General features: G+C 66.4%; 56 protein-coding genes (1 of these 56 only partly in view). 26 read left to right on the top strand and 30 right to left on the bottom strand.

All coding sequences use genetic code 11. The features are described from left to right. From ggt to E8F12_RS04575, 6 genes are all read right to left on the bottom strand, one after another. A protein-coding gene (ggt, locus tag E8F12_RS04600) for a gamma-glutamyltransferase (protein ID WP_280324174.1) crosses the window boundary here: on the bottom strand, nt 1–525 show its 5' portion. The gene continues 1,134 nt to the left of window position 1, outside the view; the window shows 525 of its 1,659 coding nt (coding positions 1–525); the start codon lies at nt 523–525; its stop codon lies beyond the left edge, outside the window. Nucleotides 526–579: 54 nt separating this feature from the next. Beyond that, nucleotides 580–831, bottom strand: a complete 252-nt coding sequence (locus E8F12_RS04595) for a YfhL family 4Fe-4S dicluster ferredoxin (protein ID WP_280324109.1) — start codon at nt 829–831, stop codon at nt 580–582. Between the two features lie 108 nt (nt 832–939). Then, entirely contained in the window at nt 940–1,419 is a 480-nt protein-coding gene (gene coaD / locus E8F12_RS04590; protein WP_280289481.1) for a pantetheine-phosphate adenylyltransferase, read from the bottom strand. 130 nt (nt 1,420–1,549) lie between these two features. Beyond that, on the bottom strand, nt 1,550–3,145 hold the full coding sequence (locus tag E8F12_RS04585; protein ID WP_280324108.1) for a GMC family oxidoreductase: 1,596 nt from the start codon (nt 3,143–3,145) through the stop codon (nt 1,550–1,552). 49 nt (nt 3,146–3,194) lie between these two features. Continuing rightward, on the bottom strand, nt 3,195–3,740 hold the full coding sequence (locus E8F12_RS04580) for a twin-arginine translocation pathway signal protein (RefSeq protein WP_280324107.1): 546 nt from the start codon (nt 3,738–3,740) through the stop codon (nt 3,195–3,197). Nucleotides 3,741–3,768: 28 nt separating this feature from the next. Then, nucleotides 3,769–5,199, bottom strand: coding sequence for a coniferyl aldehyde dehydrogenase (locus tag E8F12_RS04575; protein WP_280324106.1), 1,431 nt, complete (start codon nt 5,197–5,199; stop codon nt 3,769–3,771). A 260-nt stretch (nt 5,200–5,459) separates the two neighbouring features. Here E8F12_RS04575 and E8F12_RS04570 point away from each other — a divergent pair, with 260 nt between their 5' ends. The 5 genes from E8F12_RS04570 to E8F12_RS04550 all read left to right on the top strand — a co-directional run bounded on the left by E8F12_RS04570 (nt 5,460) and on the right by E8F12_RS04550 (nt 12,133). After that, nucleotides 5,460–6,149: a TetR/AcrR family transcriptional regulator gene (locus E8F12_RS04570; protein ID WP_280324105.1), complete on the top strand. Its 690-nt coding sequence runs from the start codon at nt 5,460–5,462 to the stop codon at nt 6,147–6,149. Between the two features lie 116 nt (nt 6,150–6,265). Further along, entirely contained in the window at nt 6,266–7,660 is a 1,395-nt protein-coding gene (locus E8F12_RS04565; RefSeq protein WP_280324104.1) for a diguanylate cyclase, read from the top strand. A gap of 9 nt (nt 7,661–7,669) precedes the next feature. Further along, on the top strand, nt 7,670–8,998 hold the full coding sequence (locus tag E8F12_RS04560) for a glycosyltransferase (protein WP_280324103.1): 1,329 nt from the start codon (nt 7,670–7,672) through the stop codon (nt 8,996–8,998). 4 nt (nt 8,999–9,002) lie between these two features. Beyond that, complete coding sequence (locus E8F12_RS04555) at nt 9,003–11,087, top strand: TolC family protein (RefSeq protein ID WP_280324102.1); 2,085 nt, start codon at nt 9,003–9,005, stop codon at nt 11,085–11,087. Between the two features lie 8 nt (nt 11,088–11,095). Further along, nucleotides 11,096–12,133 (top strand): HlyD family efflux transporter periplasmic adaptor subunit, encoded by a 1,038-nt coding sequence (locus E8F12_RS04550; protein ID WP_280324101.1) that lies wholly within the window; start codon nt 11,096–11,098, stop codon nt 12,131–12,133. Nucleotides 12,134–12,153: 20 nt separating this feature from the next. Here E8F12_RS04550 and E8F12_RS04545 read toward each other — a convergent pair whose 3' ends face one another. Genes E8F12_RS04545 through E8F12_RS04530 form a run of 4 tightly spaced genes read right to left on the bottom strand, consistent with a single transcriptional unit; the run spans nt 12,154 to nt 16,626 of the window. Continuing rightward, a complete protein-coding gene (locus tag E8F12_RS04545; protein ID WP_280324100.1) occupies nt 12,154–13,164 on the bottom strand; it encodes a hydrolase in 1,011 nt (336 codons plus the stop codon). 15 nt (nt 13,165–13,179) lie between these two features. Continuing rightward, nucleotides 13,180–13,797 carry a 16S rRNA (guanine(966)-N(2))-methyltransferase RsmD gene (gene rsmD, locus E8F12_RS04540; protein WP_280324099.1) on the bottom strand — a complete coding sequence of 206 codons (618 nt, stop codon included), beginning with the start codon at nt 13,795–13,797 and terminating at the stop codon, nt 13,180–13,182. Further along, complete coding sequence (locus E8F12_RS04535) at nt 13,797–15,278, bottom strand: pitrilysin family protein (protein WP_280324098.1); 1,482 nt, start codon at nt 15,276–15,278, stop codon at nt 13,797–13,799. The genes rsmD and E8F12_RS04535 overlap by 1 nt, the downstream gene beginning before the upstream one ends. Further along, complete coding sequence (locus tag E8F12_RS04530; protein ID WP_280324097.1) at nt 15,271–16,626, bottom strand: pitrilysin family protein; 1,356 nt, start codon at nt 16,624–16,626, stop codon at nt 15,271–15,273. Before E8F12_RS04530 ends, E8F12_RS04535 begins: the two co-directional genes overlap by 8 nt. Before the next feature lie 144 nt (nt 16,627–16,770). Between E8F12_RS04530 and ftsY the strand changes: the two genes are divergently transcribed. The 5 genes from ftsY to E8F12_RS04505 all read left to right on the top strand — a co-directional run bounded on the left by ftsY (nt 16,771) and on the right by E8F12_RS04505 (nt 21,499). Further along, complete coding sequence (gene ftsY, locus E8F12_RS04525; protein ID WP_280324096.1) at nt 16,771–18,183, top strand: signal recognition particle-docking protein FtsY; 1,413 nt, start codon at nt 16,771–16,773, stop codon at nt 18,181–18,183. After that, entirely contained in the window at nt 18,180–18,848 is a 669-nt protein-coding gene (ftsE, locus tag E8F12_RS04520; RefSeq protein ID WP_280289492.1) for a cell division ATP-binding protein FtsE, read from the top strand. The genes ftsY and ftsE overlap by 4 nt, the downstream gene beginning before the upstream one ends. Then, nucleotides 18,848–19,867, top strand: coding sequence for a permease-like cell division protein FtsX (gene ftsX / locus E8F12_RS04515; RefSeq protein ID WP_280324095.1), 1,020 nt, complete (start codon nt 18,848–18,850; stop codon nt 19,865–19,867). Before ftsE ends, ftsX begins: the two co-directional genes overlap by 1 nt. 113 nt (nt 19,868–19,980) lie before the next feature. Continuing rightward, nucleotides 19,981–20,835 (top strand): RNA polymerase sigma factor RpoH, encoded by an 855-nt coding sequence (rpoH, locus tag E8F12_RS04510; protein WP_280324094.1) that lies wholly within the window; start codon nt 19,981–19,983, stop codon nt 20,833–20,835. Between the two features lie 61 nt (nt 20,836–20,896). After that, nucleotides 20,897–21,499 carry a hypothetical protein gene (locus E8F12_RS04505; protein WP_280324093.1) on the top strand — a complete coding sequence of 201 codons (603 nt, stop codon included), beginning with the start codon at nt 20,897–20,899 and terminating at the stop codon, nt 21,497–21,499. A gap of 45 nt (nt 21,500–21,544) precedes the next feature. Here the strand turns inward: E8F12_RS04505 and mtgA are convergent, their stop codons facing one another. Beyond that, entirely contained in the window at nt 21,545–22,237 is a 693-nt protein-coding gene (gene mtgA / locus E8F12_RS04500; protein ID WP_280324092.1) for a monofunctional biosynthetic peptidoglycan transglycosylase, read from the bottom strand. Between the two features lie 66 nt (nt 22,238–22,303). On the opposite strand from mtgA, the gene E8F12_RS04495 reads away from it, so the two are divergent. From E8F12_RS04495 to E8F12_RS04475, 5 genes are all read left to right on the top strand, one after another. Continuing rightward, nucleotides 22,304–22,681 carry a DUF423 domain-containing protein gene (locus tag E8F12_RS04495; protein WP_280324091.1) on the top strand — a complete coding sequence of 126 codons (378 nt, stop codon included), beginning with the start codon at nt 22,304–22,306 and terminating at the stop codon, nt 22,679–22,681. A 106-nt stretch (nt 22,682–22,787) separates the two neighbouring features. Further along, on the top strand, nt 22,788–22,988 hold the full coding sequence (gene thiS / locus E8F12_RS04490) for a sulfur carrier protein ThiS (RefSeq protein ID WP_280324090.1): 201 nt from the start codon (nt 22,788–22,790) through the stop codon (nt 22,986–22,988). A gap of 90 nt (nt 22,989–23,078) precedes the next feature. Further along, the gene (locus E8F12_RS04485; RefSeq protein ID WP_280289500.1) at nt 23,079–23,873 is read left to right on the top strand and encodes a thiazole synthase; all 795 of its coding nucleotides are present in this window, start codon (nt 23,079–23,081) and stop codon (nt 23,871–23,873) included. Between the two features lie 24 nt (nt 23,874–23,897). Further along, nucleotides 23,898–24,617 (top strand): tRNA (guanosine(46)-N7)-methyltransferase TrmB, encoded by a 720-nt coding sequence (gene trmB, locus E8F12_RS04480; protein ID WP_280324089.1) that lies wholly within the window; start codon nt 23,898–23,900, stop codon nt 24,615–24,617. A 154-nt stretch (nt 24,618–24,771) separates the two neighbouring features. Further along, a complete protein-coding gene (locus E8F12_RS04475) occupies nt 24,772–26,115 on the top strand; it encodes a DUF1329 domain-containing protein (RefSeq protein WP_280324088.1) in 1,344 nt (447 codons plus the stop codon). Between the two features lie 203 nt (nt 26,116–26,318). On the opposite strand, the gene E8F12_RS04470 is transcribed toward E8F12_RS04475, so the two are convergent. The 12 genes from E8F12_RS04470 to E8F12_RS04415 all read right to left on the bottom strand — a co-directional run bounded on the left by E8F12_RS04470 (nt 26,319) and on the right by E8F12_RS04415 (nt 35,745). Beyond that, nucleotides 26,319–26,573, bottom strand: coding sequence for a hypothetical protein (locus E8F12_RS04470; RefSeq protein ID WP_280289503.1), 255 nt, complete (start codon nt 26,571–26,573; stop codon nt 26,319–26,321). 52 nt (nt 26,574–26,625) lie between these two features. Continuing rightward, complete coding sequence (locus E8F12_RS04465) at nt 26,626–26,949, bottom strand: DUF3392 domain-containing protein (RefSeq protein ID WP_280324087.1); 324 nt, start codon at nt 26,947–26,949, stop codon at nt 26,626–26,628. A gap of 58 nt (nt 26,950–27,007) precedes the next feature. After that, entirely contained in the window at nt 27,008–28,225 is a 1,218-nt protein-coding gene (gene hemW / locus E8F12_RS04460) for a radical SAM family heme chaperone HemW (protein ID WP_280324086.1), read from the bottom strand. Further along, nucleotides 28,222–28,815 carry an RdgB/HAM1 family non-canonical purine NTP pyrophosphatase gene (gene rdgB / locus E8F12_RS04455; RefSeq protein ID WP_280324085.1) on the bottom strand — a complete coding sequence of 198 codons (594 nt, stop codon included), beginning with the start codon at nt 28,813–28,815 and terminating at the stop codon, nt 28,222–28,224. The genes hemW and rdgB overlap by 4 nt, the downstream gene beginning before the upstream one ends. Then, nucleotides 28,812–29,231: a DUF4426 domain-containing protein gene (locus E8F12_RS04450; protein ID WP_280324084.1), complete on the bottom strand. Its 420-nt coding sequence runs from the start codon at nt 29,229–29,231 to the stop codon at nt 28,812–28,814. The genes rdgB and E8F12_RS04450 overlap by 4 nt, the downstream gene beginning before the upstream one ends. Before the next feature lie 16 nt (nt 29,232–29,247). Further along, the gene (gene metW, locus E8F12_RS04445) at nt 29,248–29,868 is read right to left on the bottom strand and encodes a methionine biosynthesis protein MetW (RefSeq protein WP_280289507.1); all 621 of its coding nucleotides are present in this window, start codon (nt 29,866–29,868) and stop codon (nt 29,248–29,250) included. A 3-nt stretch (nt 29,869–29,871) separates the two neighbouring features. Further along, nucleotides 29,872–31,011: a homoserine O-acetyltransferase gene (locus tag E8F12_RS04440; RefSeq protein ID WP_280324083.1), complete on the bottom strand. Its 1,140-nt coding sequence runs from the start codon at nt 31,009–31,011 to the stop codon at nt 29,872–29,874. Between the two features lie 110 nt (nt 31,012–31,121). Next, nucleotides 31,122–33,110, bottom strand: a complete 1,989-nt coding sequence (locus tag E8F12_RS04435) for a dynamin-like GTPase family protein (RefSeq protein ID WP_280324082.1) — start codon at nt 33,108–33,110, stop codon at nt 31,122–31,124. Nucleotides 33,111–33,319: 209 nt separating this feature from the next. After that, complete coding sequence (locus E8F12_RS04430; protein WP_280324081.1) at nt 33,320–33,616, bottom strand: DUF167 domain-containing protein; 297 nt, start codon at nt 33,614–33,616, stop codon at nt 33,320–33,322. Further along, nucleotides 33,616–34,209 carry a YggT family protein gene (locus E8F12_RS04425; protein WP_077524149.1) on the bottom strand — a complete coding sequence of 198 codons (594 nt, stop codon included), beginning with the start codon at nt 34,207–34,209 and terminating at the stop codon, nt 33,616–33,618. The genes E8F12_RS04430 and E8F12_RS04425 overlap by 1 nt, the downstream gene beginning before the upstream one ends. Before the next feature lie 10 nt (nt 34,210–34,219). Next, nucleotides 34,220–35,038 carry a pyrroline-5-carboxylate reductase gene (gene proC, locus E8F12_RS04420; protein WP_280324080.1) on the bottom strand — a complete coding sequence of 273 codons (819 nt, stop codon included), beginning with the start codon at nt 35,036–35,038 and terminating at the stop codon, nt 34,220–34,222. A gap of 14 nt (nt 35,039–35,052) precedes the next feature. Next, complete coding sequence (locus E8F12_RS04415; protein WP_280324079.1) at nt 35,053–35,745, bottom strand: YggS family pyridoxal phosphate-dependent enzyme; 693 nt, start codon at nt 35,743–35,745, stop codon at nt 35,053–35,055. Between the two features lie 217 nt (nt 35,746–35,962). Here E8F12_RS04415 and pilT point away from each other — a divergent pair, with 217 nt between their 5' ends. The 5 genes from pilT to E8F12_RS04390 all read left to right on the top strand — a co-directional run bounded on the left by pilT (nt 35,963) and on the right by E8F12_RS04390 (nt 41,555). After that, on the top strand, nt 35,963–36,997 hold the full coding sequence (gene pilT, locus E8F12_RS04410; protein ID WP_280289513.1) for a type IV pilus twitching motility protein PilT: 1,035 nt from the start codon (nt 35,963–35,965) through the stop codon (nt 36,995–36,997). Nucleotides 36,998–37,036: 39 nt separating this feature from the next. Then, nucleotides 37,037–38,182 (top strand): PilT/PilU family type 4a pilus ATPase, encoded by a 1,146-nt coding sequence (locus E8F12_RS04405; protein WP_280324078.1) that lies wholly within the window; start codon nt 37,037–37,039, stop codon nt 38,180–38,182. 162 nt (nt 38,183–38,344) lie between these two features. Then, entirely contained in the window at nt 38,345–38,740 is a 396-nt protein-coding gene (locus E8F12_RS04400) for a TM2 domain-containing protein (RefSeq protein ID WP_280324077.1), read from the top strand. 254 nt (nt 38,741–38,994) lie between these two features. Then, on the top strand, nt 38,995–40,374 hold the full coding sequence (locus E8F12_RS04395) for a pyridoxal-phosphate dependent enzyme (protein WP_280324076.1): 1,380 nt from the start codon (nt 38,995–38,997) through the stop codon (nt 40,372–40,374). Next, nucleotides 40,371–41,555: a PLP-dependent aspartate aminotransferase family protein gene (locus E8F12_RS04390; protein WP_280324075.1), complete on the top strand. Its 1,185-nt coding sequence runs from the start codon at nt 40,371–40,373 to the stop codon at nt 41,553–41,555. Before E8F12_RS04395 ends, E8F12_RS04390 begins: the two co-directional genes overlap by 4 nt. 283 nt (nt 41,556–41,838) lie before the next feature. Here the strand turns inward: E8F12_RS04390 and E8F12_RS04385 are convergent, their stop codons facing one another. The 7 genes from E8F12_RS04385 to gshB form a co-directional block, all read right to left on the bottom strand. Continuing rightward, nucleotides 41,839–43,110 carry a dihydroorotase gene (locus E8F12_RS04385; protein ID WP_280324074.1) on the bottom strand — a complete coding sequence of 424 codons (1,272 nt, stop codon included), beginning with the start codon at nt 43,108–43,110 and terminating at the stop codon, nt 41,839–41,841. Continuing rightward, complete coding sequence (locus tag E8F12_RS04380) at nt 43,110–44,117, bottom strand: aspartate carbamoyltransferase catalytic subunit (RefSeq protein WP_280324073.1); 1,008 nt, start codon at nt 44,115–44,117, stop codon at nt 43,110–43,112. Before E8F12_RS04380 ends, E8F12_RS04385 begins: the two co-directional genes overlap by 1 nt. A gap of 37 nt (nt 44,118–44,154) precedes the next feature. After that, complete coding sequence (gene pyrR / locus E8F12_RS04375) at nt 44,155–44,667, bottom strand: bifunctional pyr operon transcriptional regulator/uracil phosphoribosyltransferase PyrR (protein ID WP_280324072.1); 513 nt, start codon at nt 44,665–44,667, stop codon at nt 44,155–44,157. A 13-nt stretch (nt 44,668–44,680) separates the two neighbouring features. Continuing rightward, nucleotides 44,681–45,121 (bottom strand): Holliday junction resolvase RuvX, encoded by a 441-nt coding sequence (ruvX, locus tag E8F12_RS04370; protein WP_280324071.1) that lies wholly within the window; start codon nt 45,119–45,121, stop codon nt 44,681–44,683. Further along, nucleotides 45,121–45,687: a YqgE/AlgH family protein gene (locus tag E8F12_RS04365; RefSeq protein ID WP_280324070.1), complete on the bottom strand. Its 567-nt coding sequence runs from the start codon at nt 45,685–45,687 to the stop codon at nt 45,121–45,123. Before E8F12_RS04365 ends, ruvX begins: the two co-directional genes overlap by 1 nt. A 103-nt stretch (nt 45,688–45,790) precedes the next feature. Next, complete coding sequence (locus E8F12_RS04360) at nt 45,791–46,684, bottom strand: energy transducer TonB (RefSeq protein ID WP_280324069.1); 894 nt, start codon at nt 46,682–46,684, stop codon at nt 45,791–45,793. An 87-nt stretch (nt 46,685–46,771) separates the two neighbouring features. Then, the gene (gene gshB / locus E8F12_RS04355) at nt 46,772–47,743 is read right to left on the bottom strand and encodes a glutathione synthase (protein ID WP_280324068.1); all 972 of its coding nucleotides are present in this window, start codon (nt 47,741–47,743) and stop codon (nt 46,772–46,774) included. A gap of 269 nt (nt 47,744–48,012) precedes the next feature. Between gshB and pilG the strand changes: the two genes are divergently transcribed. The 6 genes from pilG to E8F12_RS04325 form a co-directional block, all read left to right on the top strand. Further along, entirely contained in the window at nt 48,013–48,420 is a 408-nt protein-coding gene (gene pilG / locus E8F12_RS04350; protein WP_003455569.1) for a twitching motility response regulator PilG, read from the top strand. A 45-nt stretch (nt 48,421–48,465) separates the two neighbouring features. Then, on the top strand, nt 48,466–48,831 hold the full coding sequence (gene pilH, locus E8F12_RS04345) for a twitching motility response regulator PilH (RefSeq protein WP_280324067.1): 366 nt from the start codon (nt 48,466–48,468) through the stop codon (nt 48,829–48,831). Nucleotides 48,832–48,886: 55 nt separating this feature from the next. Beyond that, nucleotides 48,887–49,423 (top strand): chemotaxis protein CheW, encoded by a 537-nt coding sequence (locus tag E8F12_RS04340; protein ID WP_280289527.1) that lies wholly within the window; start codon nt 48,887–48,889, stop codon nt 49,421–49,423. 139 nt (nt 49,424–49,562) lie between these two features. After that, nucleotides 49,563–51,611: a methyl-accepting chemotaxis protein gene (locus E8F12_RS04335; RefSeq protein ID WP_280324066.1), complete on the top strand. Its 2,049-nt coding sequence runs from the start codon at nt 49,563–49,565 to the stop codon at nt 51,609–51,611. Nucleotides 51,612–51,673: 62 nt separating this feature from the next. Next, nucleotides 51,674–52,534 (top strand): protein-glutamate O-methyltransferase, encoded by an 861-nt coding sequence (locus tag E8F12_RS04330; protein WP_280324173.1) that lies wholly within the window; start codon nt 51,674–51,676, stop codon nt 52,532–52,534. Nucleotides 52,535–52,543: 9 nt separating this feature from the next. Further along, nucleotides 52,544–54,927 (top strand): Hpt domain-containing protein (locus tag E8F12_RS04325; protein ID WP_280324065.1); only part of this gene is annotated, 2,384 nt, incomplete at its 3' end.

The raw sequence follows: 54,927 nt of genomic DNA, 5'->3' as shown, positions 1-54,927 counted from the left end.
GCGCGCCGTCTCAGGGTCGTCGCGCATGGACGACAGGCGCCAGGAGGCACGCTCGCGGTAAACGCGATCCACCGAGATGCCGTCGCGCGCCAGGCGGATCGCCGGGGTCAGGCTGTCAGCCAGGGGCAGGCGGCCGTATCGGCCGGCCAGGTCCGCCAGGGCCGCCGGCAGGCCGGGGATGGCGGCAGCCAGGGCGCCGTCCAGGGATAGCGTCGGGTCGGCCTTGCCGTCACGCACATAAAGGCGCGGATGGGCGGCCAGCGGGGCACGCTCGCGGGCGTCCAGGAAGCGGTAGACGGGTTTGTCGCCACCCTGGCGGAGGAGGAAGAAGCCACCGCCGCCAAGACCCGAGCCATACGGCTCGGCCACTGCCAGGGCGGCGCTGATGGCGACCGCGGCATCAAAGGCGTTACCGCCCTGGGCCAGGGTCTCGAGGCCGGCTACCGTGGCCGACGGACTGGGTGTGGCGACGGCTGCGCGCCCGGGCTCGGCGGCCTGCAGGGCTCCCGCGCAGAGCAGGAGCAGCGTCGCGACGAGCGCGCCACGGCGGTACGAGCCGCGTTCCTGGCGGCCCACGGGTCAGGCCTTGCCGGTGAGCTTCAGGTACTTCTCCATCAGCTCATCCTTGCTTTCGACATGGGCTTCGTCCAGGGGGATGCAATCGACGGGGCAGACCTGCTGGCACTGCGGCTCGTCATAGTGGCCGACGCATTCGGTGCAGAGGTTGGGATCGATCACGTAGATCTCCTCGCCCTGGGAAATGGCGCCGTTTGGGCACTCGGGTTCGCAGACGTCGCAGTTGATGCAGTCGTCGGTGATCTTGAGGGACATGGGAACAACTCCTGCCGTCGCCAGGCAGCGACGGCCTTGTACAGAAATTAGCGGAATTGTGCCGGATTGCCGCGATCGACGCACGCGCCGATCGCGGCGGAGGAGCTTTCAGCGTTTGAAGCGCTCGGCCAGCGCCTGGGCCACCGCTGGGTGGACGAACTTGCTGATATCGCCGCCAAGGGCCGCTATTTCGCGCACCAGGGTGGAGGAGATGAAGGAGTACTTTTCCGACGGGGTGAGGAACATGCTTTCCACATCCGGCGCCAGTTGGCGGTTCATGTTGGCCAGCTGGAATTCGTACTCGAAGTCGGACACCGCGCGCAGGCCGCGCAGGAAGACATTGGCGTTCTGCTCCTTGACGAAGTGCGCCAACAGGGTGGAGAAGCCCACCACTTCGACGTTCGGCAGGTGCTTGGTGACCTCGCGGGCCAGTTCTACACGCTGTTCCAGGCTGAACAGCGGGTTTTTCTTGGGGCTGGCTGCTACAGCAATGACCACGCTATCGAACAGACGAGAGGCGCGTTCGATCAGATCGCCGTGGCCCTTCGTAATGGGGTCGAAGGTGCCCGGGTACAACACTCGGTTCATCGCGACGTCCTGGCAGGGGTCCGTAAGGGAATCGGATGGTAGCGCAGCAAACCCCCATGGGCCAAGACGAGGGCGCCCGCTGGGCTACAGGCGGCGCACGGAGATGAGTCCGGCACCGCCCGGCCGGCCATCAGGCCTGGCCCAACCGCTCGGCGAGGGCGCTGGCGAGCTTGGCGGTGAGGCCGTAGACGGACAGCTGCGGGTTGGCGCCGATGCTGGTGGGGAACAGCGAACCGTCGTGGATCGACAGGTTGGCCAACTGGTGGTGGCGGCCCAGGCTGTCGGTCACCGCCTGCTGCGGATCCTCGCCCATGGCGCAGCCGCCCATCACGTGGGCGCTGCCCAGGCGGGCGCGGTAGAGCTCCAGGGGCAGACCATCGATCAGGTTGCGGACCTCGTCGAGGGTCTTCACATAGTCGGCGTCGGCGTGCATCGGCAGTACCGCGCGGGCGCCAGCAGCGAACTGGATTTCCGCCATTGCATGGTAGGCCCGGCGGATGCCGTCCCAGGTGTAGTCGGTCATGCGGTAATCGAGCACCGGGCTGCCATCGCCGCGCAATTCCACCGTGCCCTCGGCGCTGTCCGGATGGAAGCCGTCGCGCATCAACGCCAGCATCACGTTGGTGTGGGGCAACTGCTCCATGCGCAGCGCGTTGTCGACACCGAAGCGCCCCAGCAGGGTGCTGGTGAGAGAGGGCTGCAGCGGCGGTACTTCGAGCTTGTAGGACATGCGCCCCGTGGCGCCGTCGTCCCACTGGAAGTGATCCGAATAGATGGACTGCGGCGCGCCGTAGAAGGGGTTGATCAGTCGGTCGAACTGCGCGGCGGAGAAATTCACCACGTGCAAGAAGGTGCGCTTGCCGGTGCGCCCGTACGGGTCCGGCGCGTCGGAGCGCAGGAGCAGCCCTGGCGTGTTGATGCCGCCGCCGGCAAGCACGTAATGGCGGGCCTTGACCCGGATCTTGCGGCCGTTGGGGGCCACGCAGCGTTCGTCCAGGCCCAGGCATTCGATGCCGGTGACCCGGTCGCCCTCGATCAGCAGCTTTTCGGCGCGGGCCAGGTAGAGCAGTTCGCCGCCCTTGTCGAGAGTGGCGGGGATGGTGGTGACCAGCATCGACTGCTTGGCGTTGGTCGGGCAGCCCATGCCGCAGTAACCGAGGTTCCAGCAGCCACGCACGTTGCGAGGAATGACCTTCCAGTGGAGCCCGAGTTTTTCGCAGCCCAGGCGGATCACGTCGTTGTTGGGGTTCGGCGGAATGGCCCAGGGCGCCACGCCCAGGCGCTGCTCCATCTTCTCGAACCACGGGGCCATCTCGGCCACCGAGTGGCCCTTGACCCCGTGCTCGCGCGCCCAGTGCTCCAGGGTCGGCTCCGGGGTGCGGAAGCTGGAGGTCCAATTGACCAGGGTGGTGCCGCCCACGGCGCGGCCCTGGAGGATGGTGATGGCGCCATCCTTGGTCATCCGGCCTATGCCTTCCTGGTAGAGGCTGGGGTAGGCCTCGGCCTCCTGCATCTTGAAGTCGGAGCTGGTCTTCAGCGGCCCTTCCTCGATCAGCAGTACCTTGAATCCGGCGGCACTGAGGATTTCCGCCGTGGTGCCGCCACCGGCGCCGCTGCCAACTATGGCGACATCGGCCTCCAGGGTCAGGTCCTGCTCCAGGCGTGAGCCGTTGTGGGTTTTCCAGCCGCGGGCCAGGCCTTCGGCAAACAGATCGGGTACAGGCATGTCAGGGTCTCGGGCGAATTCTTGTCGTTTTCTTGCCGTGGCGCGGGGCTCAGACCGTCGGCGGGCCTGGGTAACCGCAATGCGCCCAGGATTCCGGGCGGCCGTACCAGGCCATCATCACCAGTTGCAGCAGGGAGGCGTGACCCATCTTCAGCAGGCCGATGGAGCTGTGCTCCCAGCGCGCCAGGAACTCGCGCACGTCCTGGGCGCCGGCCTTTTCCCAGCTGCCCCAGATGCCCGTCAGCGGGCCGCGGGTCAGCGGCAGGGCGAGCGCGTCGAAGAGCTGCAGGGTGAGCTTGAGCATCTCCGGCGACAGGCGATGCAGGGCGTAGTCCAGGCTTTCGAGGGTGCCCTCGATGGTCTGGGGTACTTTCTCGCTGGGCACGGCGCCTTCCAGCATCACCGGCACCAGGGCACGGAGGAAGGGCAGGTCGGATTCGCGCAGCACGGCAAAGCCACCAGCCGGCACGCTGGCCGAGCAGCCGGTGAGGCTGGCGGCGACCCCGGCGGTGGCGAGGAAGGCCGAACCGAACAGGCCGACCTTGAGCAGGTTGCGCCGGGACAGGCCCGGCGCGTCGAGGGTGGTTTCGCTCATTATTGTTATCTGCCTGCGAAAGCCCGCCTCAGCGGACGAAGAGTTTGTGGACCAGCTTCTGGATGGCCTTGCCATAGGGCGGATAGATCATTTTCGCGGCATTGAAGCGCTGCTTGATGAACACACCCTTGGCCTTGCTGAAGGTGAGGAAGCCTTCGTGGCCGTGATAGTGGCCCATGCCCGAGGGGCCGATGCCGCCGAAGGGCATGTCGTCCTGGGCCACGTGCAGCAGCGTGTCGTTCAGGCACACGCCGCCGGAGTGGGTCTCGTGCAGCACGCGCTGCTGTTCGCCGCGGTTGTAGCCGAAGTAGTAGAGGGCCAGCGGGCGCGGACGGTCGTTGATGTAGGCGAAGGCGTCTTCCAACTGGCGGTAGGGGACGATCGGCAGCAGGGGGCCGAAGATCTCCTCCTGCATCAGTTTCATCTCGTCGGTGGCGTTCAGCACCAGGGTATGCGGCAGGCGCCGGCCCTGGGCTTCGGGGAACAGCGGCACCAGGCGGGCACCCTTTGCTTCGGCGTCCGCCAGGTAGCCATTGAGGCGGCCCAGTTGGCGCTCGTTGATGATGGCGGTGTAGTCGGGGTTGTCCTTGAGCTGCGGGAAGAAGCCCTGCACAGCCTGGCGGTAGGCCTCGACGAAGCCCTCGACGCGGCCTTCCGGCACCAGCACATAGTCCGGCGCCACGCAGGTCTGGCCGGCATTCATGGTCTTGCCGAAGGCAATGCGCTCGGCGGCGTCAGCCAGCGGCACGTCGGCGGAGACGATGGCCGGCGATTTGCCGCCCAGTTCCAGGGTCACCGGGGTCAGGTTCTCGGCGGCCGCGCGCATCACGTGCTTGCCGATGCTGGTGGCGCCGGTGAACAGCAGGTGGTCGAACGGCTGGCGGGAGAAGGCCACGCCCACCTCGGCCTCGCCCAGCACCACGCCGACCAGGTCCTCGGGGAAGATCCTCGCCAGCAGGTCCTTGAGCAGTTGCGAGGTGGCCGGGGTGGACTCGCTCATCTTGATCATCACCCGGTTGCCGGCGGCCAGGGCGCCCACCAGTGGGCCTATGGCGAGGTAGAGCGGGTAGTTCCACGGCACTATCACGCCGACCACGCCCAGCGGCTGGTAGATCACCTTGGCCGAGGCGGGCTGGAAGGCCATGCCGACGCCCCGGCGGGAGGGTTTCATCCACTTGTGCAGACGCTTGGTTGCGTAATGGATGCCATGCAGGCTGGGCATGATCTCGGCCAGCCGGGTCTCGTCGGCCGAGCGGTTGCTGAAGTCCTCGGAAATGGCGGCGATCAGCGCTTCCTGTTCGGTGTACAGCAGCTCGCGCAGCGACTTCAGCCACTGGGCGCGCTGTCCGGCGCTGGGCATGGGGTTGGCGCGGAAGGCCTCGCGCTGGCGCTGGAAGAGGCTTTCCAGCTGGCTGATCTGCTGCTGGCTCTGTTGCAGGTAGGCAATGTCGGCGACCATGGTGCGGTTCCTCGGGGGGCTCCGGGAGCGTCGTCCGTATCCGTCGGGCGAATGCGGGGCAGCTCTATTGTTGTGGTATCGCTGGATTTTTAGAGCAATTGCTCTAGAGTGTCAAATAGCTTGCCTGCCCGGCCGCCCGGCGGCAGCCCAACGAAAAGCTGGGCAGGGAGCCTGCGGGTAACGCCGAGTGTTTCCCGGCGCCCTCCCGGTGTGTACCTTTGGCGCTCGCCGTACCTACCGATTGCAGGAAGATCCACTCGATGGCCCAACGACCCAAGACCCGCGACCGCATCGTTCTGGAGAGCCTTGCGCTGTTCAATACCCAGGGCGAGCGCAACGTGACCACCAACCACATCGCCGCGCACCTGGGCATGTCGCCGGGCAATCTCTATTACCACTTCCGCAACAAGCAGGAGATCATCGCCGAGCTGTTCGGCCAGTACGAAACCCGGGTGGACAGCTTCCTGCGCCCGCCGGAGGGGCGCGCGGTGACGGTGGAGGACAAGACCTTCTACCTGGAGTCCCTGCTGGCGGCGATGTGGGATTTCCGCTTCCTGCATCGCGACCTGGAGCACCTGCTGGAGTCCGACACCCAACTGGCCGCGCGCTACCGCCTGTTCGCCCAGCGCTGCCTGGACCACGCCCAGGCCATCTACCGCGGCTTCGTCGAGGCCGGCATCCTGCGAATGAACGCCGCCCAGGTCGAAGCCCTGACCCTCAACAGCTGGATCATCGTCACTTCATGGGTGCGCTTCCTTTGCACCACCCGCCCGGAGGCCGGCGACCTCAGCCAGGAGCTGCTTCGCCGCGGCATCTACCAGGTACTCGCGCTGGAGGGCGGCTACCTCGCGCCCGAGGCGCAGCCGGGCGTGCAGGCGCTCTACGAGAAGCTTCACGTGCCGCTGGAGCGGATAATGCACGGCGAAGACGACCGGGCGCCGGATATTTGACATTAGCCTTTTGACGATTACGCCTTGACGCGAGCGTGTCGAATAACTGACGTAAATATAATTCCTCTGCGTTATAGTGGCACATTGGTTAAGGATGACTTCCAGAGCTTTTTCCCATGACTACAGCCGCGCCCCATGTCGCAGTTCTCGGCGCCGTTCCTTCCCATTTCGGCGGCAGTGAACTGGATCACTACAGCGATCTTGCCAGCCTGCAGGCGGCGCCGGCCTACGATGTGCTGCTGCTCGACCTCCCGGGCCCCACGGCTGGCCAGATGCTGCGCAGCTTGCGCATGGATCGCCACTACCGCTTCAGCCTGATCTATTGCTGCCATGACCAGGAACCCTGGTGCGCTGCCCTGGGGGATGGCCGGCCCCCGGCCGACCTCGGTGCCATCACGCCGCTCTGGCGTCTCTGGCGCGAACGCTTCGGCCTGTTCAATCGCGGCACCGTGCCGGAGCGCTTCGAGGAGCGGGTGCTGGCCTGGCTCTGGCTGCGTTCCCGTGGCGAGGTCCACGCCGTGCGCGATGCCACCGTGCCGCAGCACTACCGCTACCCGCTGCTGGAGGCCCTGGGGGATGGCGAAGTCGTCAACCAGTTCTCCTGGCTGCAGCTGATGGGCCAGCAAGGGTGGCTGGAGGAGGGCGAGCTGCTGGACCGGCTGCGCTTGTGCACCGGCTGCGGGTCGGGGCGCCTCAACTATGTGGATGTCTGCCCCGAGTGCCAGGCCCTGGACATCGGCCGTCAGCCCTCGCTGCACTGCTTCACCTGCGGCCACGTCGGCCCCCAGGAGCACTTCCTCAAGGAAGGCCTGCTGCTCTGCCCGAACTGCCTGACCCGCCTGCGCCACATCGGCAGCGACTACGACCGGCCCCTGGAGAACTACCGTTGCCGCAGTTGCCAGGCGTTCTTCGTCGACGCCGCGGTGGAAGCACGCTGCCTGGATTGCGGCCTGTCCCATGCGCCGGACAAGCTGCGCGTGCGCGAGGTACGCCACTTCCGTCTGGCTGAAGCCGGGCGCCTGCGCTGCCGTGAGGGCTTCGGCGCCGGGCCGACGAGCATCGAGCGTTTCGGCAGCCTCAACCTGTTGCCGCGCAAGGCCTTCTTCGAGCTCCTCAACTGGCAGCTGCAACTGACCCGGCGGCACCCGACGCCGCCCTTCTCCCTGATCGGTCTGCGCTTCGTCAACCTGCTGGAGACTCTCGCCCAGCTCGGCGAGATGCGTGGCCACGCGCTAGTGGACGGGTTGGTGGAGCGCCTGCAGGAAGCCGTCCGCGAGACCGACCGCTGCTGCCGGCTGAGCGAGGAGGTGCTCTGGCTGATGATGCCCTACACCGATGCCGTCGGACTGGAGGTAGTGCGCAAGCGCCTGGTCAAGGGTGCCGAGAGCCTGACCGCGGGGCAGGCGACGCCCATCGAGGTGCGGCTGGCCGTCTTCACCGCCCCGGACGATCAGCAGGATCAGGAGGATGCCGCCCTGCTGCTGGCGCGCCTGGGCGGACAACTGAGCTGAGCATCGAGCATGGAAGCATTCTTCGAGCAGTGGCTGTTGCTGGTCGGCGAACTGGGCAGGAGCGAAAGCTTCCTGCAAGGGGCGTTCAAGCTGCTGCCGGCCTTCCTGCTGCTGGAGGTGCCGCTGAACCTGCTGGTACTGATCGGTGTGCTGCGCTGGTTCATGCGCAAACCCTTCGAGCTGCCGCGGGACAACGGCTATCGCCCGCGGGTGTCCTGCATCATCACTTGCTACAGCGAAGGGCGCGACGTGCAGCAGACCCTGCGCAGCCTCTGCGAGCAGACCTACCCCGGCTACATCGAGATGATCCCGGTGGTCGACGGCGCGGCCGTGAACCGGCCGACCATGCAGGCGGTGCGGGACTTTCGCGTCGACCCGCTGCTCCATCCGAGGCGCCTGTTGCGGCCCATCGCCAAGTGGCAGCGCGGCGGCCGGGTCTCGTCGCTGAACGCGGGCCTGGCGCACTGCACCGGTGAGGTGGTGATGGCCCTGGATGGCGACACCTCCTTCGACAACGACATGGTCAGCCGGATGGTTCGTCACTTCGCCGATCCGGACGTGCCGGCGGTGGCGGGCAGCCTTCGGGTGCGCAACGCCTGGGCCTCGCTGACCACCGCCATGCAGGCGCTGGAATACCAGCTGTCGATCCACATGTCCAAGATCGGCCTCAGCGAATGGAACCTGGTGAACAACGTGTCCGGGGCCTTCGGCGCCTTTCGCCGCAGCTTCCTCGACAAGATCGGTGGCTGGGACACCCACACCGCGGAAGACCTCGACCTCACCCTGCGGATCAAGAACTACTTCGGCCGCCAGGCCCTGCGCATTCCCTTCGAGCCCGGCGCCATCGGCCATACCGACGCCCCCGTGACCTTCCTCCAGTTCCTCATGCAGCGGCTGCGCTGGGACGGCGACCTGTACTTCCTCTATATCCGCAAGCATCGCCACAGCTTCAATCCGCGCCTGCTGGGCTGGCCGAACTTCCTGATGACCCTGGTCACCGGCTTCTTTTTCCAACTGGTGCTGCCTTTCATCATCTTCGGCTACTGCGTAGCAGGGCCTCTGGTGCTGCCCTGGCCGCGCTTCCTTGCCCTGGCGGCGCTCATCTACCTGGTCTACCTGGGCATGACGCTGCTGCTGTACCTGGCCATGCTGGCCCTGGTGTCAGAGCGCCCGCGCCAGGACCTGCGTCTGTTCCCGGTGGTCTTCGTCTTTCCCCTGTTCATGCTGGTCATGCGCCTGTGGAGTGCGGTGGCCATGCTCAACGAGGCCCTGCGCCGCGGCCACGAGGAAACCAGCATGGCGCCCTGGTGGGTCCTGCGCAGGGCGAAGAGGTTCTGAAGCCATGATCCGTTCCGTGCTTTTCTGCGCATTGCTGCTGGCCGCCGGCGTGGTCCGGGCCGAGGTGCTGCCACTGGACAGGATCCTGGAGCGTGCCGAGGACGGTGCCGCGCTGCAGGCCAACGCCGCCGAACTGCGGGCGCTGGATGCGCTCAAGGAGCAGCGCGAGGCCGAGGCGGGCTGGCAATGGTTCGGTGCGGGCAGTACCGGGCGCTACCGCGAACTGGTGACCGATGACCTGCGCGATGACTACTACGGCCGCGATCTGGCCCTCGGCCTGCGCCACCCCCTGCTTGGCAGCCTGCGCCGGCAGGTGCAGGCGGTGTCCGCGATCGAGCTTGAGCAGCAACGGCAACAGGCCCGCCGCTTGCTGCGCCTGGCCGAGCAGCGGCTGGCCCTGCGCAGCGCCTATGCTGACTGGTGGCGCGCCGAGCAGGAGGCGCGCTGGTGCGAGACGCTGCTGCCCACCGCGGCCGCTGCCCGCGACCGCCTGGACCTGCGCCAGCGCGAGGGCTGGCTGCTGGCGTCCCAGGCGCGGCTGCTGGACGGCCGGTGGCAGGGCCTGCAGCGTCGCTGCGGGCAGAGCGCGCTGCTGGTGGAGGACACCCGCGCCGGACTGGCCGGACTGGCCGGCCTGGAAATCGCGCCTGGCCAACGGGCGCAGGCGGAACCGCTGTCCGCCCAGGTGCTGCCCCTGGCCAGTTGGCGCCAGGCCCTGGAAGGTCATCCGCGTCTGCAGGAGCGGCAGGACGACGTGCGCCAGGCAGAAGGCAACCGGCAATCGCCCTGGTATGCGAGCGTTGATTCCAGCTTCAGCCTGGCGCAGAGCTACGAGGACCGCAGCGGTGCCAGCAAGCGCGGCGACGGACTGGTGGCCAGCCTCAGCCTTTCCGCACCATTCGACCTGTTGGCTTACGGCCAGGCCCGCGACCGCGAGGGCGAGGCGCGACACCAGGCCGCCCTGGCGCAACTGGAGGCCGAGCGTCAGCAACTGCTCCAGTCCCTGGGCCAGACCCTGCAGGCGCAGCGCCAGGCCGCTGCCCAGCTGGATCGGGAGCGCGAGCAGCTCGCCGTTTCGGAGCAGGCCCTGCGTGAGCAGCGGCTGCGCGCCGAACGCTCGGTTTCCGAGAATCCGGGTGAGGAGCAGGCCGTGGAGCTGGAGCACTACAACACGGGATTGCGCCTGATCGCCGCCTGGCACGCCGCCTGGTTGCGCGAGGCGGCGCTGCGCTTGTTCGTCGATGACGACCAGACGCTGTCCGAGCTGCTCGGTCCGCAGCGTGTCGACTGGCCGGCCCTGGCGCTGAGCGAGGCGGAGCCGAAGGGGGGCAGGTCGACGGCCTGGAACCAGGGCGTCTACCTGTGGAACAGCCGGGCGCTGTTGCAGCCGGACAACCGCCGCGTCGAGCTGGATGAGTTGCGCCGTGCCGGCATGGCGCGGCTCTACCTGGGGCTCGATTCCCGGCAGGTGGCCGACCTCCCTGCTCTGCGCAAGCAGCTGCAGGACACTCTGGACGAAGCCCACGCCCAGGGCCTGCAGGTGGTCCTGCTGCTGGGCGATCCGGACTGGCTGGAGCCCGCCGGTCGCCAAGGCCTGCTGGACCTGATCGATCGGCTCCAGGGCCTGCGCTTCGACGCCCTGCACCTAGACCTGGAAGTCGAGCAACTTGGCTGGCCGGTGCCCGACAGCCGCCTGCGGGACTGGCTAGATACCCTGGGCGCCGTGGCCGGGCGCGCGCCCTGGCCGCTGGAACTGTCCAGCCATCACCGCTGGTTCGCCGAACCCGTCGCCGGCACTACCTGCGTGCCATGCGCCCTGCCGCAGCGCGGCGTGCGACAGGTCAGCCTGATGATCTATACCCGCGATCCTGCACGCAGCGCCGAGCTGGCGGAGTCCATCGCCCGGCGCTGGCCGGCGCTGCGCTTCCGCCTGGCGCAGAGCGTCGAGCCGCAGCTGCCGGCCGCGGAGTCCTGGGCCGGGGTGTCGCGCGCAGGGTTGCGGCAGCAGCTGGAGCGCTGGCGCACCCGCCTGCAGGCGGTCGGCGTCGCCGGTGTCGACTGGCAGGACTGGACCCATTTTCCCCGTTGAGCCATCCCATGAAGATTCGATTCTCCAGCTCCAAGGAGCAGCAGCCGACCCAGGACCAGGGCCTCAAGGTGCTCTATGCGCCGGGCAAGCGCCTGGCCTTCAAGCTGCGCTGGTACCTGATCCTGCTGGCAGTGACCAGCCCGTTGCTGTTCCTGGTCGGCCGTGAGTTCTTCGGCCTCTGGCTGATCGAGGCACCGGCCCAGTTGCATCTGCCCTCCAGCGAACTGCGCGCGCGGGAGGCCGGGCAGGTGGAGCGTGTGTTGGGCCGACCCGGCGATCGGGTGGAAGTCGGTCAGTTGCTCCTGCGGATGGACAACCCCGAATGGCGCGCGCGCCTTGCCTTGCTCGCCGAACCGTCGACCCTGCCGTCATCCGCCGTGCAGCCGGGGATGCGGGAACGGGAGCGTCACGCCGTCCAGCGCCTGCTGGACAGTGCCGAATCCCGCCTGGGCAGCCTGCGCGGGCTGCTCGCCGCCGGCGCCGCCACCCGCGGCGAGGTGCAGCAGGCCCAGGACGAGCGGGACAGGCGCCAGCGCGACCTGCTGGAATTCGAGCGCCGCGAATCGCTGCCGGCGGACGCCACCCTGGAGCGCCAGCGCCGGCTGGAAAGCGGCTGGCTGCAGGCGCGTCTGCAGGGCATGGAGCTGAAGGCGGGCGAGGCGGGGGTGATCAGCGAGGTGCTGGTGGGTGAGGGCGAGAACGTCGGCCCCGGCACTCCGCTCATGCGGCTGCAGCGCCTGGGCGATGCCGAGCTCTGGGTCTACCTCGATCCGCGCCATGCCGCCTACGCCTCGCCCGGTCAGCCCTTTCGGCTGCGCCTGCCGGATGGCACCTGGTTGTCGGCGGAGGTGGTGCGCATGGTGGAGGACGCCGTCCCCGTACCGGTGGAACTGCGCGAGGCCTTCAGCGCTCCGAGCCGCAACCTGCGCCTGCTGGCGCGGGTCCGGGGCGAATGGCCGGCGTTCTGGCGCGTGGATCGCCTGGGCCTCAAGGCGCGCTTCCCGCACCGCTGGGGCTGGCTCGATCGCTGGGCTGTCGAGGAGTGACTGACCGCGGCCGGCCCTGGCTAGCGGCCGCTCGCCAGCCAGCCCGGAATCCGCCGCTCCAGGTAGTAGGCGGGTTTTTGCGGTGATCCTTCGACGAAGCCCACGTGGCCGCCCTGTCCATGCAACTCCATGCGCGTGCTGGCCGAGAGTTCGTGGGCTTCCGGCAGGCTGTTGCGGAAGACGAAGGGGTCGTCGGCGGCCTGGATCAGCAGGGTGGGAATGCGGATGCCGCCCAGGTAGTAGCGGCTGGAGGCGCGCCGGTAGTAGTCCTGGGCATCGCTGAAACCGTGCAGGGGAGCGGTGATGCGGCCGTCGAAGTCCCAGAAGGTGCGCAGGCCGTCCAGTGAGCCCAGGCTCGCCAGGGTGGACAGGTGCTCCGCATGGCCCTGATGTTCGAACAGCCGCTGCTTGCCCTTCACGTAGGCGACCATTTCGCGCATGAAATGCGCCTGGTAGACCCGTGAAAAGCCGAGGGCGATGCGGTCAGCGCACTGGTCCAGCCGATAGGGCACCGAGACCGCCACCGCTGCTTCGAGGCCGCTGTCGTCGCCGGTCTCGCCCAGGTACTTGAGCAGCACATTGCCCCCCAGCGAATAACCCACCGCATAGAGCGGCGCCAGCGGGCGACTGGTGCGCAGGTGGCGGACAGTGGTCGCCAGGTCTTCGCTGACGCCGGAGTGGTAGCCGCGCGGCAACAGGTTGGGTTCTCCGGAGCAGCCGCGCCAGTTGATGGCCACACTGGCCCAGCCGCGGGCCGCCAATTCCTGCTGCAGACCGACGACGTACAGCGAATTGGAGGAGCCGGTGAGGCCGTGCAGGACCAGCACCAGCGGCGCGCTGGCCTCGTGGGGGCCGTGCCAGTCCAGGTCGAGGAAGTCGCCATCATCCAGCCACAGGCGCTCGCGGCGCCGCTCCAGATGGAGCGGCTTGCGGCAGAAGGGCGACCAGAGGGTCTGCAGGTGGGGGCTGGGGAGCCACCAGGCAGGCTGGAAGCCGGGGCTGGTAGTCGTTGGGGAATGGAACTGGTTCATCGGCGTTGCCGCAAGTCAGGCGTCAGGGCTCTCCGCGGCCTCGCGCTGCCACAGGGCGTAGTACACCTGGCCGGCCTTCTTTTCCCGGTGCAGGCGCCAGTTCCCCGGCAAGCCCAGCGAGGAGGGCGGGTTCTCGCTTTCGGTATAGACCCAGGCACGGGGGGCGAGCCAGCCGCGTTGTTCCAGGAGGTCGCAGACGGGCGCCAGGAGGTTCTGGTTGAACGGCGGATCGAGGAATACCAGGTCGAAGACCTTCGGCGCCTGGGTGTCCAGGTAGCGCAGGGCGTCGCTTTGCAGCAGTTGCCCGCGGCCGCAACGCAAGACATCCAGGGTGCCACGCAGGGCCGCCACCGAGTCGGGATTGAGGTCCAGCGCCAGGGCCTCTGAGGCGCCCCGGGACAGGGCTTCGAGGTAGAGCGCGCCGCTGCCGACGAAGGGGTCCAGCACGCGGGCGCCTTCCACATGGGGCGCCAGCCAGTTGAACAGGGTTTCGCGCACCCGGTCGGGGGTCGGTCGCAGGCCGGGGCCGTCCGGGAAGGTGAAGCGTCGCGAGCGCCATTCGCCGCCGATGATGCGGAGCTGGCCCTGGCCGCCGTGGGAAGGCTTGGCGGGTTTGGCGTTTGGCTTGCGCATCAGTGCTCCGGTACGCCGCTGGGCATTTCGGCGGGCTTGTCGGTGGGCGGCGGCAGTTCCTTCTGGGTCACGGTCGGGCCGGCGGTGACTATGACGAACTGGTCTGGAGAGAGGTGCTTGGCCATGGCGGCCTTGACCTGGGCGACGTCCAGCGCCTGGACCTTCGCCATGAAGTCTTCCAGGTAAGTCAGCGGCAGGTCGTAGAAACCGATGGCGCCGAGTTGGCCGACTATGTCGGCGTTGCTCGCGGTGGACAACGGGAAGCTGCCGGCCAGTTCGCGCTTGGCGTCGTCCAGCTCCTTCTGGGTCGGGCCTTCAGCCAGGTACTGGCGGACGATGTCCTGGATCAGCTCGAGGGTGCCCTGGCTCATCTCGGCACGGGTCTGCAGGCCGATCATGAAGGGGCCGCGCACCTGCATGGCGGTGAAGCCGGAGCTGACGCCGTAGGTCAGGCCGCGCTTCTCGCGCACCTCTTCCATCAGCCGGGTGCCGAAGCCGCCGCCACCGAGGATCTGGTTGCCCAGATAGAGCGCTGCGTAGTCCGGGTCGTTCCGGTCGATACCGAGCTGGGCCAGCATCAGGTGGGTCTGCTTGGAGGGGAACTCGATATGGTTGACGCCGGGTTTGGGCATCTCGGGTTCGGGCAGCTTGGGCAGCGCCGGGCCTTGCGGCAGGGCCTTGGATACCTGGTTGGCGATGGCCTCGGCTTCGGCGCGGGACAGGTCGCCGACCAGGGCGATCACCACGTTGCCAGCGGCGTAGGCCTTCTGGTGGAAGGCGCGCAGCTGGTCCACGCCGATGCCGGGGATGGACTTCTCGTCGCCTTCGCTGGGGTGCGCGTAGGGGTGCTTGCCGTAGAGCTTGTCGAACAGCTCCAGGCCGGCGAGCTTGCCGGGGTTCTGCTTCTGGAACTCGAAGCCGGCGAGCATCTGGTTCTTGATCCGCGCAAGGGAGTCCTCGGGGAATGTCGGCGCGCCGATCACCTGGGTGAAGAGGTCCAGGGCCGGTTGGCGCAGATCGGCTTCGGTCAGGCTGCGCAGGCTGGCGATCGCCATGTCGCGGTAGGCGCCGTTGCCGAATTCCGCGCCCAGGCCCTCGAAGCCCTCGGCGATGGCGGTGACGTCCTTGCCGGCCACGCCCTCGTTGAGCATGGCGTTGGTCAGGGTGGCGACGCCCGCGGCGTCACCGTCCTGGCTGCTGCCGGCGGCGAAGGTCAGGCGCAGGTCGAACATCGGCAGCTCGGGGGCCTCGACGAACAGCACCTTGGCACCTTCCGCCGTCTTCCAGTTCTGGATCTCCAGGGCGCGGCGGCCGGGGGCCTTGCTACCCAGTTCGGCCACGGATTGCAGGCCTGCAGCGGGGGAGGCGATGTCGGCCGTGGCCGTGCTGGCGGGACGATTGACGATGAAGCCCAGCACGCCAAGCAGGACGATCAGGGCCAGGCCGAGCAGGCCGTAACGCAGGCCGTTGCGCTCACTCATTGCGGGCTTCCTCGGGCAGGATGTGGGCGACGCTCAGGCGGTCGCGGGTGAAGAAGGTCTTGGCGGCGGCCTGGATGTCGGCGGGGGTCACCGCTTCCAGGGCCTTGAGGTCCTGGTCCATCAACTTCCAGGACAGGCCGACGGTTTCCAGCTGGCCGATGGTGGTGGCCTGGCTGGTGATCGAATCACGCTCGTAGACCAGGTCGGCGATCACCTGGGCGCGCACGCGCTTGAGTTCCTCGGTGCTTGGCGGGGTGTTCTTCAGGTCTTCCAGCTGGCGCCAGATGCCGGCCTCGGTCTGCTCCAGGGTCTTGCCCTTCTGCACGTTGGGGGTGGCGCTGACGACGAACAGGCTGTCGCCGCGGGGGAAGCCGTCGTACCAGGCCGAGGCGCCGCTGACCAGCTCCTCGCCGCGCTCCAGGCGGCTCGGCAGGCGCGCGCTGTAGCCGCCGTCGAGCAGGGTGGAGATCAGCCGCAGCGCGTGGACCTGGCGGGCATCCTTGGCGGTGGACAGGCCCGGCACGTTGAAGCCCATCAGCAGGCTCGGCAATTGGGTGCGCACATGCAGGGTCAGGCGGCGTTCACCGGGGGTGGCCAGTTCCACGGGCTTCTTCGCAGGCGGTACTTCACGTTTCGGAATGCCGGCGAAATAGCGCTCGGCGAGGCCCTTGACCTCGTCGGGGGTAACGTCACCGACCACCACCAACGTGGCGTTGTTCGGTGCGTACCATGATTCGTACCAGTGACGCAGCTCCTCCACCTTCATGCGGTTGAGGTCGGCCATCCAGCCGATGGTGGGGGTGTGGTAGCCGCTGGCTGGGTAGGCCATGGCCTTGAAGCGCTCGAAGGCCTTGGCGGTGGGCTTGTCGTCGGTGCGCAGGCGGCGCTCCTCCTTGATTACCTCGATCTCGCGCTTGAACTCTTCGGGCGGCAGCTTGAGGCTGGCCAGGCGGTCGGCCTCCAGCTCGAAGGCAACGCCCAGGCGGTCGCGGGCCAGCACCTGGTAGTAGGCGGTGTAGTCGTCGCTGGTGAAGGCGTTTTCTTCGGCGCCCAGTTCGCGCAGGATACGCGAGGCCTCGCCGGGGCCGAGCTTGCGGCTGCCCTTGAACATCATGTGTTCGAGGGCGTGGGAGAGGCCGGTCTGGCCGGGCGTCTCATAGCTGGAGCCGACCTTGTACCAGAGCTGGGATACGACCACCGGAGCGCGGTGGTCTTCGCGGACCACGACCTTCAGGCCATTGTCCAGGGTGAACTCGTGAGTGGGCTGGTTGTCTGCAGCCAGTGCCACAGCAGGCAGACAGAGAGCGCAGTACAGCAAGCCGGCGGCTTGGCGGGCAAAGGCTTTCATCGATGATTTTGACCTGTCGGACGGCCCCGGCGGTCGTACCGCCTGCGGGCGAAGAGGTGCTAGGATACCCCATCCTTTCCCGGGGCGGCGAAGCTGGCCAGGCATAGAGCCGGCGCGGCCGCTCCCTTGAGATGCAATCGACTCATGTTTGGTTCCAACGACGACAAGAAGGCTCCGGCGCAGGCCGGGGAAAAGAAATCCTTGTTCGGCTGGCTGCGCAAGAAGCCCCAGGAAACCGTCCCCGCCGCTCCGGCGGAGCCGGGGGTTCCGGTCGAGGCAGAAGCGCCGGTCACGCCTGCGCCCGAGGTTGTCCCAGCGGCCGAGCCCCAGGTCGAGCCGACTCCGGTCCCGCCTCCCGCTCCCTTGCCTTATTCCGGCCCGCAGGCCGAGGCTCCCGAGCCCGCTCCGGCCCCGGAGCCAGCGCCGGTGATTGCCGAAACGGCCGTGGTGGTCGAGCCTGTTGCACCTGCACCTGCACCTGCACCTGCACCTGCACCTGCACCTGCACCTGCACCTGCACCTGTTCAGCCAGCTCCCGCAGCTGAAGCGGCTGCTCCTCAGCCGGTTCCTACGCCTGAAACCGCCCCAGTCGCACCCGCGCCTGCTGCCGAGTCCGAGCCTGCCAAGGCCGGTTTCTTCTCCCGACTCAAGCAGGGTCTGTCGAAGACCAGCGCCAGTATCGGCGAAGGCATGGCCAGCCTGTTCCTCGGGCGCAAGGCCATCGACGACGACCTGCTGGACGAGATCGAGACCCGGTTGCTGACCGCCGACGTCGGCGTCGAAGCCACCAGCGCCATAGTCCAGAGCCTGACCCAGAAGGTCGCGCGCAAGCAGCTGGCCGACAGCGGTGCCCTGTACAAGGCCCTGCAGGAGGAGCTGGCTGCCCTGCTGCGCCCGGTCGAGCAACCGCTGAAGATCGAGAACGGCCGCGCGCCCTACGTGATCCTGGTCGTCGGCGTGAACGGCGTCGGCAAGACCACCACCATCGGCAAGCTGGCCAAGAAGCTGCAACTGGACGGCAAGAAGGTGATGCTGGCTGCCGGCGACACCTTCCGCGCCGCCGCCGTGGAGCAGCTGCAGGTCTGGGGCGAGCGCAACAACATCGCCGTGATCGCCCAGCACACCGGCGCCGATTCGGCTTCGGTGATCTTCGACGCCGTGCAGGCCGCCAAGTCCCGTGGCGTCGACGTGCTGATCGCCGATACAGCCGGACGCCTGCACACCAAGGACAATCTGATGGAAGAGCTGAAGAAGGTGCGCCGGGTGATCGGCAAGCTGGATGAGTCGGCTCCCCACGAGGTGCTGCTGGTGCTGGATGCCGGCACCGGCCAGAACGCCATCAACCAGGCCAAGCAGTTCCATCAGGCGGTCAACCTCTCCGGCCTGGCGCTGACCAAGCTGGACGGCACCGCCAAGGGCGGGGTGATCTTCGCCCTGGCCAAGCAGTTCGGCTTGCCAATCCGCTATATAGGTGTCGGAGAAGGCATCGACGATCTGCGCACCTTCGAGGCCGATGCCTTCGTCAAAGCCCTCTTCGCCGAGCGGGAGTCCGCATGATTCGATTCGAGCAGGTCGGCAAACGCTATCCCAATGGCCACGTAGGCCTGCACGAACTGAGCTTCCGCGTCCGCCGCGGCGAGTTCCTCTTCGTCACCGGCCACTCCGGCGCCGGGAAAAGCACCCTGCTGCGCCTGCTGCTGGCGATGGAACGGCCCACCACCGGCAAGCTGCTGCTGGCCGGCCAGGACCTGTCGCAGATCACCAACGCGCAGATTCCCTTCCTGCGGCGCCAGATAGGTGTGGTGTTCCAGAACCATCAGCTGCTGTTCGATCGCAGCGTGTTCGACAACGTCGCCCTGCCGATGCAGATCCACGGCCTGTCCAAGCCGGAGATCGCCAAGCGGGTGAGCGTGGCGCTGGAGCGCGTCTCCCTGGCGGACAAGGCCGAGCTCTACCCGGCCGACCTTTCCACCGGCCAACAGCAGCGCGTCGGCATCGCCCGCGCCGTGGTGCATCGCCCGGCCCTGCTGCTGGCGGACGAACCCACGGGTAACCTGGACCCGCGCTTGGCCGCGGAGATCATGGGCGTTTTCGAGGACATCAATCGCTTGGGTACCACTGTGCTAATCGCCAGCCACGACCTGGCGCTTATCGCGCGCATGCGCCACCGCCTGCTCACCTTGCAACGCGGCCGCCTGATCGGCGACGGGGAGGCGGTCTGATGAGCGCCAAGCAGATGCCGCCGCCCAAACCCGCCGAGCGTGTCGGCGCGTCACCGCGGCACACCGAAGCGTCGGAGAAGGCTGACGAAGGCCCGGATTTCCGCACGCTGCTGCACGCCTGGCTGGAAAGCCACCGCGCCAGCCTGATGGACAGCTTGCGCCGCCTGGGCCGCCAGCCCATCGGCAGCTTCTTCACCTGCCTGGTGATGGCCATCGCCCTGAGCCTGCCCATGGGGCTTTCCCTGCTGCTCGGCAATGTCGAGCGTCTGGGCGGTTCCTGGCAGCGCGCGGCGCAGATTTCCCTGTTCATGAAGATGGATGCCGGCGAAGCCCAGGGGCAGAAGCTGCGCGACGAGATCGCGCGGATGCCGGACGTTTCCGAAGCCGAGTGGATCAGCCGCGAACAGGCCCTGGCCGAGCTGCAACAGCAGTCGGGCCTCGGCGAAGCGCTCAAGGAGCTGCCGCAGAACCCGCTTCCGGGGGTGGTCCTGGTGACGCCCAAGGAAGTCGACAAGGCCGCGCTGGAGGCCCTGCGCCAACGTCTCGCCGAGCTGCCCGGCATCGAGCAGGCACAGCTGGACCTGGTCTGGGTCGAGCGCCTGTCGGCCATTCTCAAGCTGGGCGAGCGCTTCGTCTTCGGTCTGGCCCTGCTGCTGGTGCTGGCCCTGCTGTTGGTGATCGGCAATACCATTCGTCTGCATATCGAGAACCGCCGCACCGAGATCGAAGTGATCAAGCTGGTCGGCGGGACCGACAGCTACGTGCGCCGTCCCTTCCTCTATATGGGGGCGCTCTACGGCACCGGCGCGGGCTTGCTGGCCTGGCTGGTACTGGCCTACGGCCTCAACTGGTTGAACGGTGCCGTGGTGCGCCTGGCGGGGCTCTACGGTAGCGATTTCGCCCTGGCCGGGGTGCCCCTGGCCGATGGTCTATCCCTGCTTCTGGGGGCTGTGCTGCTGGGTTACATTGGCGCCTGGCTGGCCGTCGCCCGCCACCTGAGCGAGCTCGCGCCGCGCTAGAAACGCCGGTTTTCGCGGGCCTTTCCTGGTGGTGTAACGAAACTTTTACGCCCCCTTGCAGTCAGATTGGCCAGTGCTACACTGCGCGAGCTTTAGTGAATCGGAGGATTTGCATGACCACTTCCCTGCAACCTGTCTATGCCCTTGCCCCCGGTGCGAACCTGGAGGCATACGTGCATGCGGTCAACGGCATCCCGCTGCTGACCGTCGAGCAGGAGCGCGAGCTGGCCGAACGCCTCTTCTATGAACAAGATCTGGAAGCGGCACGGCAAATGGTGTTGGCGCACCTGCGCTTCGTCGTGCACGTCGCCAAGAGTTATTCCGGCTACGGCCTGGCCCAGGCCGACCTGATCCAGGAAGGCAACGTGGGCCTGATGAAGGCCGTCAAGCGCTTCAACCCCGAGATGGGCGTGCGCCTGGTGTCCTTCGCGGTGCACTGGATCAAGGCCGAGATCCACGAGTTCATTCTGCGCAACTGGCGCATCGTCAAGGTCGCCACCACCAAGGCACAGCGCAAGCTGTTCTTCAATCTGCGCAGCCAGAAGAAGCGCCTGACCTGGCTGAACAACGATGAAGTCCATGCGGTGGCCAATACCCTTGGCGTCGAGCCCCATGAAGTGCGCGAGATGGAAAGCCGGTTGACCGGCCAGGACATGGCCTTCGACCCGGCGGCGGACGCTGACGACGACGCGGCCTTCCAGGCTCCGGCCCACTACCTGGAAGACCACCGCTACGATCCGGCGCGCCAGCTGGAGGAGGCCGACTGGAGCGACAGTTCCACGGCCAACCTGCACGAGGCGCTGGATGGCCTGGACGAGCGCAGCCGCGACATCCTTTACCAGCGCTGGCTGGCCGAGGAGAAAGCGACCCTGCACGACCTGGCAGCCAAGTACAACGTCTCCGCCGAGCGTATCCGCCAGTTGGAGAAGAACGCCATGAGCAAGCTCAAGGGCTTCATTCAGGCGTAAGTTCCAAACCCTGGAAAAGCCGCACGCATGTGCGGCTTTTTTCTTTCTGGAGAAAACCACCATGCCCTTGCCGTCCCTGCGCTCCAGCCACTGGCTGCTGTTCGCCGCAGTCGCCGTGCTGTTCTTTTCCCTGGCACTGTGGATGAGCCGGCAGTCCGAGCGCGCCGAGCCTTTGCCTTGGCTGGTGGACTGGCAGGAGACGGTGATAGTGCCCCTCGCCGAGGAGACCCTCAGCCTGGACCAGCTGGCCGCCCTGGCGCCGGGAGAACTCTGGCTGCAGCCGCGCACCGAAGGTCCGCGCCTGGTCTATCGCGCCGAGCAGGACCGGGAGGAGGGCGCCTGGCGCCTGGAAGCGGAGTTGCTGCTCAGCGATAGCGAGAGCAGCAGCCTGGGCAAGGCCCTCGGCAAGGGCAACGAGGAGCAGCCCCTGAGCGGGGAGATGGCAGCACAACTCGGCGGACACCGGGTGGCGGTGCTGAATATGGTGCCGATGGAAGAAGTCTCGGCGGCACGCCTGGCCGCCAGTATCGGTCCGCCGCGGTTGCGCCTGCGCACGGCTGAGGGCGAGGCCTGGGTCTATCCGCAGCAAGGGCTGAGTGCACACCTGGCGGATGGCAAGCTGCAGTTGCTGCACCTGGTGCCGCGCAAAGCGATGAAGCACTGAGCGGCGCAGGGCAAGGCCGCGGTGGGCTACTTGCGTGGTCCGACCTCAGAGTTGCTGCAGGTAGCTGCTGCCGCCCAGTTGGCTCACCTGCCGGCGAATCCAGCCGGCACGGCGGGCGACGTATCCGCCGGGCCGCGAGGGGCTCCATTGCCGCGGGTTGGGCAGCACCGCAGCCAGCAGCGCCGCCTGCTGGCGTGACAGGTGCGCCGCGGTCACGCCGAAGTGCTGGTGGGCGGCGGCTTCGGCGCCAAATACGCCGTTGCCCCATTCCACGCTGTTCAGGTAGACCTCGAGGATGCGCTGCTTCGGCCAGAACAGTTCGATCAGCCCGGTGAACCAGACCTCCAGTCCCTTGCGCAGCCAGTTGCGGCCGGACCAGAGGAAGAGGTTCTTCGCCACCTGCTGGCTGAGGGTGCTGGCGCCGCGGATGGAGCCGCCGCGCTCGTTGTGTGCCAGGGCCTTGCGGATGGCGGGGACGTCGAAGCCCCAATGTTCGGCGAATTTCTGGTCCTCGGCGGCGATCACCGCGATCTTGAGGTCGTCTGGCAGCTCGTCCCAGGATACCCAGTCGCGCTTCAGGTCGATGGGCTGGCCGACGAACCAGGACTCAATCTTGCGCTCCACCATCAGCATCGATCCCGGCGTCGGCACCCAGCGGAACAGGATCACCAGCAACACGGACGCCGCCGCGAACCAGAGCAGCAGTTTGAACAGGCGTTGGCGGATGGTGCTGAACATGCTGGCTTGGCCCGGGGAAATTTGCGCGCCATTATAGCGGCCGTCCGTTCCCTGTCTGGAGTCCCCATGGCGCGCCTGTTCCTCTTGCTGTCCGCATTCGCCGGTTTTACCGGGGTGGCCCTCGGCGCCTTCGCCGCCCATGGCCTCAAGAGCAGGCTGACTCCCGAGTACCTGGCGGTGTTCCAGACCGGCACTCATTACCAGCTGATCCATGCCATGGCCCTGTTCGGCGTGGCCCTGCTGTCGTTGCACGCACCGGGTCGGCTGCTGAATCTGGCTGGCGGCTGTTTTGCCCTTGGCATCCTGCTGTTCTCCGGCAGCCTCTACCTGCTGACCCTGTCCGGCATCGGCAAGCTCGGCATCATCACACCCTTCGGCGGCCTGGCCTTCCTCGCCGGTTGGGTGTGCCTGGGGACTGTGGCCTGGAACCTGGGCAGTCGTTAACCTGACCCTGGCGTCAAATTGCGGGACGAATGGCGTCCTTTAACCTTGGTCCCGCGCGGCTAACGGGCTAGAATGCCGTCCCCTTTCCAGATGTGACTGTTCCGTCATGCGCATTCAGTTGAACGGTGAATCCTTCGAGCTTCCCGACGGCCAGACTGTCGCGGACCTCATCGCCTGCCTGGATCTGGCCGGCCGCCGCGTCGCGGTCGAACTCAACCTCGACATAGTGCCGCGCAGCCAGCACGCCGCCACCGCCCTGCGCGAAGGCGACCGCGTCGAGGTGGTACACGCCATAGGCGGCGGCTAGCCGCGCGGGCACAGCGCCCGTCCCAATAGCGCCATCTGCCGTCCCAGTTTCGCGCCTTGCGCTTTCCCTACTGCCCGCCAGGAGTCCAGCATGAGCCATACGCCGATCGACAAGCCCTTCACCCTTGCGGGCCGCACCTATCAGTCGCGTCTGTTGGTGGGCACCGGCAAGTACAAGGACCTCGAAGAGACCCGCGTCGCCATCGAAGCCTCCGGTGCCGAGATCGTCACCGTGGCGGTGCGCCGCACCAACATCGGCCAGAACCCGGACGAGCCCAACCTGCTGGACGTGATCTCCCCGGACAAATACACCATCCTGCCGAACACCGCCGGTTGCTATAACGCCGAAGAAGCGGTGCGTACCTGCCGCCTGGCCCGCGAGCTGCTGGATGGCCACAACCTGGTCAAGCTGGAAGTGCTGGCCGACCAGAAGACGCTCTTCCCCAATGTCGTCGAAACCCTCAAGGCCGCTGAACAGCTGGTCAAGGACGGCTTCGATGTCATGGTCTACACCAGCGACGACCCCATCATCGCCCGCCAGTTGGCCGAGATGGGCTGCATCGCGGTGATGCCGCTGGCCGGTCTGATCGGCTCGGGCATGGGCATCTGCAACCCCTGGAATCTGCGCATCATCCTCGAGGAAGCCAAGGTTCCGGTGCTGGTGGATGCCGGCGTGGGCACCGCGTCCGACGCGACCATCGCCATGGAGCTGGGCTGCGAGGCCGTACTGATGAACACCGCCATCGCCCATGCGCAGAACCCGGTGATGATGGCGGAGGCCATGAAGCACGCCATAGTCGCTGGCCGTCTCGCCTATCTGGCCGGGCGCATGCCGCGCAAACTCTATGCCAGCGCGTCCTCGCCGCTGGACGGACTGATCCGCTGAGTTTCACTGACAGGTTTCGCAAGAATGATCGAGCACCAGGGTTCGCCGGCCGCCGCCGACGAAACGCGTCACCACCGCACCATCAAGAGTTTCGTGATGCGCGCCGGCCGCATGACCGAAGGCCAGCAACGCGGCCTCGACCAGGGCTGGCCAAAATTCGGCCTGGAATTGGCTGACGGCCCGCAGGATTTCGATGCTTTGTTCGGCCGCAGCGCGCCGCGCACCTTCGAGATCGGCTTCGGCATGGGCCATGCCACCCTGGAGATGGCGGCTGCGGCGCCTGAGCAGGATTTCATCGGCGTCGAGGTGCATCGCCCCGGCGTGGGTGCGCTGCTCAATGGCGCCATGACCCAGGGTCTCGACAACATCCGCGTCTACAGCTGCGACGCCCTGGAAGTGCTGCGCGGCTGTGTGGCCGACGCCAGCCTGGATCGCGTCCTGCTGTTCTTCCCCGATCCTTGGCACAAGTCCCGTCACCACAAACGGCGCATCGTCCAGCTGGCCTTCGCCGAGCTGGTGCGGCAGAAGCTCAAGGTCGGCGGTATCCTGCACATGGCCACCGACTGGGAGCACTACGCCGAGCACATGCTGGAAGTGATGAGCGTGGCGCCGGGCTTCCGCAACCTGGCCGAGGACGGCCGCTACGTCCCGCGCCCGGACGAGCGCCCTGTGACCAAGTTCGAGCGCCGCGGCGAACGCCTCGGCCATGGCGTCTGGGACCTCAAGTTCCAGCGCATCGATTGACCGGGCGCCGCCCTGCGGCGCCCCGGCAGACCTGACTAGACCGGGCCCACCCGGCACCTCACCTGATCCGACGATAGCAACGCCTGCCGATTGGCCGGGCGGCATAAGAATAAGAGCGACGCGGTTGCCGCTGCGTCGTGAGGAGAAGGCTGTGTTGTTGAGAACATTCGGATATCTGCTTCTGGCTGGCTGCGCCCTGCAGGCCCAGGCCAAGGTCGACGCTACCCGGGCCGCCCGTCTCGGGCAGGACCTCACCCCCCTGGGCGCCGAGCGCGCCGGCAATGCCGCCGGCACCATCCCGGCCTGGGATGGCGGCCTCGCCACCCCGCCGGCCGGCTACCAGCCGGGCATGCACCATCCCGATCCCTATGCAGGCGATACCCCGCGCTTCGTTGTCGACAGCCGGAACCTCGGACAGTACGCCAAGCTGCTGACCCCGGGACACAAGGCCCTGCTGGAGCAGCACCCGGACTACAAGCTGCGCGTGTATCCGACCCATCGCAGCGCTGCCGCGCCGCAACGCATCTACGACGCCACCCGCGTCAACGCCGAGAACGGCGCGCTGATGGCCGGAGGCAATGGCGTGGAAGGTGTGGCCGCCGGTGTGCCCTTCCCGATTCCGGCCAATGGCCTGGAAGCCATCTGGAACCACATCCTGCGCTATCGCGGCGAGCAGATTCACTTCACCACCAATCAGGCGGCGGTCCTCGCCAATGGCGGTTACAACCTGCTCAAGCTGGAGCGGGATATCTACTTCGTCTATGGTCGCGACGGCATGACCCCGAACAACCTGGAGAACACCCTGTTCTTCTACAAATACCGGGTCGTGGCCCCTGCCAAGCTGTCAGGCTCGGCCCTGGTTGTGCAGGAAACCCTCGACCAGGTGCTGTCGATCCGCAAGGCGTGGCGCTTCAACCGCGGCGAGCGCCGCGTGCGCCGCCTGCCGATGCTGGCCTACGACACGCTGCAGCCCGACACCAATGGCCTGGCTACCGCCGACATGGTGGACTCCTATAACGGCGCGCCGGACCGCTACGAGTGGCAGTTGCTGGGCAAAGAGGAAATGCTGGTGCCCTACAACAGCTACGCCGTGCACCAGAAAGGCATCCCCTACGAGCAGATCCTCCAGGCCGCTTACGTCAACCCCGACCTGCTGCGCTACGAGCAGCATCGCGTCTGGGTAGTGGAGGCGAACCTGCGCACGGGCTTCAGCCATCCTTACGCCAAGCGCCGCTTCTACCTCGACGAGGATAGCTGGCAGATCCTCGCCGTCGATCTCTACGACAAGGGCGGTCGCCTGATCGGCATGCAGGAAAGCCATCCGATCAACTATTACGATGTGCCCATGTTCGGCAGTACGCTGGAAACCATCTACGATTTCGTCGGTGGCCGTTATTTCGTCGATGGCCTCGACAACAACGAAGCCATGTATGATTTCAAGGCCCCGCTCCACCCGAGGGACTTCACGCCCCAGGCGCTACGGCGCGAAGGCAACTGATTCCGGCCTGCCTGGCCATCCCAGCCGCCCCTCGGGGCGGCTTTTTAATGGGCGCCATTTCATTCGATTGGGGGTGGTGACTGCTCGTAGGGTGGATAGCGATTTTCTATCCACCATCGGCGCCATATGGGAGCGCGAATGGTGGACCGATAGAGCGTGGTCCACCCTACGGAACCGTTCAGTCCGCGCGGCGTCATGCCTGCTCAGTTGATCAGCTCGGCCCCCACCACCGTCGACTCCGGCAGGGACGGCGGCGCCGGGCTGATCTGCATGTATTTGATGCTTTCTCGCGGAATCATCAGCAGATCGCCATCCACTTCGATGCTAAGAAAGGGCGACTCCAGCTGGCGGCGCAGGCCGCGGGCGACCTCCACCGGGTCGGCGGACTGCTGCGGGAAGCGCAGGGCCAGGCGCTGGCCGTCCTGGAAATACAGGTAGAGGTGCTTGATCGGCTTCATGGGGCGTGCTCCCTGGATTGGCGGCCTGTGGCCGCCGGGGGAGCCGCCGACCTCAGTTGCGATCGGCGATGATGCCGATCACGAAGAAGACTAGTAGCAGTACGGGCGCCAGGGTGTAGTTGTTGAAGTAGCCCAGGCCCTGGGCCAGCCAGGGTGTCACGTAGATCATCGCCAGGCCGTAGCCGACCGCGCAGAGCAGCACGAAGAGCAGGGTGCGGAAGAGAAAGTTGAGGCTGCCGATGCGTTGCTGCACCCAGGCATTGAGGGTCGGGCCGAACAACACCAGCAGGGTGGCCATGATGGCCAAGGCTATATCGTGGAGGTGGCCGCGGCTCCAGCGCGACAGGGTGGCGATCATGTCCAGTACGACGTCCATCCGGGGTCCTTAGCGAAATGGTTCGGGGGCAGACGATTCCAAATCCGTAGCCTGCCCGTCAAGGCAGGAAATGCTGCAACAGATCGTTGAGGAACAATTGGCCTTCTGCGGTGGCCACCAGCCGCCGCGGGTCGCTCTGCAGCAGGCCGCGTGTCTCCGCCTCGGCGCGGGCAGTGGCGAGGCCGGCCAGCGGCATGCCGGTGCGCTGAGTGAACAATTCGGCGGGCACGCCGTCCGTGAGGCGCAGCACGTTCATGAGGAATTCGAAGGGCAGTTCGCTTTCGTCCAGGTGGCGCTCGCCGGCCAGGAAGCGCTTGGCCGGGTCCAGGTAGTCTTTCGGCAGGCGGGTCTTCCAGCTGCGGATGATGCGGCCTTCCGGGCTGCTCAACTTGGCGTGGGCGCCAGCGCCTATGCCGAGGAAGTCGCCGAAGGTCCAGTAATTGAGGTTGTGCCGTGCGCGCTGGGCGCCCCGGGCATAGGCGGAAACCTCGTATTGGGCGTAGCCGTGCTCGGCCAGCAGGGCTTGGCCGGCTTCCTGGATGTCCCAGAGGATGTCGTCCTCCGGCAGCTCCGGCGGCTGACTCCAGAACACCGTGTTCGGCTCCATGGTCAGTTGGTACCAGGAGAGGTGCGTCGGCCCTTGGGCGATGGCGATGCGCAGATCGTCCAGGGCGTCCTCGATGGACTGATCCGGGAGGCCGTGCATCAGGTCGAGGTTGAAGTTGTCGAAGCCGGCGCGGCGCGCCATGTCGGCGGCGCGGATGGCTTCCTCGCCGTCGTGGATGCGCCCCAGGGCCTTGAGCTTGGCCTCCTGGAAGCTCTGCACGCCGATGGACAGGCGGTTGATGCCAAGCTGGCGATAGGCAGCGAACTTGGCCTGCTCGAATGTGCCGGGGTTGGCCTCGAGGGTGATCTCGATGTCGCGGGCGAAGGGCACCCGCTGCTCGACGCCGTCCAGCAACCGGCCGATGGCGTTGGCGCTGAATAGGCTGGGCGTACCGCCACCGAAGAAGATCGACGTCAGCTCGCGGCTGTGGACGTGGCCAAGGTCCTGTTCCAGGTCGTCGAGCAGGGCGTCAATGTAGGCCTCTTCAGGCAGTTCGGGGCCGGCGGCGTGGGAGTTGAAGTCGCAGTAGGGGCACTTGCGTACGCACCAGGGGATGTGGACGTAAAGCGCCAGGGGCGGCAACTGGAAGCCTGAGGCTGCGAGCTGCAAGCCATCCTTGCCGCCGCCACTGGTGGCGTGCGGCTTGCCGCTTGCGGCCGTCTGTTTCATAACCCCAACCGTAGCCTGAGCAGGGCCATGGCGCGGGCGCGGTGGCTGAGCTGGTTCTTCTCGGTGGGAGAAAGTTCGGCGCTGGAGCATTCGCGCTCGGGTACCCAGAACAGCGGGTCGTAGCCGAAGCCATGCTCGCCACGGGCCTCGAACAGGATGCGGCCGCGCCAAACGCCTTCACAGAGGATCGGCAGCGGGTCTTCGGCATGCCGCAGCAGCGCCAGGCTGCAGATGAATTGGGCGCCGCGCTCGGCCTCCGGCACTTCGCGCAGCACCTCGAGCAGTTTGGCGTTGTTCGCCGCGTCGCCCTGGCCATCCGCGTAGCGCGCCGAGTAGATGCCGGGCGCCCCGCCCAGGGCGTCCACCGCCAGGCCGGAATCGTCGGCGAGCGCCGGCAGGCCGGAGACCCGGGCGGCGTTGCGCGCCTTGAGGATGGCGTTCTCGACGAAGCTGAGGCCGGTTTCTTCCGGCTCGACTTCGCTGAACTCGGCGATCGAGCGCACTTTCACGCTATCGCCGAGCATGGCCTGGAGTTCCTTGAGTTTGCCGGCGTTGTGGCTGGCCAGCACCAGTTCTTTGAAAGGCATCATTCGTCGGGGAAGAATTCCTGGTCGAAGCTGAAGCTGTGCGGCGCTTCGTCGCCACGCTGCACGTTGAGGGTGAAGTTCAGCATTTCACGGTCGCTGAAGGGGAACTGCGCCAGGTAGTAGATGGCTTCGCCTTCGCTGACCTGCTTGAACTGCAGGGAGGTGACCTGGCCGAGCAGGTTCTTCACCTGGCCGCTGACTTGGGCGGTGCTGGCCTTGCCGGCCTTGAGCACGGCGACGTTGATCACGCCCTGGGTCTTGCTGCGGGTCAGGCCGACGGCGGCGGCGATGTCCGGCTGCAGGAAGCTGGAGTTGAAGGCGTTGTAGTGCACATCCAGGTCGCCGAAGGTTTGCTTGCGCTCGGCGACGGCCGGCAGGGCCAGGCAAAGGGCGAAAAGGAACAGGGCTAGACGACGCATGGTGGCTCTCCTTGATTCAGACCGCGACGCGGTGGTCCGAAAGGCCCGGGCCACTGACGCGATAGATACCGATCTCACCCAACAGATTAGGCCAAACCCGGCTGGGCAGGTTGTGCCGGTGCTCATGGTCCACCGCCAGGCGGTCGAGGACTTTCACCTGCTGCTCGCGGCAGAGTTCCTCGAAGTCCTTGAAGGTGCAGAAGTGGATGTTCGGCGTGTTGTACCAGGTGTAGGGCAGGAACTCCGACACCGGCATCTGCCCGTAGCGCGCCAGGTACCAGCGGCAGCGCCAGTGGCCGAAGTTGGGGAAGGTGATGATGCACTCGCGGCCGACCCGCAGCATCTCCTTGAGGATGCGGTCGGGGTAGTGCACAGCCTGCAGCGCCTGGGTCATCACCACCACGTCGAAGCTGTTGCTGGCGAAATTGCCCAGCCCCTTGTCCAGGTCCTGCTCGATCACGTTCACGCCATGGTCGATGCAGTGGGCGATGTTCTCCGGGTCGATCTCCAGGCCATAGCCGCTGACCTGCTTGTGGTCGCGCAGCCAGGCCAGCAGCTCGCCCCTGCCGCAGCCGAGGTCGAGCACCCGGCTGCCCGCGGGGATCCAGTCCTGGATGATTTCTAGGTCGGCACGCATGGTTTACACCGCAATCCTGTTCATGTAGCTGCTGAAGGCCTGGAGGTAGCGCGGAATCGGCATGAGGAAGGCATCGTGGCCCTGGGGGGCGTCGATCTCCAGGTAGTTGACGTTCTTCCGCGCGGCGATCAGGGCGTCGACGATCTCCCGCGAACGGGCCGGGGAGAAGCGCCAGTCGGTGGTGAAGGACATCACGCAGAAGTCCGCCTTGGCCGAGGCCAGGGTGCGCGCCAGGTCGCCGTCATGGGCCGCGGCCGGGTCGAAGTAGTCCAGGGCCTTGGTCATCAGCAGGTAGGTGTTGGCGTCGAAGCGCCCGGAAAACTCCTCGCCCTGGTAGCGCAGGTAGCTTTCCACCTGGAATTCCACGCTGTGGAAGTCGTAGTTGAGCTTCTCGCTCTTCAGGCCGCGGCCGAATTTCTCGCCCATGGCGTCATCCGACAGGTAGGTGATGTGGCCCACCATGCGCGCGAGCATCAGTCCGCGCTTGGGGATCACGCCCTGCTCCTGGAAGTGCCCGCCATGGAATTCCGGGTCGGTGAGGATGGCCTGGCGCGCCACCTCGTTGAAGGCGATGTTCTGCGCCGACAGCTTCGGCGCCGAGGCGATGGCCAGGCAGTGGCGGACGCGGTCCGGGTAGCTGATGGTCCACTGCAGCGCCTGCATGCCGCCGAGGCTGCCGCCCACCACCGCCGCCCACTGCCGGATGCCGAGCACGTCGGCGAGGCGCGCCTGGCTGTGCACCCAGTCCTCCACCGTCATCACCGGGAAGTCGGCGCCGTAGGGTGCGCCGGTGGCCGGGTTGAGGCTGGAGGGGCCGGTGGATCCGTTGCAGCCGCCCAGGTTGTTCAGGCTGACCACGCAGAACTTCAGGGTGTCGATGGCCTTGCCCGGGCCGATGCAGCTGTCCCACCAGCCCGGCTTGCGATCTTCCAGGCTGTGGTAGCCGGCGGCGTGATGGTGGCCGGACAGCGCGTGGCAGATCAGCACCGCGTTGTTGCGGGCCTCGTTCAGCTCGCCGTAGGTCTCATAGACCAGTTCGTAGTCAGCCAGGCTGCGGCCGCAGGCGAGCGCCAATGGCTCGCTGAAGCGTTGCACCTTGGGGCTGACCAGGCCGACGGAATCTGCGGGAATGGCGGTGGGCATCGCGACCCTGCTCTCAATCTGGGAAGGGCGCCAGTCTAAAGAGCGCCGCCCCCTGCGGCAAGCGCGGGGGGCGGCGGCTAAGGCATTGAATATTCAGGCTCTGCGGGCGCTCAGGCGGACTCGCCGCCACTCTGCTTGCGGGGTGCCAGGGGCAGGTTGACCACCTTGCCCATTCGCTGCATGGGCGAGGGCAGGCGGAAGGTACGCAGCATCTCGTTGGCCTGGGCGATCTGCTGCTCCAGTTCCTCTGTGTAGCGTTCCAGCTGCTGGCCGCGCTGGCGGGTGAGCTGGGTTTCCTGGGCCAGGGCCTTGAGCCGCAGCATGTGGGTTTCCAGCAGCTGCTTGTGCTCCAGGGTGTGTTGCATCAGCGGCATCAGCGCGTCGCTGGCCCATTGGGCGACCTCCAGGCGCAGGCGCTGGTGCATGCCGATCACCTCCTGCACCAGGGTGTCGAAGAAGCGCTTGCCCAGCTGGCGCTGCTCGGTCAGCAGGGTCTTGGGGTGGCGGCGGAACTGGTCGGCCTTGATACGCAACTGGCGGATCTCGCGCAGGTAGCGTTGCACGTTGAACTGTGGCGCTTCGACCCCGTGCAGGGGATTCTCGTCGTTGTGCCGGCGGTAGATGGCCGCAACCATCTTGTTGGCCATGTCGGCCTCGTGCTCCAGGCTGCGCAGGTCGTACTCCACTGCGCGGAAGAAGTGCAGGATGCTCTGGTTGATGCCCAGGGTGGTCCAGCTGCCGGTCAGCTCGCGGCGCAGGCGCGCCAAGTGCTCGTCCAGGCGCTCCGGACGCGCGGCGTTGCGTAGCATGTCGCCCTGGCGCTTGAGCAGGCGCTGGTTGGTCTTCAGGCCGAGCAGGCGGCGGTGATGCTGGGCGTGGTCTTCCTTGGTGCGGGCTGTCAGCTCGAAGAGCATCTGGCCGTTGTCCTGCTGGTGGCTGTCGAGCAGCGACTGCTGCTCGCGGACCTTCTCCAGGCGCAGGTTGAGCACGTGCAGGTTGTTCTGCAGCAGCGCCATCATCTGGCTCGCCACGTTGTCTTCGATCAGGCGTTCCTTCTGGGTGACGATGCGCTCGCAGAGCAGCTCTTCCAGGGCGCCGATCTGGCTGCGTGCGAGCAGCTCGCCGTCGTCGCGTACCTTGGCCAGCAGCGCCTGCTTGGCCGACAACGGCAGCACTTCCTCGCTGCGGATGCCGAGCTGGCTGGCAGTGGTCTCCTGGATGCGGCGGATGGCGTTCTGCACGAAGCTGTCGCCGGCCAGGTCGTCCCAGAGCACGTCGATCTTGTTCAACACGGCGAAGAGGTGGGCCTGGGTGTCTTCGTCCAGCTGGCGGATGTGCTGCTGCCAGATATTCATGTCGCTGGCGGTGACGCCGGTATCGGCCGAGAGCAGGAAGACGATGGCCTGGGCACTGGGCAGCATCGACAGGGTCAGCTCAGGTTCGCTGCCGAGGGCGTTCAGGCCCGGGGTATCGAGGATGCGCAGGCCCTGGCGCAGCAACGGATGGTCGAAATTGACCAGGGCATGGCGCCAGGCGGGTACCAGCACTTCGCCGGGGCGGCCGGTGGGGTCGAGCATGTCGGGATGGAAGCCCAGCTGGATCGCCTGTTCCACTGGCATGGGCTTGGTCCGCGCCACCTGGGTGAAGGCCTGGACCATGTTGTCCGGGTCGCCCGGGTCGAGCGGGATATTCACCCAGTGCCGCGGCGAGCGCTTGAACTGCGAGACGCTGGCCTCGGCCATGCGCGACTCGATGGGCAGGAGGCGGATATAGGACCGCTCGGAACGAGGGTCGTAGAACAGCTCGGTGGGGCACATGGTGGTGCGCCCGGCCTGGGACGGCAGCATGCGCTGGCCGAATTCGGAGAAGAACAGGCTATTGATCAACTCGGTCTTGCCGCGAGAGAACTCGCCGACGAAGGCCAGGGTGATCTGGTCGGTACGCAGGAGGCGCTGGGCCCGTTCCAGCTTGGCGGACAGTGCGTCGGAACTGAGCCGATTGCGTTCGAGCCAGCTTCTATAGCGCGTGATCTCCCGCAGCAGCTCACGTTTCCAGGCAACGTAGGCGTCGACTTGCTGACTGAGACGCTCCATGCTCATTCAGACTCTCCTCGTGGGTCATGCATCCTGCGTACGGGAATGGACGAACTTCGAATCGGTCACGACGACGCTGGTGGGTCGCACAACTCCCTCCGGAGATATTCCCCCGGCGAAATGAAAGCACAGTGCCAGCTGGTCATTGCTCGGCATTATGCGCCTTGGGGATTGGTCGTCAATCGCCGCGAAGACGGCGCCCGCCTTAAGGTCGGTCAGGGGACCCGAGCGGTCAATCCGGGCAGGTCGGGAAGGGTTCGCGGGCTCTGGATGCGCACCCGCTTCTGGCGATTGAGTTCGCCACTTTCCAGGCTGACCTGGGATTTGGCGACGCCGAAGGCCGCCGCCAGGAAGGCCCGCAGCTGGGCATTGGCCTTGCCTTCCACCGGCGGCGCGGTGAGGCGGATCTTCAGGCGTTCGCCGTGCAGCCCAGCAAACTCGTCACGGCTCGCCTTGGGCTGCAGGTGGCAGTCGAGGATCAGGTCCTCGCCTGCCCAGCGGTACCAGCTCATCAGAGGAAGGGGCTGAGGATCTGCGGCATGCCGGTCATGGCGGCCAGGTTGCCGATCACCAGCATATCCAGCAGTTTCAGCGCAATGAAGGCGAAGATCGGCGAAATATCCAGACCGCCGAGGTTCGGCAGCAGCTTGCGGAACGGCATCAGCAGCGGCTCGCAGATCTGGTTCACCAACTGGGCGCCGGGGTTGTAGCTGCCCGGGGCGACCCAGGACAGGATCACGCTGATGATCAGGGCAAAGAAGAACACCTTCAGGAACAGCGAGGTGACGCCGATGATCGACCAGATCAGCAACTGCAGCAGGTAGCCGCCAACGCCGTAACCCATCAGGGTCAGGGTGATGACCATCAGCAGCAGCTGCACCAGGATGGCCAGCACCAGGGAGGCGAGGTCGAGGCCGCCGAAGCCGGGGATGATCTTGCGCAGGGGATTGAGCAGCGGCTTGGTGGCGCGCACCACGAACTGGCTCAGCGGGTTGTAGAAGTCGGCACGGACAAGCTGGAGGATGAAGCGCAGCAGGACGATCAGCAGATAAAGGCTGCCGAGGGTCTGGATCACATAGATGGCAGCGGTGTTGAGTCCGGTCATCGAAAGCTCCTTATTGGCCCAGTTGTTCGGCCAGTTCAGCCGAACGCCGGTCGGCGGCGGTCAGGGCCTGTTGCACCAGGGCTTCGAAGCCGCCGGCCTGGAAAGTCTTGATCGCCGCTTCGGTGGTGCCATTGGGCGAGGTCACGCGGCGACGCAGCTCGGCGGCGTCCACGTCGCTGGAAACTGCCATGCGCGCGGCGCCTAGGGCGGTCTGCAGGGTCAGCTGCTCGGCGGTAGCGCGGGGCAGGCCCAGCTTCTCGCCTGCGGCGGTCATGGCTTCCATCAGCAGGAAAAAGTAGGCCGGGCCGCTGCCGGACACGGCCGTCACCGCGTCGATCAGCTTTTCCTCCTCCAACCAGAGGGCGATGCCGACGGCGGACAGCAGCTGTTCGGCCTGCTCGCGCTGGGCGGCGCTGACCTCGGCGTTGGCATACAGGCCGCTGGCGCCCTGGCCAACCAGCGCCGGGGTGTTGGGCATGCAGCGCACGATTGGGCGCGGGCCGAGCCAGGCGGCCAGGCTGGCGCAGGTGATGCCGGCGGCGATGGACACCACCAGCTGGCCTTCCTTGAGGCTGGGCGCCAGGGCCTGGCAGACGGTCTTCATGACTTGCGGCTTGATCGCCAGGACCACCACATCGGCGCCCTGCACGGCGTCGGCGTTGCTTTCCAGCACCTCAATGCGGTGCTCGGCGGCGATCTTCGCCCGCTGTTCGGCGCCCGGGTCGCTGGCGCGGATATGGTCGGCGGCGACGCCCTTGGCGCGCAGGCCACCGATCAGGCTGGCGGCCATGTTGCCGGCGCCGATGAATGCGATGCGGGGAGTGCTCATAAATGCTTCCTTATCTAATGCGTTGGCTGGCCGTAGTCGCGGGCGCCGAACAGTGCAGTGCCGATGCGCACCCAGGTGGCGCCTTCCGCGATGGCCGCTTCGAGGTCGTGGCTCATGCCCATGGACAGAGTGTCCAGGGAGGGGTTCAGTGCCTGCTGCAGCTGGCGCAGTCGGGCGAAGGCGGCATGCTGCGCCGCCCGGTCGTCGGTAGGTTCGGGGATGGCCATCAGGCCGCGCAGGCGCAGGTTTGGCAGCTCGGCCACGGCGGCGGCCAGGGCCGGCAGATCTTCGGGGGCGCAGCCGGACTTGCTGTCCTCGCCACTGACGTTCACCTGCAGGCAGATGTTCAGCGGCGGCAGCTGGGCCGGGCGTTGCGCGGAGAGGCGTTCGGCGATCTTCAGGCGATCGACCGAGTGCACCCAGTGGAAATGTTCTGCAATGGCTTTGGTCTTGTTCGACTGGATGGGGCCGATGAAATGCCAGGTCAGGCCCAGGTCGGTGAGCTCGGCCTGCTTGGCCAGGGCCTCCTGCAGGTAGTTCTCGCCGAAATCGGCGACGCCGGCGGCATGGGCCTCGCGTATGGCGTCGACAGGTTTGGTCTTGCTCACGGCCAACAGGCCGACACTCGAAAAATCTCTTCCAGAGGCTTGCGCCGCCTCACGGATACGCGCGCGAACCTTTGCAATATTGTCTGCTATCGTGGACATTACCTGCGCTCTACAGCCCGGCCTGAGTGGGGTCTGCGGCATTCTAACAGGCCGTTGAAAAATGTAGCGAGCGACGACCAGTCCGGGCGCAAGCCGGCGAAAAAGCGCAGTCTACCTTTGGAGAGTGTGCAGTTCGCGGTGGCTTCGAGACCGTTTGGCGCGGCGCAGTGGTTTTTCAGCGGCCTGCAACCCGTTTGCTTGGAATTGGGGAGCCCCCATGGACATTACTGAGCTGCTTGCCTTCAGCGCCAAGCAGGGCGCGTCGGACCTGCACCTCTCCTCCGGCCTGCCACCCATGATTCGCGTCGACGGCGACGTGCGCCGGATCAACCTGCCGGCCCTGGACCACAAGCAGGTCCACGCGTTGATCTACGACATCATGAACGACAAGCAACGCAAGGATTACGAAGAGTTCCTCGAGACCGACTTCTCCTTCGAAGTGCCTGGCGTCGCGCGTTTCCGGGTCAACGCCTTCAACCAGAACCGCGGCGCCGGCGCCGTGTTCCGGACCATCCCCTCCAAGGTGCTGACCATGGAAGACCTGGGGATGGGCGAGATCTTCAAGAAGATCTCCGACGTGCCCCGTGGCCTGGTGCTGGTCACCGGCCCCACCGGTTCGGGCAAGTCCACCACCCTGGCGGCCATGCTTGACTACCTGAACAGCACCAAGTATCACCACATCCTCACGGTGGAAGACCCGATCGAATTCGTCCACGAATCGAAGAAGTGCCTGATCAACCAGCGGGAAGTGCACCGCGACACCCTGGGTTTCAACGAAGCGCTGCGCTCGGCACTGCGGGAAGACCCGGACATCATCCTGGTTGGCGAGATGCGTGACCTGGAGACCATCCGCCTGGCGCTGACCGCCGCGGAAACCGGCCACCTGGTGTTCGGTACCCTGCACACCACCTCCGCGGCCAAGACTATCGACAGGGTGGTCGACGTCTTCCCCGCCGAGGAAAAGTCCATGGTCCGCTCCATGCTCTCCGAATCCCTGCAGTCGGTGATCTCCCAGACCCTGCTGAAGAAGATCGGCGGCGGCCGGGTGGCGGCCCACGAGATCATGATCGGCACCCCGGCCATCCGTAACCTGATCCGCGAAGACAAGGTGGCGCAGATGTATTCCGCCATCCAGACGGGCGGCTCACTCGGCATGCAGACCCTGGACATGTGCCTCAAGGGGCTGGTGGCCAAAGGGCTGGTCAGCCGCGAGAGCGCCCGGGAAAAGGCCAAGAGCCCGGAAAACTTCTAAGCCGCCCGCGTGGCGCCGGAACCGAACAGCGAGAACGTCATGGAATTCGAGAAACTGCTGCGCCTGATGGTGGAAAAAGGTGGTTCCGACCTGTTCATCACGGCAGGTGTGCCGCCGTCGATGAAGGTCAACGGCAAGATCATGCCGGTGACCAAGAACGCCATGTCGCCGGAAATGACCCGGGAAACCGTGGTCGGCGTGATGAACGAGCAGCAGCGGCGCGAATTCGCCGAGCGCCACGAGTGCAACTTCGCCATCAGTGCGCGGGGCATCGGCCGCTTCCGCGTCAGCGCCTTCTACCAGCGCAACCTGGTGGGCATGGTGCTGCGCCGGATCGAGACCACCATCCCCACCATCGAAGAACTCAAGCTGCCGGAAATCCTCAAGAAGCTGTCGCTGACCAAGCGCGGCCTGGTGCTCTTCGTCGGCGCCACCGGTACGGGTAAATCGACCTCCCTGGCGGCGATGATCGGCCACCGCAACAGGAACAGCAGCGGCCACATCATCTCCATTGAAGACCCCATCGAGTTCATCCACCAGCACCAGAGCTGCATCGTCACCCAGCGCGAGGTGGGTATCGACACCGAGTCCTTCGAGGTGGCCCTGAAGAACACCCTGCGCCAGGCGCCGGACGTGATCCTGATCGGCGAGGTGCGGACCCGCGAGACCATGGACCACGCCATCGCCTTCGCCGAAACCGGTCACCTGTGCCTCGCCACCCTGCACGCCAACAATGCCAACCAGGCGCTGGACCGGATCATCAACTTCTTCCCCGCCGACCGGCAGCAGCAGGTCTGGATGGACCTGTCGCTCAACCTCAAGGCGATAGTCGCCCAGCAACTGGTGCCGACCCCTGACGGCAAGGGCCGTCGCGCGGTTATCGAGGTGCTGCTGAACACCCCGCTGGCCGCCGACCTGATCCGCAAGGGCGAGGTGCACGAACTCAAGGCCCTGATGAAGCGCTCCACCGAGCACGGCATGCAGACCTTCGACCAGGCGCTCTTCAACCTCTACTCCCAGGGCGAGATCACCTACGAAGACGCGCTGCTCTACGCCGACTCGGCCAACGACCTGCGCCTGCTGATCAAGCTCGGCTCGGAAACCGATGGTGAGCACCTGCAGCACATGAGCGACGGCCTGTCGCTGCAGGTTTCGGAAGAAAACCCGGGGCGCCGATTCCGTTAAGCTCGCGCCCGGCGAACGAGCCCGCTACGGCGGGCTTCTTCATGCCCGGTCCGCGCGCTCCGCTGCGGCCTCACTCCGCAGGTCGGCGCCGAGCGTGCGCGACCCAACGGGTGGTGGATCCGGGCAGGAAAGAACCCTATACACACCCCTGCAGGAGGCAGCATGGATACACGTCAGGACACCCACAGCAAGGCCATCGGCTACCTGCTCTGGATTTTCGGATTCCTCGGTTCCCACCGTTTCTACTACGGCAAGCCGGTGACCGGGACCATCTGGTTCTTCACCCTCGGCCTGTTCTTCATTGGCTGGATCATCGACCTGTTCCTGATCCCGTCCATGGACCGCGAAGCTTCCTTGCGCTTCAATCCCGGCCAGTACGACTACAACGTCGCCTGGATCCTGCTGACCTTCCTCGGCGTCTTCGGCGTGCACCGCATGTACCAGGGCAAGTGGATCAGCGGCATCCTCTACCTGCTCACCGGCGGCTTCTTCCTGATCGGCGTGCTCTACGACTTCTGGACCCTGAATACCCAGGTTTCGGTGCTTAACGCGCGCTGAGTCCTTCGTTCCGCCCTCCAGGAGGACGTCATCCTGCAGGGGCGTGCTCATTCGCCAATCGGACCGCCAGGTCCGACCTGAGGCGCCCATCTGGGGTGCTGTGCACCCCTTGGCGAATGAATTCGCCCCTGCAAAAACGATATTTCAGTGGTTCCCCCTTCGTCGGAACCCGTGGCGGGCTTCTGCCGGGCGGCCTATTTTCGTGCGAGGGGTGCAGCTTCGCACCCGCCCTGGTCGCGCAAGGAGGTGACGCCATGAACAGCGCCAAAGATGTCCGTCCCGCGGTCCTCGACCTGATCGGCAACACCCCGCTGGTGCGGGTCACGCGTTTCGACACGGGTCTCTGCACCCTGTTTCTCAAGCTCGAATCCCAGAATCCCGGCGGCTCCATCAAGGACCGCATCGGCGTCGCCATGATCAACAGCGCCGAGCGCGATGGCCGGCTCAAGCCCGGCGGCACCATAGTCGAGGCCACCGCCGGCAATACCGGCCTGGGTCTGGCCCTGGTGGGGCGGGCCAAGGGCTACCGGGTGGTGCTGGTGGTGCCGGACAAGATGTCCACCGAAAAGGTGCTGCACCTGAAAGCCATGGGCGCCGAAGTGCATATCACCCGCTCCGACGTCGGCAAGGGCCACCCCGAGTACTACCAGGACCTGGCCGGCCGCCTGGCGGCGGGGATTCCCGGCGCCTTCTTCGCCGACCAGTTCAACAACCCGGCCAACCCCCTGGCCCACGAATCCACCACCGGCCCGGAAATCTGGCAGCAGACCGGGCAGGATGTGGACGCCATAGTGGTGGGTGTCGGCTCCGCCGGCACCCTCACCGGCCTGACTCGTTACTTCCGCCGGGTGCAGCCCGAGCTGGAAATGATCCTCGCGGACCCGGTGGGCTCGGTGATGGCCGAGTACGTGCGCAGCGGCACCCTGGGCACCGTGGGCTCCTGGGCGGTGGAGGGCATTGGCGAAGACTTCGTGCCGTCCATTGCCGACTTGTCCAGCGTGCGCCACGCCTACTCCATCAGCGATGAAGAGAGCTTTGCCCACGCCCGCGAGCTGCTGCGCGCCGAGGGCATTCCCGGCGGATCGTCAACCGGCACCCTGCTGGCGGCGGCGCTGCGCTACTGCCGCGAGCAGAAGACGCCCAAGCGCGTGGTCAGCTTCGTTTGCGATACCGGCACCCGCTATCTGTCCAAGGTCTACAACGACCAGTGGATGACCGATCAGGGCCTGTTGGCGCGTAAGCGCTACGGCGACCTGCGCGACATCATCGCGCGGCGCTTCGAGGACGGCCGCGTGATCAGCGTTGGGCCGGACGACACCCTGCTCACCGCCTTCCAGCGCATGCGCTTGGCGGATGTCTCGCAGTTGCCGGTGCTGCGGGATGGGCAACTGGCAGGGGTGGTCGACGAATCCGACATCCTGCTCGGCGTGCATGCCGATGCCACGCACTTCCGCCAGCCGGTGGCGAGCGTCATGACCACACGCCTGGAGACTCTGGCGCCGGACGCCAGCCTGGCCGAATTGCAGGCCGAGCTCGACCGCGGCCTGGTGGCGATCATCGCCGACGCATCCGGCTTCCACGGCCTGATCACCCGCTCCGACCTGCTCAACCACCTGCGGAGGACCCTTGCATGAGCCAGCAGGACGACAACGGCCAGCGTGCCTTCGCTACGCGAGTCATCCACGCCGGCCAGGCCCCGGACCCCTCCACCGGGGCCATCATGCCGCCGATCTACGCCAACTCCACCTACGCCCAGGACAGCCCCGGCGTGCACAAGGGGCTGGACTACGGACGCTCCCACAACCCTACGCGCTGGGCCCTGGAGCGTTGCGTCGCGGACCTGGAGGGCGGCGCCCAGGCCTATGCCTTCGCTTCCGGGCTTGCGGCCATCTCCACGGTGCTGGAACTGCTCGACAGCGGTTCCCACATCCTTTCCAGCAATGACCTTTATGGCGGCACCTTCCGACTCTTCGACAAGGTGCGCCAGCGCAGCGCCGGGCACCGTTTCAGCTTCGTCGATTTCAGCGACATCGCCCTGATCGAGGCGTCGATCCAGGACGATACCCGCATGGTCTGGGTGGAAACCCCGAGCAACCCCCTGCTGCGCCTGGCCGACCTCGAGGCGATCGCCGGCCTGTGTCGGCAACGCGGCATCATGGCCGTTGCCGACAACACCTTCGCCAGCCCCTGGACCCAGCGTCCGCTGGAGCTGGGCTTCGACCTGGTGGTGCACTCCACCACCAAGTACCTCAATGGCCACTCGGACGTGATCGGCGGCATCGCCATAGTCGGCAAGGATGAGCGCCAGCGCGAATGGCGCGAGCGCCTGGGCTTCCTGCAGAACGCTGTGGGCGCCATCGCCGGTCCCTTCGACGCTTTCCTCACCCTGCGCGGGGTGAAGACCCTGGCCCTGCGCATGGAACGCCACTGCAGCAACGCCCTGGAGCTGGCCTACTGGCTGGAGCAGCAGCCGCAGGTGGCGCGGGTCTACTACCCCGGACTGCAGTCCCATCCGCAGCACGGCTTGGCGCGTCGGCAGATGCATGGCTACGGCGGCATGATCTCCATGGATCTCGCCAGCGATCTGGCCGGCACCCGGCGCTTCCTCGAAGCGGTGCGCATTTTCACCCTGGCCGAAAGCCTCGGCGGCGTGGAAAGCCTGATCGAGCACCCGGCGATCATGACCCATGCCAGCATTCCGGCCGCAACCCGCGCCGAGATCGGCATCGGCGACTCGCTGGTGCGGCTGTCGGTGGGGGTGGAGGACGTGGAAGACCTGCGGGCGGACCTGGCGCAGGCGTTGGCGCGGGTGTGAGCTATTTCACCCCTCCCCCTCTGGGAGAGGGAGGGTCGGCCAAAGGGTGTTGTGATCGTTGGGCTTCGTTGCGCTCAGCGCCAACCTACGGCAAGTGTCCGGTCGTGTTCGCGAATGAATTCGCTCACACAGAGTGGCTCGCCAGTTGTAGCGGGCGCTGTGCGCACCGAAACGTCCTCGCGAGATTGCCGGTGCTGCGGCCATTGAGCCAGATGCCCAATTCTTGATGCAGACATAGCAACAAAGAGCCCGCCGGATGGCGGGCTTTTTTGGTGCAGCGGCATCAGGCCTGGAAGATGATCCGGCCGTCGACCAGGGTGTAGCGCACCTTGCCCGGCAGGCAGTGGCCGATGAAGGGGCAGTTGTCGCCCTTGGAGTTCCAGGTTTCGCCGGCCAGGGTGGAGGCTTGCGGGTCGAACAGCACCAGGTCCGCCGGGGCGCCCACGGCCAGGCGGCCGGCGGGCAGGCGCAGGGCGCGGGCCGGGCCGGCGGTCAGGCGGGCGAGCAGGGTGGGCAGGTCGAGCAGGCCGTCCTGCACCAGGGTCATGGCCAGCGGCAGCAGCAGTTCCACGCTGCTGATGCCCGGCTCGGTGGCACCGAAGGGCGCGAGCTTGGCGTCCGGCTCGTGGGGCTGGTGGTGGCTGGAGATGGCGGAGATCACGCCGCTCTTCACCGCCTCGCGCAGGCCGTCGCGGTCGGCGCGGGTGCGCAGTGGCGGCTGTACGTGGTAGAGGCTGGAGAAGTCGATCAGCGCCTCGTCGGTGAGGATCAGCTGGTACATCGCGACATCGGCGGTGACCGGCAGGCCGCGGGCCTGGGCTTCGGCGATCATCTGTGCGCCACGGGCGCTGGTGAGCTGGCTGAAGTGGGCGCGCACGCCGCTTTGTTCCACCAGCAGCAGGTCGCGTGCCAGGGCCACGGTCTCGGCGGTTTCCGGGATGCCGGCGAGGCCGAGGAAGCTGGCGGTCGGGCCTTCGTGGGCCAGGCCGCCTTCGGCCAGCGAGGCGTCCTGGGAGTGGAAGATCACCGTCAGGTCGAAGGTGGCCGCGTATTCCAGGGCGCGGCGCTGAATGCGGTTGCTGGCGAAGGTGGCCAGGCCGTTGCCAAAGGCCACGCAGCCGACATCGCGCAGGGCCACCAGCTCGGACAATTGCTCGCCGGCCAGGCCCTTGGTCAGGGCGCCGATGGGGAAGACCTTGGCGTTGCCGGCCTCCTGGGCGCGGTCGAGGATCATCTCGGCCACGGCCGGCGTGTCCAGCACCGGGCGGGTCAGGGGCGGGCAGCAGAGGCTGGTCACGCCGCCACTGGCGGCCGCCAGGGTTTCGCTGGCGATGTTGCCCTTGCGGCTGTAACCGGGCTCGCGCAGGGCGACGGACAGGTCCACCAGGCCGGGAGCGGCTACCAGGCCCTTGGCGTCTATCTGCTTGTCGCTCTCGAAGCCGGCCGGGGCCTTGCCGAGGGCGAGCACTTTGCCGCCTTCGAGGAAGAGGTCGGTGACCTGGTCGTGGCCGCTGGCCGGGTCGATCAGGCGGGCGCCGAGGATGTGGGTTCGCATCAGTTCAGTTCCTCGGCTTCCAGGTTCAGTTGGCGTTGTGCGGCTTGGCCGCTCATGGCCATGGAGAGCACGGCCATGCGCACGGCGATGCCGTAGGTGACCTGGTTGAGGATCACCGACTGGGCGCCGTCGGCCACGGCGGATTCGATCTCGACGCCGCGGTTGATCGGGCCCGGGTGCATGACGATGGCGTCCGGCTTGGCCAGCGCCAGGCGTTGGGTGTTCAGGCCGTAGAGCTTGTAGAACTCGCCCTCGCTGGGCAGCAGGCCGCCCTGCATGCGCTCGCGCTGCAGGCGCAGCATGATCACGACGTCCACGTCCTTCAGGCCTTCGGCGAGGTCGGTGTAGACCTTCACGCCATACTGCTCGACGCCCACCGGGATCAGGGTCTTGGGTCCGATTACGCGGATGTCCGGGCAGCCCAGGGTGCGCAGGGCGAGCATGTTGGAGCGGGCTACGCGCGAATGCAGCACGTCGCCGACGATGGCGACCGAGAGGTTCTCGAAACTGCCCTTGTGGCGGCGGATGGTGAGCATGTCGAGCATGCCCTGGGTCGGGTGCGCGTGGCGGCCGTCACCGCCGTTGATGATGGCCACGTCCGGGCAGACGTGCTCGGCGATGAAGTGGGCGGCGCCGGAGTCGGCGTGGCGCACCACGAACATGTCGGCGGCCATGGCCTCCAGGTTGCGCAGGGTGTCGAACAGAGTCTCGCCCTTGCTGGTGGAGGAGGTGGAGACGTTGAGGGTGATGACGTCGGCGGACAGGCGCTGGGCCGCCAGCTCGAAGGTGGTGCGGGTGCGGGTCGAGTTCTCGAAGAACACGTTGCACACCGTCTTGCCGCGCAGCAGCGGGACTTTCTTCACGGCGCGGGCGCCGACTTCGAGGAAGGAGTCGGCGGTGTCGAGGATTTCCGTCAGCAGCTCGCGGGGCAGACCGTCGAGCGAGAGGAAGTGGCGCAGCTGGCCCTGGTCGTTGAGCTGCAGCGGGCGCTTGGCGTCTGTCGGCATGGGGCAGGCCCTGAAAGGTTACGAGGAATCGGGAGGATCAGGCTGGCGAAGCGAGGTCCTGGCGCTCGAGGGTGAGCGGCGCGGGGCCGAGCAATTTTACCCGTTCCGTGGCGCCCAGGGACAGGGTCGCGCCGACCACGTCGGGGCGGATCGGCAGCTCGCGGGCGTTGAGGTCGAGCAGGCAGACCAGGGTCACGCTGGCGGGGCGGCCATAGTCGAACAGCTCGTTAAGGGCCGCGCGCACGGTGCGTCCGCTCATCAGCACGTCGTCGATCAGTACCAGGTGCTGGCCTTCGACCTCGAAGGGTAGCGCGGAGGGGCGCACTTGTGGGTGCAGGCCGCTCTGGGTGAAGTCGTCGCGATAGAAGGAAACGTCCAGGGTGCCCATGGGGACCGACTGGCCGAGGGCTTCCAGCAGGGCCTGGGCGACCCAGACGCCACCGGTGCGGATGCCGATGTAGCGTGGCTCCGCGATGCCTCGGGCCTTGAGGTGGGCTTGCAGGTCGCTGGCCATCCGCGGCAGCAGTTCGGCGGGGTTGGGCAGGGTCATCGGCGGTCCTCGCTTAGGAAGTTGCGGAGTTTTCGGCCAGCCAGCCTTCCAGCAGGAGTGCGGCGGCCAGGGCGTCCACCGGGCGCTCGCGGTAGCCGCCGTGCTGGCCCTGGGCCAGGCGATGTCCCTTGGCTTCGAAGGTGGTCAGGCGTTCGTCATGGGTGAAGACCGGCAGGTTGAAGCGGCCATTCAGGCGCCGGGCGAACTTTTCCGCGCGGGCGCTCATGTCGCTGGGGCTGCCGTCCATGTTCAGTGGCAGGCCGACGACCATGGCATCGGGCTGCCATTCGCGGATCAGGGCTTCCACCTGTTGCCAGTCGGGCACGCCATTCTGCGCCTTCAGCACGCGCAGTTCGCGGGCCTGGCCGGTCACGGCCTGGCCGACGGCGACGCCTATCTGTTTGGTGCCGTAATCGAAGCCGAGCAGCAGGCGCAGGGGTTTGGTTTCGGCCATCAGGCGTGCCCGGCCTGGGCGGTGAGCAGGCTGAGGTTGACCCCCAGGCGCGCAGCCGCAGCAGCCAGGCGCTGGTCGGACGCTGTATCGAAGAGGATGGCCAGGTCCGCCGGGCAGGTCAGCCAGGCATTGTCGCTGAGTTCGGCCTCCAGCTGGCCGGCGTCCCACCCGGCATAGCCGAGGGCCACGAAGCTCTTCTGCGGGCCGCTGCCGTCAGCGATGGCGAAGAGCACGTCCTGGGAGGTGGACAGCGCCAGTTCGCCCAGCTCCAGTGTGGCCTGGTAGCTGTAGCCGGTGGGATGCAGGACGAAGCCGCGGTCGGTCTGGACCGGGCCGCCGGCATAGATGGGCAGGCCCTGGCAGCGCGCCGGCGGGTTGACTTCCGGGCGCAGCTGTTCGAGCACGTCGCTCAGGCTCAGGCCGTTGGGACGGTTGATCACCAGCCCCATGGCGCCTTGCTCGTTGTGCTCGACCAGATAGGTGACGGTCTGGGCGAAGTTCGGATCGGCCATGTGCGGCATGGCGATCAGGAAATGGTGCTTGAGGTAGCTCGGTGCGCTTTTCATGTCGGCTAGTTTCAGGCTTAAGACGGCAGGCTTCAAGCGGCAACGCAACCGCGTGATTCGGCAACCCTGGTTGAAGCCTAGAGCCTATTCCGGCTTGCCGCTTTCAATTGCTCGACAGGCGGTCGCCGCGTTCGAAACGCCAGGTGCGAATGATTTCCAGGCGGTCGATGTCGGCCAGGTCGCCGGTGAAGGGGGCGAAAGGCGCGGCGAGGCGAACGATGCGCATGGCGCCCTGGTCGAGTACCGGCTGGCCGGAGGATTCCAGCACCTGTACCTCGTAAAGGGTGCCGTCCCGGTTGATCGACACCAGCAGTCTCAGATTGCCGTATATCCGCTGGCGGCGGGCTTCTTCCGGGTAGTTGAGGTTGCCGACGCGCTCGATCTTCTTGCGCCACTCTTCCTTGTACCAGGCGCCCTTGTCGCGCATGGTCGAGGCGGCGCTGAGGCGGTGGATGCGCGGGCGCTTGGCGTAGAGCTGGCGCTCCTTGTCCAGCTCGGCCTCGAGGCTGGCGATTTCAGCGGAGAGCTGCGAACTGTCAAAGGTCGGCGCCGGCTTGCTTTCGGGCTGGGGCTTGGTCTGCTCGCGCTTGACCGTGGTCTTCTGCGGCTGCGGACTCTTGCTGGCCACGGCGGCCTTGGGCGCTTCCTTCTTCGGCGCTTGCGGCGGCGCGGCGGGCGGGGTGGCCTTGCGGATTTCCTTGTCCTGGAACGGCGCCTTCTCGGTGGTCTTGGGCTTGGCCTTGTGTTCGAGGGTGCCGCTGCCCTGTTGGTTGGCCTGGGCGAGGAAATCGGCCTTTTTCGGCTTCTCCTCGCTCTTGAAGGTGGCCAGGGTGATTTCCAGGGTCTTGCTGATCTGCTGCGGGTCGCCCAGGGTGAAACCGACCCCGAGGATCAGCGCGGCGTGCAGCACGGCGGCGAGGAACAGAGTAAAGCCCAGCCGGTCCGCCGGGCGTACGCCGGCGGACAGTTGGGTGGGAGTATTCACGGCTGCGTTCATCGCCAGTCAGCTTGCTTCAGATAGCCGCGCAGTCTGCCCAAGTCGAGCGGCGAGCTGCAAGCGACAAGCGCCAAGCTGTTAGCTGCGTCAAGCTTGGCGCTTGCGGCCTGCCGCTTTCAGCTTGCCGTCGATGGCATCCATCAGGCGCTCGCCGATGCGCCTGTCATAGGCCTTGTCGATCTCGCGGATGCAGGTTGGGCTGGTGACGTTGATTTCGGTGAGGTGTTCGCCGATCACGTCCAGTCCGACGAACAGCAGGCCTTTTTCGCGCAGGGTGGGGCCGACGATGGCGGCGATCTCGCGGTCGCGGTCGGAGAGCGGCTGGGCCACGCCGCGGCCGCCGGCGGCCAGGTTGCCGCGGGTTTCACCTGCGGCGGGTATGCGTGCCAGGCAGTAGGGCACCGGCTCGCCGTCGATCATCAGGATGCGCTTGTCGCCGTCCTTGATCGCCGGCAGATAGCGTTGCGCCATGATCTGATGGCGGCCATGGCCGGTGAGGGTCTCGAGGATTACCGAGAGGTTCGGGTCGCCGGCGCGGTGGCGGAAAATTGAGGAACCGCCCATCCCATCAAGGGGTTTGAGAATGATGTCACGCTGCTCTTCGGCAAACTCGCGCAGAATGTCCGCTCGTCGGCTGACCACGGTTGGCGGCGCGCATTGGGGAAACAGCGTGGCGAAGAACTTCTCGTTGCAGTCACGCAGGCTCTGCGGGCGGTTGACCACCAGCACGCCGGTCCGTTCGGCCTGTTCCAGCAAGTAGGTGGAGTAGACGAACTCGTTGTCGAAGGGCGGGTCCTTGCGCATCAGGATCACGTCCAGCTCGGCCAGCGGGGTGTCGGTCTCGGCCTCCAGCTCGAACCAGTGTTCCGGGTCGAGGCAAACTTTCAGGGGGCGCATGCGCGCGCGCGCTTCACCGTTTTTCTGGTATAGGTCCTGCTGCTCCATGTAGTACAGCGACCAGCCGCGCTCCTGGGCGGCCAGAAGCATGGCCAGGGAGCTGTCCTTCTTGAAGGAGATTTGCGCAATGGGGTCCATGACGATCCCGAGGCGAACGCTCATGGGGGGGTCTCCGCAACAGGTTTCAAAGGGGCGCGCCGATGGCGGCGGGCCGGTTGGATGAGGCGCTCAGGGTGGCGCCGGCATTGACTGTGGTCAAGGAAAAAACCTTCCCGGGAATGGGACGAATCGCAGATGCGGACGCCGTGTAGCTTGCGTCTGGAGACTGTGCTAAAAAGGCCCGACGATTGGGTCGTAGCCCGTCGGTAGCAGGGCCTCAGGCACATATATAAAGCAGAATAACGACTCACCGAGGCGATGGTAGGGCGAAAATGGAACAGCATTCCGAGGGTTTGAAGGTCATGGTGATCGACGATTCGAAAACGATTCGTCGCACCGCCGAGACTCTGCTGAAAAAGGTGGGTTGCGAGGTCATCACCGCGGTCGATGGTTTCGATGCCCTGGCCAAGATCGCCGATTCCCACCCGAACATCATCTTCGTCGACATCATGATGCCGCGCCTGGACGGTTATCAAACCTGCGCCCTGATCAAGAACAACAGTGCTTTCAAGTCCACCCCGGTGATCATGCTGTCCTCCAAGGACGGCCTGTTCGACAAGGCCAAGGGTCGCATCGTCGGATCCGATCAGTACCTCACCAAGCCCTTCAGCAAGGAAGAGCTGCTCGGCGCGATCAAGACTCACGTCCCCGATTTCACCCCGGTGGAGCAAGCCTCCTGAAGTCCGGCCTGATGGCCGGTGAAGCCTTTCCGTATGGGGAACACCATGGCTCGTATTCTGATAGTTGATGACTCGCCGACCGAGATGTACAAGCTGACCGCGATGCTCGAGAAGCACGGTCACCATGTGCTCAAGGCCGAGAATGGCGCCGACGGCGTGGCCCTGGCCCGCCAGGAGAAGCCGGACGCCGTCCTGATGGACATTGTCATGCCCGGCCTGAACGGCTTCCAGGCGACCCGTCAGCTGACCAAGGACGCCGAGACCAGCCATATCCCGGTGGTCATCGTCACCACCAAGGACCAGGAAACCGACAAGGTCTGGGGCAAGCGCCAGGGCGCGCGCGACTACCTGACCAAGCCGATCGAAGAAGACACGCTGATCAAGACGCTGAACTCGGTACTGGCCGGCTGATGCCGCGCCGGTCCCTGAACCAATAATTATTAGAAACAGGCCAAGGCCGGTCGCCATGTCGGATCCGCAGACTCCCTTCCAGCTCCTCTACGAGATCGACCAGCGCTGTCGCGCGCTGGCGGCGGGCCTGCCTGCGCAACAGCAGGTGGTGCAGAGCTGGAGCGGCATCGGCTTTCGCATGGGCGAGCGCCTGTTCGTGGCGCCCATGGGCGAGGTCAGCGAAGTGCTGCATGAGCCGCGCCATACCCTGTTGCCGGGCGTGAAGAGCTGGGTCAAGGGCGTCGCCAACGTGCGCGGACGCCTGCTGCCGGTCATGGACCTGTGCGGTTTCTTCGGCAATGAACTGTCGCCCCTGCGCAAGCAGCGACGGGTTCTGGTGGTGGACCACCAGGAAATCTTCGCCGGGCTCATCGTCGACGAAGTCTTCGGCATGCAGCATTTCCTGGTCGACGCCTTCAGCGAGGAATTGCCTCCGCTGGAGGCCAGCATCCAGCCCTTCATCCATGGTGTCTTCCACCGCGAGCAACCCTGGCTGGTGTTCAGCCCTCACGCGCTGGCGCAGCATCAGGCGTTCCTCGAAGTGGCTGTATAGATTCGACGCGGGGCGCCTGGCGCTCCGCGGTGGTTGCCGGGACGCAGTTCCCGGGGCCGCGGTTTCAAGGTTGGGCCGGCTTCGCCGGCCCTTTGGCGTTACGTGGGAACAAGTGGTTGGTCCAGGCGGGGGCCCGATAATGAAAAGACTGAACTCAGGCAATCTGTTTTCCGGGGTGCGCAGTACGTCGCTGATCGCCGGACTCTTCGTGGTCCTGATCGTCGCCATCGTGCTGCTGTTCGCGAACTTCGCGTACCTCAACACCCAGGCGAACTACGACAAGGAGTACATCAGCCACGCCGGTGAGCTGCGCGTGCTCTCCCAGCGTATCGCCAAGAACTCCAGCGAGGCCGCAGCGGGCAAGGCCGAAGCCTTCGCCCTGCTGAAGGACGCACGCAACGACTTCGAGCAGCGCTGGAACCACCTCGTCAAAGGCGACAGCGCCACCGGCCTGCCGGCCGCGCCGGCCGCCGTGAAAGTCGAGATGGACGCGGTGCAGAAGGACTGGGACAGCCTGCGCAAGAACGCCGACGCCATCCTGGCCAGCGAGCAGACCGTACTCTCCCTGCACCAGGTAGCCGCCACCCTGGCCGAAACCATCCCGCAACTGCAGGTCGAGTACGAGGAAGTGGTGGACATCCTGCTGGAAAGCGGCGCGCCCGCCAGCCAGGTATCGGTCGCCCAGCGCCAGTCGCTCTTGGCCGAACGTATCCTCGGCTCGGTGAACAAGGTGCTGGCCGGTGATGAGGACTCGGTCCAGGCTGCCGACATGTTCGGCCGCGACGCCAGCCTGTTCGGCCGAGTGCTGAACGCCATGCGCGAAGGCAATCCGGCGATGGAGATCTCCAAGGTCACCAATACCGAGGCCCTGGAACGCCTGCAGGAGATTTCCGAACTCTTCGAATTCGTCTCCGGTTCGGTGGACGAGATCCTCGAGACCTCGCCCGAACTCTTCCAGGTCCGCGAGTCCGCCAATACCATCTTCACCGGCTCCCAGACTCTGCTGGACAAGGCTTCCAGCCTGACCAGCGGCTTCGAGAACCTGGCTTCCAGCCGTGACATGAACAGCTTCGCCGGTTACGTGCTGGGCGTGCTGGCCCTGGGCTCGATCATCCTCATCGGCCTGGTGATGGTGCAGAGCACCCGCAACCGCCTGGCCGAGACCGCCGCGAAGAACGAGCGCAACCAGGCGGCGATCCTGCGTCTGCTCGACGAGATCGCCGACCTCGCCGACGGTGACCTGACCGTGGCCGCGACAGTGACCGAGGACTTCACCGGCGCCATCGCCGACTCGATCAACTACTCCATCGACCAGCTCCGCGAGCTGGTGGAAACCATCAACCTGACTGCCGTGCAGGTGGCCGCCGCCGCCCAGGAAACCCAGGCCACCGCGATGCACCTGGCCGAGGCTTCCGAGCACCAGGCCCAGGAAATCGCCGGCGCTTCCGCCGCGATCAACGAAATGGCCGTGTCCATTGACCAGGTATCGGCGAACGCCTCGGAATCCTCGGCGGTAGCGGAGCGTTCCGTAGCCATCGCCAACAAGGGCAACGAAGTGGTGCACAACACCATCACCGGCATGGACAACATCCGTGAGCAGATCCAGGACACCTCGAAGCGGATCAAGCGCCTCGGTGAGTCGTCCCAGGAGATCGGTGACATCGTCAGCCTGATCAACGACATTGCCGACCAGACCAACATCCTCGCCCTGAACGCCGCGATCCAGGCGTCCATGGCCGGTGATGCAGGCCGCGGCTTCGCCGTGGTAGCGGACGAGGTACAGCGCCTCGCGGAACGTTCCTCCGCCGCGACCAAACAAATCGAGGCGCTGGTGAAGACCATTCAGACCGACACCAACGAGGCGGTGATCTCCATGGAGCAGACCACCTCCGAAGTGGTCCGCGGTGCCCGTCTGGCCCAGGACGCCGGTGTGGCCCTGGAAGAGATCGAGAAGGTATCCAAGACCCTCGCGGCGCTGATCCAGAACATCTCCAACGCCGCTCGTCAGCAAGCATCCTCGGCCGGCCATATCTCCAACACCATGAACGTGATCCAGGAGATCACCTCGCAGACCTCCGCCGGTACCACTGCCACCGCGAAGAGCATCGGCAACCTGGCGAAGATGGCCAGCGAGATGCGCAAGTCGGTTTCCGGCTTCAAGCTGCCGGAAACCCAGGACATAGCCTGACCAGGGGAGGCGCCGCGGCTTGAGGCCGCGGCACGACGGCCATGAATCAAGGGCACGACAGCATGCAGCCGGGCGGCGTCTGGGCCTTGAAACCCCTGGCCGACATGACGACAGCGGAGTTCCACGACTGGCGCAAGCTGCTCGAGGAGCGCACCGGCGTGGTGGTCAACGAGCAACGCCGCTCGTTCCTCCAGACCAACCTCAGCGCGCGCATGCGCGAACTGGGGGTGGTGGACTACGCCAGTTACTACCGCCAGGTCACCAATGGGCCGCGAGGCGCCGTGGAGTGGTCGACCCTGCTGGACCGCCTGACCGTGCAGGAGACCCGTTTCTTCCGCCATGGCCCTTCCTTCGACCTGCTCGCCACCTACCTGCACCGGCGAGTCGAGCAAGGCCTGGCGCAGCCTCTGGAGATCTGGAGCGTGGGTTGCTCCAGCGGCGAGGAGCCCTATTCCCTGGCCATGTTGGCGGCCGAGGCGCTGAAAGGGACCGCACAGCCGGATTACTTCGGCGTGACGGGCACCGACATCAGCCTCAGTGCCCTGGCCAAGGCCCGCGAGGGCCTGTATGGCGCCCGGCGCCTGGAGCAACTGGAGGCCGGACTCGCCGGACGCTATTTCCAGGCCCAGGCCGATGGCCGCTACAAGATAGTGCCGAGCCTGGCCGCGCGGGTGTGCTGCGCACGGCTCAATGTGCTGGAACTGGCGAAGGCGCCAATGTCCGGCATGGACGTAATTTTCTGTCAGAACCTGTTGATCTACTTCCGCCGCTGGCGCCGCAGGGAAATCCTCAACCGCCTGGCCGAGCGCCTGGCGCCAGGAGGCCTGATGGTGCTGGGCGTGGGCGAAGTAGTGGGTTGGCAGCATCCGGACCTCGAACCGGTGGCCAATGAACAGGTTCTGGCATTCACCCGGAAGGGATAGCAGACGGCTATGACTGATCGGCACGACTACGTTGCCCTCGAATGGGTAAAGGGCGAGATCGCGGAAACCCTGAAGCAGGCGCGGCAGGCCCTCGAGGCCTTCGTCGAGAACCCGCAGGACCCGACGCGCATGCGTTTCTGCCTGACCTATATCCACCAGGTCCAGGGCACGCTGCAGATGGTCGAGTTCTACGGCGCGGCCCTGCTTGCCGAGGAAATGGAGCGGCTGGCCCAGGCCTTGATGGAAGGGCGCGCGGCCAACCGTGGCGAGGCCCTGGAAGTGCTGATGCAGGCCATCCTGCAGCTGCCGCCCTACCTCGACCGCATCCAGAGCGCCCGCCGCGACCTGCCGATGGTTCTGCTGCCGCTGCTCAACGACTTGCGTGCGGCTCGCGGTGACAACCTGCTGTCTGAGACCAGCCTGTTCGCCCCGGACCTCTCCAGCATGCTGCCAGCGCTGTCCGTGGACACCCTGGCGCGCATGCGCACCGCCGAACTGCCAGTGCTGCTGCGCAAACTGCGGCAGATGCTGCAGACCGCCCTGGTGGGCGTGATCCGCAACCAGGACCTGGCCGCCAATCTGGGCTACATGGCGCGGGTCTTCGCCCGCCTCGAATCTCTCTGCCAGGGCGCGCCGCTGGGCCCGCTCTGGCAGATCGCCTCCGGCCTGGTGGAAGGCCTGGCCAACGGCAGCGTGGTCAACGGCTCTTCCGTGCGCAACCTGCTGCGCCAGGTGGACAAGGAGCTCAAGCGCCTGCTGGAGCAGGGCGCGGACGGCTTCAACCAGGCGGCCCCGGAAGAACTGGTGAAGAACCTGCTGTTCTACATCGCCAAGGCCCCGGCCCAGTCGCCACGCATCCGTGCCCTCAAGGAGCAATACCGGCTCGATGAGGCACTGCCGGATACCGCGGTGGTGGACGAAGAGCGCGCCCGCCTCGCCGGCCCCGACCGCGATGCCATGCGTTCGGTGGTCACCGCCCTCTGCGAGGAGCTGGTGCGGGTCAAGGACAGCCTCGACCTCTTCGTGCGCAGCGACCGCAGTGGCGTCACCGAGCTCGATTCCCTGCTACCGCCGCTCAAGCAGATTGCCGATACCCTGGCGGTGCTGGGCTTCGGCCAGCCGCGCAGGGTCATCATCGACCAGATCGATGTGATCCACGGACTGTCCCTCGGCCAACGCGAGCCCAGTGACGCCGTGCTGATGGACGTGGCCGGTGCCTTGCTCTACGTGGAAGCCACCCTGGCCGGCATGGTCGGCCCGGCGGAGGAGGGCGCGGCGGAAGAAAGCCACCTGCCCACCACCGATGTGGCGCACATCCACCAATTGGTGATCAAGGAGGCGCGCAATGGCCTTGAACAGGCCAAGGACGCCATCATCGAATTCATCGCCTCGCAGTGGAACCACGAGCACCTGGCCCGCGTGCCGGAGCTGCTGACTCAGGCCCGCGGCGGCATGGCGATGATCCCGCTGCCGCGCGCCGCCGCCTTGCTGCAGTCCTGCAACCGCTACATCCAGGAACAGCTGCTGGCGCGCAAGGCCGTACCCAACTGGCAGAGCCTGGACACCCTGGCCGACGCCATCACCAGCGTGGAGTACTACCTCGAACGCCTGTCCGAGGACCACGCCGCCCAGGGCGACCTGATCCTCGACGTGGCGGAAGAAAGCCTGGAAGCCCTGGGCTACCCGCTCAAGGAGAAGCCGTCCATCCTTGATCGGGTGGAGGAAGAGGGGGAGCCGCTGGCGCCCCTGGCCGATCCACTGCAAGAGATCGAAGTGCTGGCCGCCGAGGAATCCGAGCTGAGCCAGCACCTTGACCCCGAGGACGAACCGGAAGCCGTCATGCCGGAAGCGGCCCTGGCGGAATTCCTGGCCTTCGACGCGGCGATATTCCCGGAGATACTGCAGCAGTCGGCTGCAGCAGTATCTCCGGCCGCCGAAAGCGATCTGCTGGCCTCGGACGACAACTGGAGCCTGGGCGAGCTGGCCGCCGAGCCTGCCGCCGAGAACATCGACCTGAGCCTGGACGCTCCCCTGGAACTGGCCGACACCGAAGTGCCTCGGCCGGCCACTGAGAGCGATCCGCTGCTCTCCGACGCCGACTGGGGCCTGGGCGAGCTGGCCGCCGAGCCTGCTGCCGCGAACATCGACCTGAGCCTGGACGCTCCCCTGGAGCTGGCTGCCGCCGAAGTGCCTCGGCCGGCCACCGAGAGCGATCCGCTGCTCTCCGACGCCGACTGGGGCCTGGTCGAGCTGACCGCCGAGCCTGCTGCCGAGAACATCGACCTCAGCCTGGACGCTCCCCTGGGGCTGGCTGCCGCCGAAGTACCTCAGCCGGCCACTGAGAGCGATCCGCTGCTCTCCGACGCCGACTGGGGCCTGGGCGAGCTGACCGC

This window comes from Pseudomonas sp. BN102 (genome assembly GCF_029871245.1).
In the GTDB taxonomy this organism is placed as follows: Bacteria; Pseudomonadota; Gammaproteobacteria; order Pseudomonadales; family Pseudomonadaceae; genus Metapseudomonas.
This window is presented reverse-complemented; position numbering and strand designations above follow the sequence as displayed.

Coding starts and splice junctions, on each gene's coding strand:
- E8F12_RS04470 (WP_280289503.1), bottom strand. CDS start 26,573: ATGAAGCCGATCAAGCACCTCTACCTGTATTTCCAGGACGGCCAGCGC.
- rdgB (WP_280324085.1), bottom strand. CDS start 28,815: ATGATGCCTTTCAAAGAACTGGTGCTGGCCAGCCACAACGCCGGCAAA.
- E8F12_RS04380 (WP_280324073.1), bottom strand. CDS start 44,117: ATGCCGACAGACGCCAAGCGCCCGCTGCAGCTCAACGACCAGGGCCAG.
- rpoH (WP_280324094.1), top strand. CDS start 19,981: ATGACCACTTCCCTGCAACCTGTCTATGCCCTTGCCCCCGGTGCGAAC.
- ruvX (WP_280324071.1), bottom strand. CDS start 45,121: ATGGCCGAAACCAAACCCCTGCGCCTGCTGCTCGGCTTCGATTACGGC.
- thiS (WP_280324090.1), top strand. CDS start 22,788: ATGCGCATTCAGTTGAACGGTGAATCCTTCGAGCTTCCCGACGGCCAG.
- E8F12_RS04575 (WP_280324106.1), bottom strand. CDS start 5,199: ATGGTCGCCGACATTGCCTACCTGCAACAGAGCCAGCAGCAGATCAGC.
- E8F12_RS04465 (WP_280324087.1), bottom strand. CDS start 26,949: ATGGACGTCGTACTGGACATGATCGCCACCCTGTCGCGCTGGAGCCGC.
- E8F12_RS04365 (WP_280324070.1), bottom strand. CDS start 45,687: ATGAAAAGCGCACCGAGCTACCTCAAGCACCATTTCCTGATCGCCATG.
- E8F12_RS04430 (WP_280324081.1), bottom strand. CDS start 33,616: ATGAGCTGGTACCGCTGGGCAGGCGAGGACCTGATCCTCGACTGCCAC.
- E8F12_RS04495 (WP_280324091.1), top strand. CDS start 22,304: ATGGCGCGCCTGTTCCTCTTGCTGTCCGCATTCGCCGGTTTTACCGGG.
- ftsY (WP_280324096.1), top strand. CDS start 16,771: ATGTTTGGTTCCAACGACGACAAGAAGGCTCCGGCGCAGGCCGGGGAA.
- E8F12_RS04450 (WP_280324084.1), bottom strand. CDS start 29,231: ATGCGTCGTCTAGCCCTGTTCCTTTTCGCCCTTTGCCTGGCCCTGCCG.
- E8F12_RS04560 (WP_280324103.1), top strand. CDS start 7,670: ATGGAAGCATTCTTCGAGCAGTGGCTGTTGCTGGTCGGCGAACTGGGC.
- trmB (WP_280324089.1), top strand. CDS start 23,898: ATGATCGAGCACCAGGGTTCGCCGGCCGCCGCCGACGAAACGCGTCAC.
- E8F12_RS04505 (WP_280324093.1), top strand. CDS start 20,897: ATGCCCTTGCCGTCCCTGCGCTCCAGCCACTGGCTGCTGTTCGCCGCA.
- E8F12_RS04360 (WP_280324069.1), bottom strand. CDS start 46,684: ATGAACGCAGCCGTGAATACTCCCACCCAACTGTCCGCCGGCGTACGC.
- metW (WP_280289507.1), bottom strand. CDS start 29,868: ATGCGTGCCGACCTAGAAATCATCCAGGACTGGATCCCCGCGGGCAGC.
- E8F12_RS04390 (WP_280324075.1), top strand. CDS start 40,371: ATGAGCCAGCAGGACGACAACGGCCAGCGTGCCTTCGCTACGCGAGTC.
- E8F12_RS04555 (WP_280324102.1), top strand. CDS start 9,003: ATGATCCGTTCCGTGCTTTTCTGCGCATTGCTGCTGGCCGCCGGCGTG.
- ftsE (WP_280289492.1), top strand. CDS start 18,180: ATGATTCGATTCGAGCAGGTCGGCAAACGCTATCCCAATGGCCACGTA.
- rsmD (WP_280324099.1), bottom strand. CDS start 13,797: ATGCGCAAGCCAAACGCCAAACCCGCCAAGCCTTCCCACGGCGGCCAG.
- mtgA (WP_280324092.1), bottom strand. CDS start 22,237: ATGTTCAGCACCATCCGCCAACGCCTGTTCAAACTGCTGCTCTGGTTC.
- pyrR (WP_280324072.1), bottom strand. CDS start 44,667: ATGACCCTGCCCAACCCCGCCGAACTGCTGCCGCGGATGGCCAGCGAC.
- E8F12_RS04550 (WP_280324101.1), top strand. CDS start 11,096: ATGAAGATTCGATTCTCCAGCTCCAAGGAGCAGCAGCCGACCCAGGAC.
- pilH (WP_280324067.1), top strand. CDS start 48,466: ATGGCTCGTATTCTGATAGTTGATGACTCGCCGACCGAGATGTACAAG.
- E8F12_RS04400 (WP_280324077.1), top strand. CDS start 38,345: ATGGATACACGTCAGGACACCCACAGCAAGGCCATCGGCTACCTGCTC.
- E8F12_RS04565 (WP_280324104.1), top strand. CDS start 6,266: ATGACTACAGCCGCGCCCCATGTCGCAGTTCTCGGCGCCGTTCCTTCC.
- coaD (WP_280289481.1), bottom strand. CDS start 1,419: ATGAACCGAGTGTTGTACCCGGGCACCTTCGACCCCATTACGAAGGGC.
- E8F12_RS04530 (WP_280324097.1), bottom strand. CDS start 16,626: ATGAAAGCCTTTGCCCGCCAAGCCGCCGGCTTGCTGTACTGCGCTCTC.
- E8F12_RS04595 (WP_280324109.1), bottom strand. CDS start 831: ATGTCCCTCAAGATCACCGACGACTGCATCAACTGCGACGTCTGCGAA.
- E8F12_RS04395 (WP_280324076.1), top strand. CDS start 38,995: ATGAACAGCGCCAAAGATGTCCGTCCCGCGGTCCTCGACCTGATCGGC.
- pilG (WP_003455569.1), top strand. CDS start 48,013: ATGGAACAGCATTCCGAGGGTTTGAAGGTCATGGTGATCGACGATTCG.
- E8F12_RS04340 (WP_280289527.1), top strand. CDS start 48,887: ATGTCGGATCCGCAGACTCCCTTCCAGCTCCTCTACGAGATCGACCAG.
- E8F12_RS04580 (WP_280324107.1), bottom strand. CDS start 3,740: ATGAGCGAAACCACCCTCGACGCGCCGGGCCTGTCCCGGCGCAACCTG.
- E8F12_RS04385 (WP_280324074.1), bottom strand. CDS start 43,110: ATGCGAACCCACATCCTCGGCGCCCGCCTGATCGACCCGGCCAGCGGC.
- hemW (WP_280324086.1), bottom strand. CDS start 28,225: ATGAAACAGACGGCCGCAAGCGGCAAGCCGCACGCCACCAGTGGCGGC.
- E8F12_RS04545 (WP_280324100.1), bottom strand. CDS start 13,164: ATGAACCAGTTCCATTCCCCAACGACTACCAGCCCCGGCTTCCAGCCT.
- E8F12_RS04415 (WP_280324079.1), bottom strand. CDS start 35,745: ATGTCCACGATAGCAGACAATATTGCAAAGGTTCGCGCGCGTATCCGT.
- gshB (WP_280324068.1), bottom strand. CDS start 47,743: ATGAGCGTTCGCCTCGGGATCGTCATGGACCCCATTGCGCAAATCTCC.
- E8F12_RS04535 (WP_280324098.1), bottom strand. CDS start 15,278: ATGAGTGAGCGCAACGGCCTGCGTTACGGCCTGCTCGGCCTGGCCCTG.
- E8F12_RS04425 (WP_077524149.1), bottom strand. CDS start 34,209: ATGACCGGACTCAACACCGCTGCCATCTATGTGATCCAGACCCTCGGC.
- ftsX (WP_280324095.1), top strand. CDS start 18,848: ATGAGCGCCAAGCAGATGCCGCCGCCCAAACCCGCCGAGCGTGTCGGC.
- E8F12_RS04335 (WP_280324066.1), top strand. CDS start 49,563: ATGAAAAGACTGAACTCAGGCAATCTGTTTTCCGGGGTGCGCAGTACG.
- pilT (WP_280289513.1), top strand. CDS start 35,963: ATGGACATTACTGAGCTGCTTGCCTTCAGCGCCAAGCAGGGCGCGTCG.
- E8F12_RS04585 (WP_280324108.1), bottom strand. CDS start 3,145: ATGCCTGTACCCGATCTGTTTGCCGAAGGCCTGGCCCGCGGCTGGAAA.
- E8F12_RS04405 (WP_280324078.1), top strand. CDS start 37,037: ATGGAATTCGAGAAACTGCTGCGCCTGATGGTGGAAAAAGGTGGTTCC.
- E8F12_RS04440 (WP_280324083.1), bottom strand. CDS start 31,011: ATGCCCACCGCCATTCCCGCAGATTCCGTCGGCCTGGTCAGCCCCAAG.
- proC (WP_280324080.1), bottom strand. CDS start 35,038: ATGAGCACTCCCCGCATCGCATTCATCGGCGCCGGCAACATGGCCGCC.
- E8F12_RS04435 (WP_280324082.1), bottom strand. CDS start 33,110: ATGAGCATGGAGCGTCTCAGTCAGCAAGTCGACGCCTACGTTGCCTGG.
- E8F12_RS04330 (WP_280324173.1), top strand. CDS start 51,674: ATGCAGCCGGGCGGCGTCTGGGCCTTGAAACCCCTGGCCGACATGACG.
- E8F12_RS04485 (WP_280289500.1), top strand. CDS start 23,079: ATGAGCCATACGCCGATCGACAAGCCCTTCACCCTTGCGGGCCGCACC.
- E8F12_RS04570 (WP_280324105.1), top strand. CDS start 5,460: ATGGCCCAACGACCCAAGACCCGCGACCGCATCGTTCTGGAGAGCCTT.